Origin of the sequence: Photorhabdus sp. P32 (assembly GCF_038085095.1) — a bacterium.
In the GTDB taxonomy this organism is placed as follows: Bacteria; Pseudomonadota; Gammaproteobacteria; order Enterobacterales; family Enterobacteriaceae; genus Photorhabdus; species Photorhabdus luminescens.
This window is the reverse complement of sequence record NZ_JAZGJN010000268.1, coordinates 1-52,363: the sequence shown is the minus strand read 5'-3', so window position 1 is coordinate 52,363 and position 52,363 is coordinate 1. Positions and strand designations below refer to the sequence as shown.

The following is a 52,363-nucleotide window of genomic DNA, read 5'->3' as shown; positions in this document are numbered from 1 at the left end:
ATATATATCGTTAGAATATCATCGATTTATAATCATTCCCAATAATATTATTCACAGCGATAATCTCAAAGCTATTTATCTTTTACTCCCTTTAAATATTAGATATAATCCACAAAAATATAAATAATATTAACATGTAATTATTGAATTTATATTTTTGTTAAATAAAATAATATCAAAAAATCCATATACTCATTTGACATATTTGAAAGTTATCATTAACTTTAAGTTAAATTCTTTTTTTGTCAAAATGGAAGAGAAAAAGAATTAAATCTTGATATTTATACCAATACTTCGCATTAACACTTATGACATGAAAAAATAGGGAGTAAAAATGACTATTTCTCGTGAAGATCAAAAAATAAATCTCGCACTCAGCTTCGTTATTAACTCTGGAGGTATAAAAACTAGCAAACCAGAACCGGGCATTGTTTCGGAAAATATCCAAAGATCATTAGAAAGCAGTAAAGCAACAGCAAATAAATTCACTATCATCTGGGGCCCCGCAGTGTTTCGCGTTGATGACATTAATGCGAAAAAAAGCGTTATAGATAAAAAAGATGATCATGTTCTATTCATTGCGCAAAATCGCCATGAGCCAAATGACTATCGCGTTGTCATTCGGGGATCATGGTCAGATATTAACTGGCTTAATGAAGATATTATTGTCTGTAACACACAAGATTGGGCTCGATGGGATTCAAGATCACCCAAAAATGCCAAAATTGCTCATGGAACCGATATGGCATTAGGCTATGTTATTAATCAAATGAAAAGCAACAACCCTCCCGGTTATGGAGAATCGCTCACTGATGCAATTGATAAAATTGCCCTGAAAGAAGGGATACAAAACATTACTATTACAGGACATAGTTTGGGAGGCGTACTCTCTTCTACCATTGGTTTATATTTAAAGAGGCGGTACTTTGATAAAGGAAATAATAATATTCGGATTAATGTTTGTGCTTTTGCAGGCCCAACGGCTGGTAACGATATTTTCGCATCCTACTCTGAATCTATTTTCAATGACATATCAGTAGCCAGTTATAAAAGTCATTTTCTGAGAATTCATAATAGCATAGATGTCGTTCCCCTGGCTTGGAACACAAAAGATTTGGAGAAAATTAAATCTATCTATCCCGTGTTAACTGTAACAATTAATGCTCTTATCCTCTCTGTCCTTGATAAGAATTACACGCAAATTTTCCCAGATTTCCCTATTCACTCACAGATTCCAATATCACCAATAGTGTCGTTTGATGATTTACTGGTTAATATTGGCAATCAACATATTCATGCCTATATCAAAGAGTATGGCATGAGTTTTATCACCGTTGATGATAATTCAACTATACCGACTGATTACGATATTGTTTTAATCAATGATAGCCTATTCGGAAGTATCATTGATCTCTTCAAATTTCTAACCAAGGGTAAAATCAGTATTACATAACTTTATCTCATTATATATCATATAAGTGGAGCCTTTATTAAAGGTTCCATTCATTGCAATAAACTACTTCCCATAATCAGAATGATATACAAAGTCACTTATACCCGTCATCTTTCAAGTTGCCTCTTTGTTGGCTGCACTCGCTCACCCCGGTCACATCGTTCTCTATGCTCCCGGGGATTCGCTTCCTTGCCGTCGCGATGCATCTTGAAATCCATTGGGTATATATAGCCTTTCAAAGATGTAATGATATTTCCATGTCATTATTTGGCACATCATTTTTATCACCTAGTTTTAATTTCGTAATAAATAATTTACATGTCACCAAACAAGATAATATTAAAAAATCCTTTGCACACATTTGACAGATTTAAAATTCATTATTAACTTTAAAATTAACTATGTTTTTATTTAAACGGAAAATTCAAAAAATCAGACCTTAACGTTTTATTCCAAACATCAGATCAATATTTACCATATAAAAAACTGGAGGGAGTAAAAATGACTATATCTCTTGAAGAGCAAAAATTAAATCTCGCGTTAAGCCTTATTATTAATTCTGGAGAAATTTCTGACAAACCAGACAAAATAAACACCATCAAGTGTGATATTAATAAATCACTTAAAAATAGTAAGACAACGGCAGATAAATTTTCTATCGTTTGGGGACCGGAAGTGTTCCGTATTAATGAAAAGTACCACGATAAAAAATATGATCACGTTGTAATGATTGTGCAAAATATCGATAATCCAAGTGATTATCGCCTTGTCATTCGGGGAACCTGGTCCAGAATTAACGAGCTTGATGAAGATCTTCTTGTAGCGACAACTGTAGACTGGTCAAATTGGGACACAAATATCCCTAAAGAATTTAAAGGCGCTAAGATCTCCTATGGAACAGACTTAGCATTAAAGTCTCTGATTAATGGCAAGCCTCTTAATAAGGATAACACATCACTATCACTAATCGATGAAATTGATAGAATTACCACAGAAGAAGGGAAAGATAAGATACTGAATATTACCGTCACAGGGCACAGTTTGGGCGGCTTATTGGCTTCTACTATTGGTTTATATTTGAAGAGACGATATCTTGATAAAGGAAACGATAATATTCGTATTCAAATATGTACCTTTGCAGCTCCAACTGCCGGTAATAATATTTTCGCATCCTATTCTGAGTCTGTTTTTAGCGGAACATTAATACATAGTTATTACGAAAGCAACTTTCTGAGAATTCATAATAACCATGATATCGTTCCCTTAGCATGGGCTATAAAAGACTTAAAGAAAATTAAAGCTATCTATCCACATCTGGCAATCAAAATACTTGTTGATGCTGTTATTCTCTCTGTCCTCGATAAAAATTATACCCAGCTCTTTCCAGATTACTATTTTACTACAAAGATTCCAGACTCTATTCACGGCTTATTTGATAAGATAGGTTATCAACATATTGATGCATATCCCAAAGGATATGGCATGAGTTTCATTCGAATTGATAATAGTCCAGAGATACCGACTGATTACGATATAGTTGTGGTTAATGATAGCCTATCCGAAAGTATTATTAATCTCTTCAAGTTTCTGACTAAGGATAAAATCGACATTACATAACTTTATTTTATTATGTATATATTTGATTTAAATGGAACCTTTATTAAAGGTTCCATTCATTGCAATAAGTTATACCCGTCATCTTTCAAGTTGCCTCTTTGTTGGCTGCACTCGCTCACCCCGGTCACATAGTTTGCTATGCTCCCGAGGATTCGCTCCCTTGCCGTCGCGATGCATCTTGAAATCCATTGGGTATAATTGAATAGAGTAAATAAATTATTTTTCCTACCTATCACTAATTACGCAATTCACTATCACTCACTTTTGTAGATAACAATATAACTATGCCCTTCACGTTATCATTTCCAACAGCTAATATAATCTTACAAAACCATAGCATAATTTTTATCGGTTATTTTAAAGTTCATAATAGATAATTTATTTTGTTAAATAAAATAACTTTAAAAAATTATATACTCTCTTTTAACAGATTTAAAGATGATTATTAACTTTGACTCTGTTATTTAAATAAAAACCCAAAGTATTGATCATTGATGTTTAAGCTAACACATCAGATCAGCATTCATTATATTAAAAATTGGAAACAAAAATGACAATTTCTCTTGAAGATCAAAAAATAAATCTTGCGTTAGGACTTATTATTAACTCGGGGAGTATAATAACCAATCAACCAGAACCGGCTATCGTTTCAGAAAATATTCAAAAAGCATTAGCAAGTAGTAAAGCAACAGCAAATAGATTCTCTATCGTTTGGGGACCTGCTGTTTTTCGTGTCGGCAGTGTTGATGTTAATAAGAAAAAGAGCGTTTCAGATAAAAAAGATGATCACGTTTTATTCATTGTGAAAGATCTCAATAATCCAAACGATTATCGAATTGTTATTCGCGGATCATGGTCTGCTGTTAACTGGTTTGATGAGAATTTCAATGTAGGCACAACTGAAAACTGGTCAATTTGGGATTCAAAAGCCCCCAAAGATGCTAAAATTTCAAAAGGAACCCATATAACTTTAGACTATATTGTCAACCAAATAAAGAGCAATAACCCTGCTGGTTATGGTGAATCATTGATTGAAGCAGTTGATAAAATTGCTCTGGAAGAAGGCATACATAATATTACCCTTACAGGGCACAGTTTAGGCGGTGTGATGGCCTCTACACTTGGTGTGTATTTAAAGAGACGTTATATTGATAAAGGAAACAATAATATGCGCATTCATGTTTCCTCCTTTGCTGCCCCAACTGCCGGTAACGATGTTTTTGCATCCTATAGTGAATCTGTTTTTAATGGAACATTACTGTCTAGCTATGAAAGTAATTTTCTCCGCATCCACAATCGTAAAGATATCGTTACCCTAGCCTGGAGTGTAAAAGGATTAGAAGAAATTAAGGTTCTCTATCCAATATCAACTCTAATCGTTAATGGTTTTATCTCAGTCGTGAAGGATAAGAATTACACCCAACTTACGCCAGATTTAGCTTTTACTGCGCCTGACTTAAAACCTTCTCAAGGTTTAATTGAAAAACTCGTATCTCAACACATTGATGCTTATGCCAAAGAATATGGTATGAGTTTTATTGTAGTTAATGATCGTGCTAATCCACCGACTGATTACGACATTGTTGTGATTAACGATGGTCAATCTCGCAATATCAGAAATGTCCTCTCATCTATTATTCAAGATGAAGATAATACCTGTTAATTTTATCACATTGAATCTTTTTATAACTTAACCAAAATGGAACCTTGATTAAAGGTTCCATTCTTTTCCCAATATGCCAAAATCATTCATAGTCACCATCATCACATCAATTAAAATTTCTTTGACAAAAATATCACGCAATGATAATAAATCCATCATCATCTGACTTTTTATAAACCAAAACATGACAAAAAGAAGCCAAAATGAAACCCAAAAAGCTAGAAACCAGAAGATTAATATTACATCCTTTAGAAAGTAAGGATTATATACAAATTCAAAAGCTCTTTCCTCAGTGGGAAATTGTTCGTTATCTTACAGCAAGCACCCCGTGGCCCTACCCAGATGATGGCGCCTTGGAATATATAAACAAGATCGCACTACCATCAATGGCAGAAGGAAATGCATGGTTTTGGACTATAAGAAAGAAGGATGATCCATCAATAATAATAGGAATGATATCGCTATATGATCAAGAAAATAATAATAGAGGTTTCTGGCTAGATCCACAATGGCATGGAAACGGGTTTATGACCGAAGCAGTCCAAGTAGTCACTGATTTTTGGTTTAATACCTTAAATCGCAAAATACTCAGAGCATCTAAATCCAGTGACAATATCGCCTCAAGGAAGATATCAATTAAAAGTGGTATGCAATTAATAAAGCTAGAGAATAAAGACTATGTTAGCGGAAGAATGCTTTCGGAAACATGGGAAATAACCCGCGACGAGTGGAATAAAAATAATCCTCAAAAAGAGTAACTACCTTGCATATTTATGGGCATGCTTTTGTTTAAGCACTGTCCAAGTTCGCTCTTTATGGCAAATAAAATAGCCCTATTGGGATAGGCAGTTAATCACCCGTCACACCAGAGATAACATGTGCTATATCAACAGACGTTCTTAACTTTCTTATCTTCTCAAACAACGTTGTCGCCTCTTCATATTCTTTGCGCAAATAACCAAGCCACTGTTTAATACGAGCAACATGATATTGTCCAGTATCACCCTGCTTTTCCAACCGGATATATTTTTGCAATAGTTGAACAATGTCCTGCCAGCACATTTTTGGCTCGTTATATTTCACCACTCGGCTCAAATTAGGAACATGAAGCGCACCCCGCCCAATCATAATTGCCTCACAATCTGTCACACTCAGACAATCCTGCGCGCTTTGCCAATCCCAAATCTCACCATTGGCGATAACCGGAATAGAAAGTCGCTGACGAATTTCACCAATCGCTTGCCAGTTAATCCGCTCCGCTTTGTAACCATCCTGTTTAGTTCGCCCATGAACCGTAATTTCGGTTGCGCCTGCCTGTTGTACCGCATCGGCAATTTCGAATTGCCGATCGCCGCTATCCCAACCCAAGCGAACCTTAACCGTCACAGGCAAATGAGCAGGTACCGCTTCACGTATCGCTTTTGCTCCCTGATAAATCAGTTCAGGATCTTTTAATAATGTCGCTCCACCGCCGCTACCATTGACCGTTTTTGACGGGCAACCGCAATTTAAATCAATGCCATAAGATCCCAATTCAATTGCTCGTGCCGCGTTTTCTGCCAGCCACTGTGGATATTGACCCAAAAGCTGAACCCGCACCAATGTGCCGGACGGTGTCCGGCTTTGGTGACGTAATTCAGGACAAAGCCGATAAAAAGATTTTACTGGCAATAAGCTATCGACAACTCGTAAAAATTCCGTAATGCACAGATCATACTCATTAATCTCACTCAGCAGTTCCCTGACCAAGGAATCCAGCACACCTTCCATCGGAGCCAGTAAAACCCGCATTCATTAACCTCTAGCGTTAGGCGATTTATGGGATGCATCATGATTGCGGCTACGCTGACGCGAAGGTGCGCCAGAACGGCGATGGCTATTTTTCTGCCGATTATCGCCACGTGCCTGACGGCCATTTTGGATAGGTTCAGCCTTGATGGTTGGATCTGGCTCATAACCGGGAATTGCCATACGAGGAATCTCCCGTTTTAGCAAACGCTCAATATCTTTCAACAACTTGTGCTCATCAACACAGACCAAAGAAAGTGCTTGCCCTGTCGCATCTGCCCGACCAGTACGACCGATACGGTGGACATAATCTTCGGCGACATTAGGCAATTCAAAATTCACCACATAAGGCAGTTGATCAATATCCAAACCACGGGCAGCAATATCTGTCGCTACCAGTACTCTGATCCGGCCATCTTTAAAATCAGCCAGCGCACGGGTTCTCGCCCCCTGACTTTTATTACCATGAATGGCAGAAGCTGTTACACCATCTTTATTTAACTGTTCTGCCAAACGGTTGGCGCCATGTTTAGTTCGAGTAAACACCAGAACTTGCTGCCAGTTACGGCTACCGATCAAGAAAGAGAGCAGCTCGCCTTTACGCTTTTTATCGACAAAGTGAACAAACTGTTCAATCTGTTCAGAAGCAGAGTTACGACGCGCAACCTCAACACTAATAGGATCATGCAATAATTTATTGGCTAAGTTTTTGATATCGTCAGAGAAAGTGGCAGAAAACAGCAAATTTTGCCGTTTCGGTGGTAATTTATTCAGCACCCGGCGGATATCATGAATAAATCCCATATCCAGCATACGGTCAGCTTCATCTAATACCAGAATTTCTACCCGCGATAAATCAACGGCATTTTGATGCTCAAGATCCAGTAAACGACCCGGTGTTGCCACCAAAATATCCACACCACCCCGCAATTTCATCATCTGAGGGTTAATGCTAACACCGCCAAAAACAACCAGAGAGCGCAATCTGAGGTATTTACTGTAATCACGTACATTTTCACCCACTTGAGCCGCCAATTCACGGGTTGGCGTCAAGATTAATGCTCTGACTGGCCGACGCCCTTTCACCTGAATAGGAGAATCATTTAACCGTTGCAGCATGGGTAAGGTAAAACCTGCGGTTTTACCCGTGCCTGTTTGAGCACTCGCTAATAAATCTTTACCTGCTAATACGACAGGGATTGCCTGCTGTTGGATCGGCGTTGGAACCGAATAACCTTGTTCTTCAATGGCACGCAAAATATCAGCACTTAAGCCAAGTGATTCAAAACTCATAAATAAGAAATGCTCCAGACTTCACCATTCCTGAACGCTATTCAGGGGCAGTTTTATGGGAAGAAAATCAGACGTGGTAAATACCACAAAGGAAAAAACACAAACTGCAATGCTCCATATCTGAATTATTATATCAGATATACTTTCTGAGGGTGCAACTAAAACTACAGCTATTTACCCGGTAATTTTCATGATCCATAACATTTTTATGCAATTTACATTGATTTACTATAAGTATAGAGTTAACCAATGATTGATATTTTGTTTAAGTCTTTTGATTATTTGCAACAGGATTCATGTCCATGTCAGTCTACAACACCCAAACCGCCAGAGGCGAACAAGCCAAACAACAGCTACTCGAAGCAGCCCTTGAAATTTTCGGGAAATCAGGACTAACCGGTGCGACTACCAGGGAAATCGCATTGCGCGCTCAACAAAACATTGCAGCCATAGCCTACTATTTCGGTTCTAAAGAGGGGCTTTATCAGGCAGTCGCCCAGTATATTACTGATACAATCAAGAAGGAGTTCACTCATCTTTTTAAAGAGATCGATGACTTTTTTTCATCATCAACCACTGGCTCACCGGAAAATATATTGAGATTAATTCACGAAGGATTTCTTGGCGTTAATCGTCTGATGATTGAAAAAGAGAGTATCAATATCAGCCGGATAATGGCCCGAGAACAACTCGCGCCAACGGATGCCTATACTCTAATCCACGAGCAAGCACTAGCGCCCCTCCATAATAGATTAAATAAACTGATTGCCAGCTATATCGGCGCCGATGAACATCAGCTTTCTACCATGCTGCATGCCCACGCGCTAATGGGAGAAATTCTCACTTTCAGAATGGCAAGGGAAACCTTATTACGCCAAACCGGCTGGAATAATATTGGGCCCGAAGAATATAAATTGATTGATCAGATCCTTATCCAGCATATTGATTTATTACTGAATGGACTGAAAAAACATAATTCGAATAAATAAAATAACAGGGAATATCATGTACAACAAAAAGTTCACACTGGCAATATTAGTGGTCGCGGTTATCCTTGGCGCTATTTTAGGAAGTTACTATTATCAAGGTAAGAATGATAAAACTCTGACTCTCTATGGCAATGTAGATATACGTACTGTTAATCTTAGTTTCCGAGTCGGTGGTAAACTCGCCAATCTGCAAGTTGATGAAGGCGATACCATTAAGGCTAATCAAGTGATCGGCCAACTGGACAATGGGCCATTTATTAATGCTCTCAATAAAGCAAAAGCCACTCGTGATAGCGCTAAAGCACGTTTAGCTTTGATGGAAGAGGGTTATCGCACCGAAGAAATAGCCCAAGTACGTTCGGAAGTCGCACAACGTGAAGCTGCCTGGCATTTCGCTGATAGTTTCCTCAAACGCCAGCAAGGCTTGTGGCAAAGCAAAGTTATTTCCGCCAACGAATTAGATGATGCTAAAACTAACCGCAACCAAGCGTTAGCCGCTTTACAAGCAGCAAAAGATAAACTGAACCAGTTCGAAACCGGTTATCGTAAAGAAGAAATTGCAGAAGCCAAAGGCCAACTTGCTCAAGCCGAAGCGGCGGTCGCTCAGGCTGAATTGGATTTACAAGATACTCAACTGACTTCTCCCTCACCGGGTACGATCCTAACCCGCGCCATTGAACCCGGCACTATGCTGGCAGCAGGCAATACGGTGTTTACGCTTTCTCTGACTGACCCGGTTTGGGTTCGAGCTTATATCAGTGAAAGCTATCTTGGGCAGGCAACCCCCGGACGTGAAATTTTACTCTATACTGACAACCGCAAAGATAAACCTTATCACGGCAAAATTGGCTTTATTTCACCCACCGCCGAATTTACGCCAAAAAATGTAGAGACCCCCGATCTACGTACCGATCTAGTCTATCGGTTGCGTATTATTGTCACCGATCCGGATGATGCCCTGCGTCAAGGTATGCCTGTCACCCTGCATTTTTCTGATTCAGACAAATAAGGGGCTGTCATGAGCAGCGCTGCATATACGATAAGGTTGGAAAAAGTCGAGAAAACTTTTCCTAATTTGAGTCATCCTGCGGTATCCAGCTTAACCGCTGAAATCTACGGCGGCTCTGTTACCGGCCTTGTAGGGCCGGATGGAGCGGGAAAAACGACGCTGATACGCATGTTAGCGGGTTTACTGAAACCCGATAGTGGTTCTATTGAAATAATGGGGCTTGATCCGATAAAAAATGGCGTACAAGTGCGTTTCGAACTGGGCTATATGCCGCAGAAATTTGGCCTGTATGAAGATCTCACCGTATTAGAAAACCTGAATCTATATGCGGATCTGCGTGGCGTACTGGGTGATGAACGTAAAAAAACCTATGAGCAATTACTTACGTTTACCGATCTGACCCGTTTTACCGGGCGACTGGCAGGCAAACTTTCAGGCGGTATGAAGCAAAAACTGGGGCTTGCCTGTACTCTGCTTGGCAAACCCAAAGTTCTGTTGCTGGATGAGCCCGGCGTTGGCGTTGACCCAATAGCCCGCCGCGAACTCTGGCGCATGGTTCACGAGCTGGCAGATGATGGCATGCTAATCCTCTGGAGTACTTCTTATCTGGATGAAGCTGAGCAGTGTCGTGATGTCCTATTACTTAATCAAGGAAAGTTGCTCTACAACGGACAGCCGCAAAAACTGACCCAAAAGATGTACGGACGTTCTTTTCTACTTGATACCAAACAGAATTCCCGTAGAAAAACACTGCAACACGCCCTTACCTTGCCGCAAGTAACAGATGGCGTGATTCAGGGGAAATATGTTCGTCTTATTCTCAAACCTGATGTCTCCCCGCAACAATTGCTTAACCGGCTTGAACTACCAGATGCTAAAATTATTAAAGCTGTTCCCCGCTTTGAAGATGCTTTTATCGATTTACTCGGTGGCGGCTCTACCCGTCGTTCGGAATTAGCAGAGATCATGCCGCGGATTGCAGCTAATCCGACAGAAACAGTGATTGAAGCACGGGATTTAACTAAAAAATTTGGCGATTTTGCGGCCACTGACCATGTTGATTTTCAGGTGAAACGCGGAGAAATTTTTGGTCTGCTTGGCCCAAACGGAGCCGGTAAATCCACCACATTCAAAATGATGTGCGGGCTTATGGTACCCACTAGCGGTAAAGCATTGGTATTAGGAATGGATCTGAAAACCAGCTCTGGAAAAGCTCGCCAACATTTGGGTTATATGGCGCAGAAATTTTCTCTGTACGGCAACCTGACGGTTGAACAGAATTTGAAATTCTTTTCCGGCATTTATGGCCTGCAAGGACGTAAACAAAAAGAGAAAATTGACGGCATGATCGACGCTTTCAATCTCAAATCTGTTTTACATCAAACCACCGACGAATTGCCTCTGGGATATAAACAGCGCCTTGCCCTCTCCTGTTCACTGATGCATGAGCCCGATATTCTGTTTCTGGACGAACCGACTTCTGGTGTCGATCCGCAGATACGACGCGAATTCTGGCTACATATCAACGGCATGGTAGATAAAGGCGTCACCGTTATGGTGACCACCCACTTTATGGATGAAGCCGAATATTGTGACCGAATAGGGCTGGTATTCCGCGGTAAATTGATTGCCGCCGGAACACCTGATGATTTGAAACAATTGGTTGCTACCGATGAAAATCCTGATCCATCAATGGAACAGGCATTTATTGATCTGGTCATTAATTATGATGAGGAGCCACAATGAATAGCCCAAAGCAACATGCTCCACAGCAAGCTGTCCGCTTCTCTTGGTGGCGATTGAAAGCACTTTGCATAAAAGAGACAAAACAGATCTTACGCGATCCCACCAGCGGGCTAATTTCTATTGTCATTCCTTTGATTCTGCTATTTATCTTTGGCTATGGTATTAATCTAGATTCTAGTACCGTCCGTCTTGGTATTCTGGTAGAACAACAAAGTAAAGATGCTCGTGAGTTGATACAGGCGTTTGCCGGTTCGCCCTATATTGAACCCAAAATCAGTGATAATCGTCAGCAATTAATTAATATGATGCAATCAGGAGAAATACGTGGACTGGTTGTCATTCCTGTTAATTTCGATACGCAACTTGCCCGCTCCGATGGTAAAGCACAAATTCAGGTGATTACTGACGGCAGTGAACCTAATACCGCAAGCTTTGTACAAAATTATGCCAAAGGAGTATGGCAGATTTGGCTACAACAAAGAGGGCAAGATCTAGGAAACACTGCTAATCCATTGATTGATATGCAAGTTCGTTATTGGTTCAATCCGGCAACAATTAGTCAGCATTTCATCATTCCCGGCGCAATCACCATTATCATCACCGTGGTTGGCGCCATCCTGACGTCATTGGTGGTTGCGCGTGAATGGGAACGCGGTACGATGGAAGCCCTGCTTTCTACTCAAGTTACCCGCACCGAATTACTGCTCTCTAAACTCTTGCCTTATCAATTGCTTGGTTCATTCTCCATGCTGCTCTGTATGCTAGTGGCAGTATTCGTGTTAGATGTACCATACCGAGGCTCGCTGTGGATATTGTCTGCCATCACTAGCCTCTACCTGGCTACCGCCCTTGGTATTGGGCTTTTGATCTCTACGGTGACCCGCAACCAATTTAATGCAGCAATGATAGCGTTGAATGTCGCCTTTCTACCTGCAATTATGCTTTCCGGCTTCATCTTCGAAATAAACAGCATGCCCGCCTTTATTCAGGTAGTGACCTATTTCATCCCGGCTCGTTATTTTGTCAGTAGTTTACATACGCTCTTTCTGGCGGGAAATATCAGCACGGTATTGATGATAAATCTATTATTACTGATCGCCTCCGCTATTGTGTTTATTGGCCTGACTGCATGGAAAACCCAGCGGCGTCTGGATTAAGAAGGAATTAACATGTTTTATCGTCTTTACACCCTGATTATTAAAGAATTGCAGTCTCTACTCAGAGATCCGCAAACACGGGCTATATTGGTTATGCCGGTTATTTTCCAGATGATCTTATTTCCTCTATCAGCAACCCTTGATGTAACTAACGCGACTATTGCTATTTTTGATGAAGACAAAGGTAAAGCTTCTATCGAACTCACCCAACGGCTGGCAAAATCAAAAGCCTTTCCTGACGTGATATTGCTAAACCATTCGCAAGAGATTCAGCCGATAATCGATCACCAGAAAGCCTTATTATTGGTACGATTCCCACAAGATTTCAGTGCTAAGATCGCCAGCCATGACCCAGTTTCTCTCCAGGTATTGCTGGACGGACGCAATTCTAACAGCGCTCAAATTGCTGCGGGCTATATCCAAGAAATTGTCCTGAACTATCAACAGGAGCTAATGGGTAATTTACCAAAAGCCAATAATAGCGAATTGGTGATCCGCAACTGGTATAACCCTAATTTGGATTATAAATGGTTTGTCGTGCCCTCTTTGGTGGCGCTGATTACCACGGTTGGAATATTAACCGTCACCGCGCTGTCAATTGCTCGTGAAAGGGAGCAGGGAACACTGGACCAGTTACTGGTTTCGCCCATGACCACCTGGCAGATTTTCATTGGCAAAGCGGTTCCTGCGGTGATTGTCGCTACCTTTCAGGCAACGTTAGTACTGGCTATTGGTATCTTCTGCTATCAAATCCCCTTTTCGGGTTCACTAACGCTGTTTTACTGCGCCATGCTGATCTACAGTTTATCGCTGGTGGGATTCGGCCTGTTAATCTCTTCCCTTTGTTACACTCAACAACAGGCGTTTATTGGCGTATTTGTCTTTATCATGCCCGCCATCTTAATCTCCGGTTATATCTCTCCGGTTGAAAACATGCCCGGATGGTTACAAGATATCACCTGGATTAATCCTATCTGGCACTTTAACGACATCACCAAGCAAATTTATCTCAAAGATGCCGATTTCACGGTTATCTGGAGGAGTCTATGGCCGCTTTTAGCCATTACTGCCACAACCGGTAATCTTGCTTATTGGTTATTTCGGCGGAAAATTGCCTGATGTGATTACACATGTACAAACTTATATGAAAAGTCGTTATATCCAAGAAGAAAAAATGTGTATAATATCAACAATACGACTCTTGATTAGGGTAAGATTATGAAAAACCCACACTCACAAATTGCCATACAAATTAGGGATAAGGAAAATACAACCAAATATATCTCTGATGCTAATCTAGAAGAACGGATTTGTCGTTCTTTGCGCGCATCTTTTTCTCTCGAAGGTAATAAAGTCAGTGATGAATCATGGAAGAAAATGAGCAAAGCAGCTCAATTCCTGACAAAAATCAACTAATCTCACTAACCGCCTTATTAAATAAGGCGGTTAGATTTCTACTCTTTCCATCAATAGCTCTTCTTACTGCATAATGATAAACACGTTTGTTTTTTACAGAGCCATCCAGTATTTCTGAGTTAAAATCAAATCCCTTAGATAAACATAATATTTGTAAATACAATCTAATAGTTCTACCATTCCCATCTTGGAATGGATGTATCCACGCTAATTCTCTATGAATAATAACCAACTTAGCTACGAGTTCATATTTTGTTGATATTTTATTCATCTCATTACGATTACATGTTCGTAAACAAGCTTTCATTGACTGCGATACATAATAATGTTCCATAGTTGGCCTCTCTCTATCACCGACTACAATAACATCTTTTCTATATTGACCAGCCCAACTGTATATAAATAACTTTCCAAAATGGTGCTACACCTTATCTACCAACAACCCTATGTATAACAATGAGTTAAAGAAAACCATGTGTAGCGGAATTATGAAACCTTATTTATTTCCAAATAACATCTTATGACAATCTACAAACGCCAATTCACCAATAGGTAACGCTCTATTTACTATACCCGTCATCTTTCAAGTTGCCTCTTTGTTGGCTGCACTCACTCACCCCGGTCACATAGTTATCTATGCTCCCGGGGATTCGCTCCTTTGCCGTCGCGATGCATCTTGAAATCCATTGGGTATATATACTCTCGAATAAACTTTCCCACTTTTACTCTGGATAGAATTATTTCAGCCCAATCAAGTTGATACTGATATTTAGCATATATCTTATTTTTAGTGGACAAATATTCATATCTTTCATTAACTCCATCACTTAAAATATAAATCTTATCTTTTTCATTCTTTATTTTAATAGATTTTCCTTTCCCAAAGGGAAAATCATTATGATGAGGCAAGAGATGAAAATACTTTTCATTATTAACACCCAAATCTACACCAACTACTGAACCAAATAATAGCAACGAAGATTTTTTATTAAACAACACACCAACAGAATCACCTAACTGTATATCTCTATTCCGTATTTGTTCTGTAGACTCTTTATATCTTAATATATGAGCAACTGAAAATATAAATTCTTTTGTTTTCAATGTTCCTGAGCCGAAAATTACTTCCTTGGTTCTATTATTCCAATAATAATGGTAACTCATTTTCCCACGAATAGTCTTCTTAATATGAGTAATTGGCTCAATCAATAAAGATACTGTTATGGTATTTTTATTCTTACCAATGGATACAGGTATAAGTTTCGTCATATAAAAATAAGCGTCAGTGTAGCTAAAGTTATTTAACTACACTGAAAATATCAATTAACGGCGATCGCCAAAAATACGCAATAACATCAAGAACATGTTGATAAAATCTAGATACAGCGTCAGTGCGCCAAGAATAGAGAATTTACGCAAATTCTCTTTGTCATTCACATCCAGATCTTCACCCATCTCTTTCAGCTTCTGAGTGTCATAAGCGGTTAAGCCCGCAAAGATAACTACACCAATGTAGGTTACTGCCCACATCAACGCTTCACTCTTTAACCAGAGGTTAATCAGAGAAGCCAAAATGATGCCGATCAACCCCATAAACAAGAAGCTACCAAGACCACTCAGGCTACGTTTGGTGGTATAGCCGTAAACACTTAGCGCGCCAAACATTCCCGCCGTCACGACAAAAGTGCTCGCAATGGAGCCGATAGTATAGATAACAAAAATACTGGAAAGCGTCAGACCGGTCAGAGCTGAATAGAGCATAAACAACCCTGTGGCTAACGAAGCTCCCATGCGATTAATCATGCCAGAGAGGACAAAAACCAACCCAAACTGAGCAATAATTAACCCATAAAATAGTATTGAGTTTGAGAAAATGTATTCAACAACATTCTGATTTTGTGACACATACCAAGCCACAAACGCGGTTAACAACAGACCACAAGTCATCCAACCATAAACCTGGGCCATATAAGTTTGTAGGCCGGTTCCAGCTTGCTGGATTATCGAACCATTAGAGCGTGGATATCGATCCATGAAGCTTACCTTTATATAACGATATTAAAGACCTGGGTTGTTCAGTATCAACAACCCACTTAAGTTTTATACATTAACATAGAATATTAACTATTCAATAATTACTCATATAGAAATCTTTTTACTCAATCCTTTTTCGAAGCGTTTCGCAGAATTTAGCCAACACTTTCACGACCAACGTTTCGCGGCTTCCTGATCACTCTCACGGGATTCAACCCAACGTTCACTATCAGGTAAAAACTCTTTTTTCCAGAAAGGCGCCTGCGTTTTCAAATAATCCATAATAAATTCAGCCGCTTCAAACGCCATATGACGATGAGCGCCAGTTACACCGACAAACACAATCTGATCGCCTGGAGAAAGCGTACCAACCCGATGGACAACACTGATTCGCTGCAACGGCCAACGACTGCGTGCTTCGGTGACAATACGCTGTAACGTTTTTTCCGTCATTCCCGGATAATGTTCCAATCTCAGCGCCCCGACATTATCCCCCAAATTATGATTGCGAACTTTGCCGGTGAAAGTGACGATAGCGCCATCTTCATCACATTGAGCAAGCCATTGATATTCATCCCCTACATCGAAATTTTCCGGCCCAACGAAAATGCGGGTGTTTTCCATTTATTATCCCCCAGTCACTGGCGGGAAGAAGGCCACTTCATCGCCATCTTGTAGTGGGTGCCCGCCATGAACAAGAGATTGGTTTACCGCTGACAACAATTTTCCATCTTCCAACGCCAAGGCCCAACGTTCTCCCTTTGATATTAACGCCTTTCTCAAACCATCAACGGTTGTGTAACGATTATCAAGATCCAGTGAATCAGTACCTACCAGCTCGCGTACCTGAGCAAAAAACAGTACCTTAATCATTGCTCCACCTTAAAATAACCTAATTTTCCACCTATCTTCTCCAGCAAACGAACTGGCCCAATGACCATATCTTTCTGTACTGCTTTACACATATCATAAATGGTCAAAGCCGCGACTGACGCCGCTGTCAGTGCCTCCATTTCAACACCAGTTCTTCCGGTCAGGCGGCAACAAGATTCAATTCTCACCCGGTTATATTCTGTCTGCGCTTCCAACTGGATCTCCACTTTAGTTAGCTGTAATGGATGACAAAGCGGGATTAATTCCCATGTGCGCTTTGCTGCCTGAATACCCGCAATCCTCGCGGTTGCAAACACATCACCTTTATGATGGCTACCCTCAATAATCATTGCCAGTGTTTCCGGCTTCATTTCAACAAAAGCTTCTGCCCGAGCCTCGCGTGATGTTTCCGCTTTAGCGGAAACATCAACCATATGCGCTTCACCGGTAGAACTGATGTGAGTTAATTGAGACATTCTCAGCTCCTGAAAAAACAACAATACCTAGCGGTAAATTAACCGCCGATAACAGAAAGATTTGGGGTGATTCCGCTGTCACCTTGATGAAGAAAATGGGTTTCCCGTTTATGGCGCAATCCACCCTGAATACGCAATTTCAGATCATTAAGTTGCTCTTCACTCGCCAACAAATCACGCAGTGGTATCCCCTGTTCACCAAACAGGCATAAATGAAGATTACCTATTGAAGAAACACGTAACCGATTACAACTTCGACAAAAATCTTTCTCATAAGGCATAATCAGACCAATTTCTCCCTGATAATCAGGATGGTTAAACACCTGTGCCGGTCCATCGCTGCGTGAACGTTGAAGTAAGCGCCAACCATCAAGCAACAGACGTTCCCGGATAGTTTCCCCCGAAATGTGGTATCGACGAAACATTTCGCCACCGTCACCGGTTTCCATTAACTCAATGAATCTTAATTGAATCGGACGATCCTTTATCCAATGCAAGAAGGCCGACAAGCTGATATCGTTAACATTTTTCATCAGCACCACGTTGACTTTCACTTTATTAAAACCCGCCGCAAATGCGGCATCAATTCCACGCATCACCTGAAAAAATTTATCTTGTCCGGTAATCGCATGAAACTGGCGAGGATCAAGCGTGTCCATACTGACATTCACCGCAGTTAAACCTGCCTCTTTCCACTGAGCGACATCCCGTTCCATTCGATAACCGTTGGTAGTTACCGCCAGAGTTTTAATCAACTGATTCTCACGTATAACGGAAATAATATCGGTGAAATCACGGCGCATGGTCGGTTCGCCACCCGTCAAACGGATTTTCTCTGTACCCAAATCAGCAAACGCTCGGCCAACAAGACGAATTTCGGATAATGTCAAAAAGGAGTGATGTCCACGGGGTTTATAACCATCCGGCAAGCAATAAGTACACCGAAAATTACATACATCGGTAATGGATAGCCGTAAATAGTAAAATTTACGGGCAAAAGCGTCTATAAGTTGTTCCACAATAACACCTTTCCAAACACGGGAGACGCAGGCATTTCTGCCTCACATCCTGGTGACTCACTGGTCACGGCCAAAACATCATATCACTGTGTAGAAAGTGACTTAGATGTAGAGGCAAGGAGTTAAATTTCAACATCTATTATAAAAAACGACATTCCTAATACAAATTCTAGCGCTTAACAAAGAAAAATGCGAATACCTACTTTCGTTATATAATTGAATATACAATGATTTATCAAATGTTCAGAACAAATCGCAAACAACTTCTATTGGCGATCAATTAAAATATTGCGTCCAATCGTAACGCTTATCCGGTTAATCGTGTTTTATAATAAATTACGTTAGAATTATTCGGTAAATATATGTTCAGTCAGCAACAGGAATTCTATGCGAAACCGCACATTAGCCGATTTAGATCGGGTAGTTGCCTTAGGCGGAGGTCATGGCCTTGGGCGTGTTATGTCCTCTCTTTCATCACTAGGTTCCCGCCTAACAGGCATTGTCACCACGACAGATAACGGCGGCTCAACCGGCAGAATTCGGCGCTCTGAAGGCGGTATTGCCTGGGGTGATACCCGCAATTGTTTAAATCAGCTTATTACCGAACCCAGTGTGGCGTCGGCAATGTTCGAATACCGTTTCGGCGGCAATGGAGAACTCGCAGGGCATAATCTGGGTAATCTGATGCTTAAGGCGTTGGATCATCTGAGTATCAGACCCCTTGAGGCGATTAATTTAATCCGCAGTTTGCTGAAAGTTAATGCTCATCTTATTCCAATGTCTGAGCAGCCTGTTGACCTGATGGCGATAGATGATCAAGGCAACACCATTTATGGCGAAGTTAATGTTGATCAGTTGGATTGTATTCCTCAGGAGTTGATGCTTTATCCTCCCGCGACGGCAACAAAAGAGGCATTGGATGCTATCACTCAGGCAGATTTGATTATCATCGGCCCAGGCAGCTTCTTTACCAGTCTGATGCCATTGCTTTTACTTGAAGATCTCACCCAAGCACTGCGCCGTAGCAACGCCAATATGATTTATATCGGTAATCTTGGCAAAGAATTAAGTGCCGCTGCCGCTAAACTGACACTGAAGGATAAGCTGGAAATAATGGAAAACAAAATTGGCAGCCGGATAATTGATGCGGTCATTGTTGGCCCTTGCACAGATATCAGCGAGCTTAACGACCGGATTATTACTCAACAAATACTCGAAGCACAGGATATTCCCTACCGCCACGACCGTGAATTACTGCATCAGGCGTTAGAGAATACCCTGCAAGACCTTGGTTAATTACGAATTGGCAATAAATTGCTCACGCAATGTCTGAACCTGATCCCGAACACTCGCCGCCTGTTCGAATTCAAGATCCTGCGCATGCTGGTACATTTTCGCTTCCAGCTCGCGGATTTTGCTTTCCAGCTCTTTGGCAGACAGTTTGCTGAATGTTTCCGTTGTGGCAACTGCTTTACCTCTGCCCTTCCCTTTGCCACCCGTTGGCTGCCCGATTTGCAGAATATCACCAATCTTCTTATTCAGACCTTTTGGAACAATGCCGTGTTTTTCATTAAATACCTGCTGCTTAGCACGCCGACGTTCCGTTTCACCAATAGCTTTCGCCATTGAGTCAGTTATCTTATCGCCATAAAGGATCGCTTTACCATGCAGGTTACGGGCGGCGCGCCCAATCGTCTGAATTAATGAACGTTCAGACCGCAGGAAACCTTCTTTATCCGCATCAAGAATGGCTACCAGAGAAACTTCTGGCATATCCAGCCCTTCCCTCAGCAAATTGATACCCACTAATACATCAAACTCACCTAAACGAAGATCCCGAATAATTTCCACACGTTCGACAGTATCGATATCCGAGTGCAAATAACGAACCCGTTCGCCATGTTCTTCCAAATACTCGGTTAAATCCTCCGCCATGCGCTTAGTCAACGTAGTGACCAACACCCGTTCATTTTTCACCGCCCGGATGCGGATTTCAGACAGTAAGTCATCAACCTGTGTTGCGACAGGGCGCACTTCCACTTCCGGATCAAGCAAACCAGTAGGACGCACCACCTGTTCCACCACATCGCCACCGGATTTTTCCAATTCATATTTGCCCGGCGTAGCCGAAATATAAATTGTCTGTGGAGCCAGTGCCTCAAATTCTTCAAACCGAAGTGGACGATTATCCAACGCAGAAGGCATACGGAAACCATATTCCACCAACGTCTCTTTGCGGGAGCGATCCCCTCGGTACATTCCACCGATTTGCGGGATGGTAACGTGCGATTCATCCACTACTAGCAAACCATCAGCCGGGAGATAATCAAACAGCGTCGGCGGCGGTTCCCCTTCAGCACGGCCAGAGAGGTAACGGGAATAGTTTTCAATACCGGAGCAATAACCCAATTCATTCATCATTTCCAAATCAAATTGAGTACGCTGCGTAATACGCTGCTCTTCCAGCAGTTTACTATTTGCCAGCAATACCTTACGCCGCTGCTCAAGCTCAATTTTAATCTCTTCCATTGCCTGAATAATACGCTCACGTGGAGTAACATAGTGAGTTTTCGGATAAACGGTGTATCGTGGAACATGATATTGAATCTGTCCTGTTAACGGATCAAACAGTGATAACCGTTCCACTTCATCATCAAATAACTCAACGCGCAGGGCATGCTCATCAGATTCAGCCGGAAAGATATCAATCACTTCACCGCGTACTCTAAATGTCCCCCGCTGAAATGCCTGATCGTTACGGGTATATTGCAATTCAGCTAAACGCCGTAGGATGGAGCGTTGATCGATAATCATCCCGTTGGTCAGGTGAAGCATCATTTTTAGGTAACTATCGGGATCGCCCAAACCATAAATAGCCGAGACAGACGCAACAACAATCACATCTCGCCGCTCCAGCAAAGCTTTAGTAGCAGACAAGCGCATTTGCTCAATGTGCTCGTTTACCGAAGCATCTTTTTCAATAAAAGTATCGGAGCTCGGCACATAGGCTTCAGGCTGGTAATAATCGTAGTAAGAAACAAAGTACTCGACGGCATTTTCTGGGAAGAAGTCCTTCATTTCACTGTAAAGTTGAGCCGCCAGTGTCTTGTTCGGAGCAAGTACCATCGTTGGTCGGTTTAAATTGGCTATCACATTAGCGATAGTGAATGTCTTACCCGACCCGGTAACCCCTAACAAAGTCTGGTGGGCAAGCCCGTCTTCTAAGCCTTCCTGTAATTGACGGATAGCTTCTGGTTGATCGCCCGCCGGTTGGAAGTCAGAATGTAATTTGAACACCTTACTCATCGGTATCTCACTTTCCTAACATTAATTTACCTATAATACTGGATAAAAAACCAGCTTCAAGTTGGTTTTATAAAAATAGGCTCAAGTAGGTCACTTCTCTATCAATTAAGCATCCATTGATATCAAAATAAATGCCATTTTATCCCCAAAATTATCTTGATTTTTCCATTTTCTATATGATCGGCTGAAAGGTGACAACACGGAACATCGCCACCGGTCTGACATGGCTTGATTTTTACTATCTTACTGATATTTAAGTAAATTAAAACAAAGACGAGAATAACATCAACCTTGACGCAAGCCGCGTATTTTCTTACGTTGCGTAACTTTTCTAAGTCTAATACACAAGGTTATCCACAGGAATAGTGGATAACTCTACAAACCCTATTAACTGTACGAGGTTGCAATATCATGCCACAAAATAGGTATCCTCTATCGATAAAAATTTTTACTATTTTTTTAACCTTTATTTCAGTTACTCATTTCAAAAAAATGAATAAATTTGCTGTAGAAGTAAGAATTTTCTCACTGAAATTAAATATCAATAAATTATATTCGTTCAACATTAACAGCATTAAAGGTAGATAATTATCGGTGTTTGCTATACAATGAATGAAAAAAACTGCTTTTTCTGTGTTAAACAGCAGAAAACACACCGACATTAAATTAGAATTTTTATTCAATAAGAGATAACTGGTGAACAGTTTCCTGTATGAAATCTGTTACTCAAGAGGAGAGCCGTGTCTTACTTAAACGGAAATAGGATTCTACGCTTTCAGCAATGGCAAATTTAATATCATCAACAGCGTTTTTTACTATTATTCCCACAAACAACGCCGATAAACATTTACCAAAAAACAACAACTGGCTTAATTGGCATGAACAAAACCCGGTTTTTAATTAGGATATTAAGGTATATCCTTGATAAATTAATGAATTTGCATCAGCATATCCCCTATTTTACAAAATGAGCTCCATCACGAACACATAAAAAAATGATAGATACACAAATATCAAATCGACACTGCCCTTGTAAAACGTCCAATATTTTTCTGGCTATTTTCGATCGAAAAACTTACTTTGTATCTATCATTCATAATCTCAATCGATTGCTGTTCCAAAGCATCTTTATACTGCCATTTCCTGGTGTTTTAACTATGTTATTATTTTATTGATTTATTAATCTCATTCCTAATGTTTATTTTACTTCCGCTGTTTTCTGGTGATTCCCTAGTGCTAAAAGAAATAACCCACTTTCAGACTCGACGGATAAAGTAGCTCTTCCCCGAGAGATTTATAATAAGAATAATATTTTGTTTGATGCTATCTGATGACCCAAAAACACATCAACACAACTTAACATTATTATAATAAAATCCATAAAGTCAACACAAAAATAAACATAAAGTTCAGTTTTGTGTAAACTTTATAATGAATTTCACTTAATTCTATGATTTAACTTTCATTTTTAGAATATAAATGTAAATCCATGAGCATTTTCTGATATGGGATGTGCTAATATAGATAATCAGAAAAATAAGATATTAAAAATAAAATCAATAAATTATCACAATAAGTGGTTTTTTCACACTGGACAATATCATCAAGTAACATATAGTAATGCTGTTATCTTTATATAAAGGATTCTCATGAAAACGTCTAACGCACAGCGAAAAACGAATATCATTAAAAATATAGAATATTTGATACGTACCCGTGGAGAAACCAAGAGTTCTTTTTCCAATCGAACTGGATTAACCCGTACCACCATTTATAAAATCCTGGAAGGACAAGTCAATAACGTTCAACAATCTACTGTTCTTCGGATCTCCGATTTTTTCGGTGTTTCCTGTGAAGAAATAGAATATTATGATCTTGAACAATTAGAACGCCTCAATGAAACACTCTCAACCGAAGGCAATAAAAATCCTTCGGCTATCCCTATTGTTCCACAATCTGAATTCTTATCCGTTTCTGAGAAAAAAATAGGTCAGCTTGTTACCGAGTATCCACTTACCTATTTCTTTGGCGATGAATCAAACATGCTGGCGCTCAAAGTTGAATCGGCAATAGAAGATACATTCATTCCCGGCGAGGTGATCCTTATAAAACGTCCCCCCGCATTAGTCACCAATACGCCATTATTGTATTACGCTAAGGGAATTGGGTTCTTTATCCGGCAAGAAAAAAATGATGACTGTCTTGATAGGAAACCCTACAAAAATGCTCATTTCTTAGGCTACATCGTAGGAGAAAGACTATAAATGACAGCAAATCAGAAGTTTAAATTACTGGGATTCACAAGATACGGTAAATTATCGGCGAATGTCATGGTACTCGCGACCGGCAAGACCATTACTATGGGGTTAAAAGAGCTAGCTGACAGTGATATTTCAGAAGATCTGAGCAGGCATGAGCTCAGTACGATATATCGGAAATTATACAGCCACAGTAATATTGTCACAGCTTATGAACTTGGGGATCGTCATGAACGCTCATGGCAAGCCTATTTACTGATTAGCATTGCGCTCAGTGTTATCTATATTTTCTCTACCATATGTGGTGTGAAGCCCATTCATATCCCGATCCTTGATATCGTCACGCCTCCTGGCGTTTTTATTTACCCTATTACCTTCTTACTGGTCGATATTCTCAACGAATTCTATGGCTTACGTCTGGCAAGAAGAACGATTATTATCTCTTTTGCAGCGAACTTATTATTTGTTCTCGGGCTGTGGGGAACCGCACTGATGCCGGGCGTGCCTGGATGGGAGTTTGGTGCAACTTATAATGGAATAGTGAATAGTATCGTATCTGTATTACTGGCATCATCTCTTGCTTATTTTATCTCTGAAAATATAAACTCATATCTCCTTTGCAAAATAAAATCTCTCACCAATTCAAAATATCTTTTCCTGCGAGTAATCACCAGTACTGTTATCGCCTCAGCATTCGATAGCATAATATTCTGCTCAGTTGCTTTCTATGGCGTTCTCAGTATAGATATTATAAAAGAAATGATTATCGCCCAGTTCCTCATTAAAGTGGCTTATTCTATTCTAGGTGTAGGCCCTATTTATCTGGTAAGAAAGATATTCAGGAATTATATAAACCGACCAACAGATGCTCCAGTCAATAAAAAACTTGCTGAAGTATAAATAGAGGTTTAGTCTTGTTAGAGCATATAAAACTTATTGAAAAATATCATTTTTATGCCGGAACATCATTCCGGCATATTGTTCTAAAATGGCTCACAATGAATAATCAACAGTAAAATCAATATATTCATTACCAAAGATATAAATGCTATAACTATCCATCATAACACTAAAATAACACTCAACCAGATTGAATTAATAATTCAATTAGCCAGTAATTTTAAATCTATATATTCCCCTAGATGATTAAAATATTCTGGCGTTAAATGAGGGATCGTACCCAATAAAGGCGCAGGTAACATACGTTTTAATGTCGCCAAATATTCTTGCTGACGTTTGCCTGCGGGTTCAACCTCATTAGCTATCCAGCCTGCAAAATGTAACCCTGAACCTATAATAGCCTTCACGGTAAGTATCGCGTGATTAATACAACCCAGTTTCACCCCCACGGTCAAAATAACCGGCAATTGCTCTTTAACCACCCAGTCAGCAAAAGTCGCCGATTGCGATAAAGGGGTATACCAACCACCAGCGCCCTCAACTAAAACCCAGTCCGCTTTCTTTTCTAACTGGCGCAGCCCCGTAGACATAACAGCAAAATCAATAGGCTGATTCAGATCATCACTGGCAATATGGGGTGATGTTGCTTCAATAAATACTAACGGATTTACTTCTTCATATTGCAAAGGCACAGAACTATTTGCCAGCAATGCCAGCGCATCAGAATTACGAATACCTGCCGACGTTATTTCACTACCGGAAGCGACGGGTTTATAACCTGCTGTTTTATATCCTGCTTTAGTTGCCGCTTGTAATAAAGCACAACTTACAACTGTTTTACCCACTTCGGTATCTGTACCCGTCAAAAACCAGCGCTTAGTCACGATAAATCACTCCAAAGACAACCTGATAGCTAAGAGGTAAATGTTTATTTTCTCGTGGATAAGCCTGCTCCAAAGCAGTCAGCCGTCCACGCGTCATCAATCCTTGCTGGCGCCCATAATGAAGGTGAGTCGCGCCAATCCCTTTCAGCGAACCCAATAGCGGCAATATATGAGAATATTGCTGACGATAAACCTGACTAATAAGACAATGCCGGAATCCCCGACAAGCATCTTTAATCGTCTGTTGCGGCAGGAAGTGATTAATATGTTGGTAGTTATCAACCGCACTCCAAGCTTGCTTCAATTCATGTAATGAACCTTTAGCCAAGGTGGAAAACAGAATCAATCCACCAGGACGGGTTACCCGATAAAGCTCTCTTAAAGCGCTGGATAAATTATCGCACCACTGAACAACCAGATTACTGAAACAGATATCAACACTGCTGTCAGCAAGCCCTAAATGTTCAATATCCCCTTGCAGATAATAATCAGCCGCCAACCGTCTACGGGCATGGGCCAACATACCCGATGCTAAATCCAAGGCAATAACCTGCTTCCCTTGTTGCCGCCAGCGGTGACTAAAAAAACCCGTGCCACAACCAGCATCCAATACTAATTCGCCAGGATGCTCACCAACTTGTTGCATAAGGAATTCACCGGTTTGTTGCTGTAATTTCGCCACCACATCATAATTGGCGGCCGCTCGCCCAAACGCTCCAGCAATCGCCTGTTTATTGACAAATTCAGCTACGGAACCCATGCAATGCCTCCATCAACATATCAATATCCTGTGGTATATGGTTGGCCGTCAAAGTAATACGTAATCTGGCGCTGCCCGGCGGCACTGTTGGCGGGCGAATAGCTTTAACCCAAATCCCTTTTTGTTGCAGATACTGAGATAAGGAGACACTCAGCTCATTATCACCCACAACCAATGGCTGAATTGCTGTGGTTGAATCTGTCAGATTGAATGATAGCTTCTGTGCCTGCCGACGGAAGTCATTGATATTCTGTTGTAATCGTTGGCGCAATTCATCACCAGATTGTATCTGCCGAACCGCTTCAGAAATAGCCTGCACTTGTGCCGGAGGCATAGCAGTGCTGTAGATAAGATGGCGTGAGTATTGAATCAGATATTCGGCTGTCTGCTCATCGCAAAGCACCGCGGCACCACTCAACCCAAATGCTTTGCCAAAAGTCACAATCAAGATCTCCGGTTTAACTTTCTGTTGCCAGCAGCTTCCCCTGCCCTGTTCACCACAGATACCAATACCATGAGCATCATCTACCATTAACCAGTTGCCAGAAATTCTGGTTTGCTGATAAATATCGGCTAACGGTGCGCAATCACCATCCATACTGAACACACCTTCGGTCACCACTAGCGTCTTTCCAATACAAGGCTTTGCCAATAAATCTGCAAGTGATTCAGGTTGATTATGCAGAAAACGCCGTAGCTGAGCGGGGGAATGTATGGCGGCTTCCATTAATGAGGCATGACTCAGACGATCGGCAATAATTCGATCCTGTTTCGTCATTAACGAGGCAATCACTCCCTGATTAGCAGAATATCCAGAAATAAACAGCAATGCCTTTGGATAACCTAACCAGTCAGCCAGTTGTTGTTCCAATAGCTGATGAGCTTTTGTATAACCGATAACATGGCCTGAACCACCACTGCCAACACCATATTGTTCCGCTCCCCGCTGCCATGCGGAAATGACTGCGGGATTTGAACTCAGCCCAAGGTAATCATTACTGGAAAAATTAAGATATTTGCCATCATTGGTATACAGGAAACGCCCATCCGATTTCTGATTAACCTGCCGCTGACGCCATAGCGAAGTGTCCCGACGCTCAGATAATTGCCGGGAAAGATAAGATGACCAGCCCATTATAATGCCGCATTATAAAATTGTTCGTTGTCCGCATTGATAATGGCTTCTGCCAAATACTGCTGTTGCTGATTATCACCAAATGCCGTCTGAGTCTGCTGAGGATTAATGCCTAACTTGCGGAACAGTTGTAAATCCTTATCTTCCGCCGGGTTAGGCGTAGTGAGCAACTTACAGCCATAGAAAATAGAATTGGCGCCAGCCATAAAACACATTGCCTGTGTCTGCTCATTCATCTGTTCACGACCTGCGGATAACCGGACATGAGAAGACCGCATCATGATCCTGGCAACCGCAATAGTACGGATAAAATCGAAAGCGTCTACATCTTCGTTATCAGCCAGTGGCGTACCTTTGACTTTAACCAACATGTTGATGGGGACACTCTCCGGCGGTTTTGGCAGATTTGCCAGTTGTACCAATAACGCGGCCCGATCACGGATCGCTTCACCCAGACCGACAATACCGCCAGAACACACTTTTATGCCCGCCTCTCGTACCTTATCAAGGGTATCCAATCTGTCCTGATAGGTCCGGGTCGTAATGATGTTGCCATAAAATTCCGGCGAGGTATCCAGGTTGTGGTTATAGTAATCTAATCCTGCATCCGCCAGCCGCTGCGCTTGTGAACCATTGAGCATGCCCAGTGTCATGCAGGTTTCCATTCCCAGTGCTTTGACCTCCTTAACCATTTTCTCCAGATAAGGCATATCCCTCTCATGGGGGTTTTTCCACGCGGCACCCATACAAAAACGTGTTGAACCCGCATTTTTAGCCTTACGAGCAGAATCAATTACTTGTTCCACTTCCATCAACCGCTCTTTTTCAAGACCTGTTTTGTAACGGGAACTTTGCGGGCAATATTTGCAATCTTCCGGACAAGCCCCGGTTTTGATGGAAAGTAGTGTACTGACCTGTACTTGCTGTGGGTCAAAGTACATACGATGAACCTGTTGCGCTTGAAATAATAATTCGAAAAAAGGCTTATCAAACAGCTCTTGCGCCTGCTTAATTGTCCATTGCTTACGTTCAATCACAATAACATCTCCAGTGTGAAAAAAGTCTAGCCAGTTTAAATAATGCCGTTATACTGTCAACCAATTTCAAATAAATAAGTTTACATCAGCCTTATGACCTCTTCCGATATTGAATTTGATCTGCACCACATCTGGCATCCTTATACCTCTATGACCAAACCTCTCCCGGTCTATCCGGTTGTTGGCGCTTCTGGTGTAGAACTAGAGTTGGCTGATGGTCGTAAGTTGGTGGATGGCATGTCTTCCTGGTGGGCTGCCATTCATGGATATAACCATCCGGTACTGAACCAAGCTGCTAAAATTCAGATTGATCAGATGTCCCATGTTATGTTTGGTGGAATTACCCATCCACCCGCAATCGCACTTTGCAGACAATTAGTGGCAATCTCCCCATCATCACTGGAATGTGTCTTTCTGGCGGATTCAGGTTCTGTCGCGGTGGAAGTGGCGCTAAAAATGGCATTGCAATACTGGCAAGCAAAAGGTGAGAAACGTCAGCGTATTTTGACATTACGCCACGGTTATCATGGCGACACATTCGGCGCTATGTCTGTCTGTGATCCCGACAATTCAATGCATAATCTCTACAAAGGCTATCTGCCGCCCCATCTGTTTGCCGAATCTCCTCAGTGCGGATTTAATTCTCAATGGGACGAGCGAGATATCATGCCATTTCGTACTCTGCTGGAGCAGCATTCCTGTGATATTGCCGCGGTGATCCTTGAGCCTATCGTACAGGGCGCTGGAGGAATGCGAATTTATCATCCTGAATATCTGCGTCAGGTCAGAATGCTTTGTGATCAGCATCAGGTTCTATTAATTGCGGATGAAATTGCCACCGGTTTTGGCCGCACAGGAAAATTGTTTGCTTGTGAACATGCTGAAATTGAGCCAGATATTTTATGTGTAGGAAAAGCGCTGACAGGCGGCTATATGACACTATCAGCAACACTGACAACCCGTAAGGTAGCCGAAACGATTAGCAATGGCGAAGCAGGCTGTTTTATGCATGGCCCAACATTTATGGGCAATCCATTAGCTTGTGCCGTAGCAGAAGCCAATTTGAAATTGTTATTACAAAGCCCTTGGCAACAACGTGTTAAATCAATTGAAAATCAATTAAATACTGAGTTGATGCCACTAAAATATCATGCAAGAGCGGCCGATGTTCGGGTATTAGGTGCAATTGGCGTCGTGGAGATGAAACAGCCTGTGAATATGGCGGTGCTACAACACCATTTTGTTTCTCAAGGTGTTTGGATAAGACCATTTGGCAAGCTGATCTATTTGATGCCGCCTTATATTATTCAACCAGAACAACTTTCACTCCTGACAAAGGCTATCTCTGGTGCAATTAATTTGTAATTTTTTATTATTGAAGAAATTCTTCTGAATGTATTGAGAACAATTAGTAAAACTGAATTTCAACTCGATCAAAAAAGGCCCCCAATCGGGAGCCTTTTTCGAAAAATTTCTCCACACTCCGACCTTCGTAATGAGTAGGGGCGGGTGCTTACACAAGTAGAGTTACCTCTGGGCAAAGATTATCCAACAAATCATCAAAAGCGTCAATTCCTGTTTCACATAGAATGTAAATCAAACCTTAAGTAAGTATACTTGAGCAACCTTAAAGGAGGTAAACAACTATGACTATAACGACAATTATAGATTCACTATCAAATCACAGGTTTTCCACCTACCAGCTTCCTGTATTAGGAGGAATAACAAAAGAAGAATGCTTGGGTATTTATCTGTGGAACAAACAACTTGCCAGTGCTTTTTTCCCCGCGCTCCAAATTATCGAAGTCTCTCTACGTAATGCTATTTATCAAGGATATATCCGTTATGAAGAGATAAAAATAGAAAACACATTTAACCAAGAGCAATGGCAAATAGAAAAAAACAAGATTGATAAACTTTGGTTTATTAATGTTTTCACTCAACAAAATAATGCCGAAGCATATAGGAACATTTTGACAGCAACAAGACAACTACAAAAAGATGGGAAAACATTAACACCCGAAAACTATATTGCAAAACTCACATTGGGTTTCTGGATATCAATGGTAAATAATAGTTACGATATACAAAGAAATTCATATCTGACATTATGGCCTAAGCTTCGCGGATTGGTTTTCCCATATGCTCTAGATATACAGACCCAACGCCCTCTTTCTATTAATAGCATTGGCAACGAATTAAAAGAAATCAACAAAATTCGAAATCGATTATCACATCATGAACCTTTGTGGCGTTCTAAAAATGCATATCAAGTGGAACATATAATTAATAAAGTTGTTGAAAGCTATGAGAAATGCCTGAAGGTTATCAAATGGATCAACCCATCTAATTTAAAACTGTTATCTATTATTGAAAATAACATCAAGATGAGTGAATTATGCAATATTCATTCTCTTTGGAAAAATAAACAATTGTCTGCTGGGCTATCATCTTTACCAATAATAACAGGATGGGGTGATGAAAATAAACTAGATGCTACTCATATAGGAAAAATAATAAAAATCGTCGATACCCGATATGCTTTGATAAAAAGCCAAAAGGATAAAGCTATATTTTTTGCCAGCGCTAAGGATATGAAAAATGATATTCAAAACTATAGCACCGGAACACTAGTAAGATTTATCCCAGAAGCAAGTCCAAATCAGTATCCCAATGCAAAAAATGTTGAACAGGCTTAACTTCGTTAGCGTGGTTAATCATAAATGGTCGCAATAAATCATAGTAAGAAATTGTTTGCTAATTTATTTCTGTGTATATAACCTGACAAAAATAGCAATTTCAATACTCGAAAATTTATAGAAAACTTTTACTAGCAAGCTTCAAACTCAAATAACCAGAAAATTTTGCTAACGCATTTAGTACAACCGGGCAAGCACAGAAAACCATTTTTGCACCTGTCCGGTTGAATAACCGCAAAATTTAGCGGTTGTATTAACTCAAACTTGCTCTAACGATTACCGATTATTTACATGAACGTCTATCAGATTCACAAGGCCAGCACTGTAACCCACATTGGGCCTTTACCCACTGGATAACGCGTTAATTCAGTCAATTTACCGGTATATTTATCTACAGAAGAAACTGAAATATGGTCAGACTTTTGACCGGATGCAATTAAGTATTTTCCACTGTGATCAATAGCAAAACCGCGCGGCTGAGTTTCAGTTTTATAGTGCCCTGCCAACGTTAAATTAAAGCCATCTGGCGAAATAACAAAATGGCTGATCAAACTTGAAGTACGTTCACTGGTATAAAGGTGACGACCATCCGGTGTAATATGAATATCCGCAGACCAACGAACACCCGCTAAATCTGTCGGCAATGAATCAATCGTCTGAATAATCCGGTATTTTTCCCACTTGCGATAAACATCCACCGTAGCATCCAGTTCATTAATACAGTAAATCACCTGCTGATTCGGATGGAACGCCATATGGCGAGGACCCGCACCCATTGCCGTAGGGATTTCCTCAGCACGTTTTTCTGTCAGATAACCCTCTTCTGTCATCTCAAAAATACGGATGCGATCTTCTTTCAGACAAGGAACCAATAGTTGTTTATTATCCCAGTCAATATTAGCCGAATGCGGTGTTTGCAAGCCTGCAATAACCTGAACAGGTTCGCCCACAACCCCCTGTTCATCAATTAGGCTGACACTTAGATTGTTATAACTATAGGAGGCAGAAAACAGAAAGCGGCCCTGTTTATCGGTAGAGATATGAGTCGGGCTACCCGGTATTGATGAAATCCCCTGTTGTACCAGTTCCCCACTAGAGCCAATCTGGTAAGTGACAATACTGAATTGTGGCCGGATGCCAACATAAAGATGTTTACGATCCGGGCTAACCACCATTGGTTGTACTTCCCCCGGTACATCAACTGTCTGAATGAGTGATAACTCACCTTCACTATTCAAGTTCCAAACATGAATCTGACAACTGTTTGGACTCGCCGTATAAACCACTTGTTTCATCTTCACTCCTTAATTGGTTTTATCGGTTAAACTCACCGCACAATTGGTGTAGCTTTATTCAGTTCCAATGTAATATCCTTATATTATATATAGTTATGAGGCTAATTTATGTCATATCGCATCATTGCACTGGATCTGGATGGTACACTACTCGATCCTCAAAAAAATATCCTGTCAGAATCACTCATTGTACTAAATGAAGCACGTAAAGCTGGTATTAAGGTGCTGATTGCCACTGGACGTCATCATGTCGCTATCCACCCTTTTTATCAGGCTTTGCAACTCGATACTCCTGCCATCTGTTGTAATGGTACTTATCTGTATGATTACCATGAAAAGAAAGTATTAGCCTCAGATCCACTGTCATCTCAGGAAGCCATAAAAGTTCTCACCCATTTAAAAAACACAGATATTCACCGTCTGATGTATGTGGATGACGCCATGCTATACGAAGAACCGTATGACACAGTTCTCCGTACCATGAAATGGTCTGAAACCTTGCCTGAATCTCAACGCCCAACTATGCGACATGTTACTAGTTTTCAGCATGCCATTGATGAAGTACAGTCTATCTGGAAATTCGCCACCAGCTCTCCTGATTTAGTCAAGCTACGGGAAGTGACTGCACAAATCGAAAATGATACAGGTCTTTCGTGTGAATGGTCATGGTTCGATCAGGTGGATATTACCAAGAAAGGTAACAGTAAAGGGATGCGTTTGAAACAGTGGGTTGAATCACAGGGAATGAGCATGAAAGATGTCATCGCTTTTGGCGATAACTTTAATGACCTGAGCATGCTAAAAGCCGCCGGACTCGGTGTCGCTATGGGTAATAGTGGGGATGCCATTAAAGAGCAAGCCGATCTGGTGACGCTGGATAATACTCAGCCAGGTATTGCCGAAGTTATTTGCAAGTACGTTCTTTAATCGCTTGTCTGACAAAACCACCATCCGGGGAACCCTGCGATAGGCTCCCCGTTGTTATTTATATACCCGTCATCTTTCAAGTTGCCTCTTTGTTGGCTGCACTCGCTCACCCCGGTCACATAGTTTGCTATGCTCCCGGGGATTCGCTCCCTTGCCGTCGCGATGCATCTTGAAATCCATAGGGTATAGTAGAAATTACAGTTGTCGATGAAGAGAAACACTTTTTATCTGAGCATAAAGCCACTGCCCGGGCCGCAAATTAAGTTCATCTCTTGCCCACGGGGTGATCCTCGCCCATAAATAGTGACCACTCAGTGCCAATTTGACATCGACTTGCCCATTATCAGCAAAAAATTCAACCACTTTCACAGCCAGAATATTACGGATACTACTGCCGCGCGGAGGTTCCAGTATTAATGAAACATCTGAAGCATCTATTCTGATACGCAAATCGGTTCCCGGTTGAACATCAATTTTCGGCAACCATAAAGCCTGATCAGCGAGCGCTACCGCAGTCATTTCATAACGATTATGATGTTCAACCATCAAAACATTCAAAATGCTGCTAAGAGTATCTTTTTGTAACCAAAGACGTAATGCACTACTGGACCAAACTTCTTCCAATTTTCCTGTTGCTCTGACTTTTCCGTTATCCATGACCAGGACATTTTCTGCCAGACGAAGAATCTCATCCAGATTATGACTGACATACAAAATCGGGATATTAATCTCTTCAGACAGCCTTTCAAGATAAGGCAATAGTTCTCTTTTACGGGGGAGATCCAACGATGCCAACGGTTCATCCATTAACAACAGATCAGGCGCCGTCAATAAAGCACGACCGATAGCAACCCGCTGTTTTTCACCACCGGACAAGGTAAGAGGAAAACGGGATAATAAGTGCTCAATCCCTAGCAAACTAACAATGCTATCAAATTCTGGTTTCATCTCCGGCGACATCCCGTATTGAAGATTACCTTTTACTCGATAATGAGGAAAAAGCCGGGCATCCTGAAAAACATAACCTATACGACGTTGCTCTGGCGGCAAGCAGATACCTTTTTCAATATCGACCAGTACATGCTCATTAAGGGCAATCCGCCCTTTCTGTGGGCATATCAAACCAGCAATAACATTTATCAGTGACGTTTTCCCGGCGCCTGAAAGGCCAAAAATAGCGGTGATCCCCTCAGTGGGTAGCTCTGTATTGACCTGTAAATGAAGATCGCCAAGTTGTTGCTCAAAATCCAGCTCTAACATGTTGCTCCCAAACGTTTTCTTCCCCAACGGGTTAACCATTCAGAAACCATCAGTGATATCAACGCCAGAATAATGGCGATGATACACAAACGAGCCGCGGCAGTTTCTGCTCCAGGCGTTTCAATCAAGGTATACATTGCCAAAGGGATCGTCCGCGTTTCACCTGGAATATTGGACACAAAAGTGATGGTTGCGCCAAATTCACCCAATGAACGGGCAAATGCCAAAACAGTACCTACAATGACTCCAGGCAAAGAGAGCGGCAATGTGATAGTAAAAAATACCTTAAACGGATTCGCGCCCAACGTCCGAGCAGCTTGCTCCAGCCGCCGATCAACACTTTCCAGCGCCAGACGTATCGCCCTAACCATCAACGGAAAAGCAACAATAGCAGAAGCCAATGCAGCGCCACGCCAACTAAATGCAAAGCTGATCCCAAACCAGTCATATAACCATTCACCGATAAAGCCCCGGCGTCCCATACTGATCAACAGCAAATAACCCACTACCACTGGCGGTAACACCAGCGGCAGATGGATGATACTGTCGAGTAATGATTTACCGGGAAACCGGAAACGAGCAAGAATCCACGCCATCAAGATCCCAAATGGCAGACTAAGTAATACCGCCATACCTGAAACTTTCAGACTCAGGATGATGGCTTGCCATTCGTATTCACTCAACATAACCAAAAAGTCTATTCCTAAAGTGGGTGAAAACCGTAACGTTTAAAAATGGCAACGGCTTCGGGGGTTTTCAAATATTCATAAAAATTGATAACGGTGGGATTACTATGGTCTTTGATTATCGCCATTGGGTATTCAATAGGCTTGTGGCTCTCCTCTGGGAAGATCCCCACCACTTTGACTTTATCACTCGCAATGGCATCTGAACCATAAACGATACCCAACGGAACTTCAGCGCGTTCCACCAGCGCCAGACCACTGCGCACATTACTGGTACGCGCCAACAGAGGATTAACCGTCTCCCATGCTCCCAAATATTGCAGAGACTCTTTAGCGTAAATACCCACAGGAACATGATCTGGATCGCCAACCGCAAGACGACCGCCTTCTAACAAGGATTTCCATTTAGTTTCTTTATTAATGTCAACTTTATTGAGTTTACTCGCCTTCGGCGCAATCAGAACCAGTTGATTTCCCAGCATAGTTAACCGAGTTTCATCAATAATCAGTTTCTTCCCGGCAACATAATCCATCCACTGTTGATCAGCCGAAATAAAAATATCTGCCGGCGCACCTTGCTCAATTTGGCGAGCCAAAGTGGAAGATGAAGCATAAGAAGCTATCACTTCACCTTTTGTCTTTTGCTTATACTGTAGCGCAATATCATCAAGTGCATTAGTCAACGAGGCAGCAGCGAATAACGTGACTTTTTCCGTAGCCCACGCTTGCCACGTCAAAGCAAAAGAAACGACAACGCCGACTAGCAGTTTGCCAAAACTCTTTTTCATTTGTTTTCCACCTGTTTCTTACCCATTAGTTCGTTGTGTATAACAAGATATAGCGCTAAATGGAAGAGTGTTCCAATATTAATCGGCAAATTGTGAGCAACTTTTACTATCTAATTTAATTCGAATTAAAATACTGTAATAGAAAAACCAAATGAATAAAATGGAAATGATTATAATTAATTAAGACAAATTACCCGGTTAATTACCGGGTAATCAGAATAGCATCTGGTGTAAAAAAAATATTAATTTTACTTTTCAGAACGGCCAATACGGGAAACGATATTAAACAGCTCCCCAAGACCATAAATTAAACCTAAAATTCCGACCATCACCACCGGTACCATAACCAGGGCAAAAGCCATACTTTTAATCAACTCAAACATGGCAGCCTCACATAGTGGCTCATTTAATGAGCCAGAAACATAACACATTTTTAACTATAGCGGGTAATACCGCTATAATTAGTACTATTCTAGACAAAAGACAAACAACAGTAACCGGCTAAACGTGCGTTTTCCCGAGTTATCCAATAAAAATTTACGATTATATTCCCTGAAAAAAACTATTATGCAAGCCGAAATTCTATTGACACTGAAATTACAGCAACGGTTATTCGCAGATCCACGGCGAATATTATTACTTAAACAGATTAAAGTAACGGGCTCCATCAGCCAAGGGGCAAAACTGGCGGGGATCAGCTATAAAAGCGCCTGGGATGCTATTAACGAAATGAATCAGTTAGCAGATGAAATAGTGGTGGACCGTGCTACAGGTGGTAAAGGAGGCGGCGGGGCAAATCTTACCCATTATGGCGAACGTCTGTTGCAACTTTACGATCTACTGACACAAATTCAGCAAAAAGCCTTTGATGTGCTAAAAGATGACCAACTTCCTCTCGATAGCCTGTTAGCTGCCATTTCCCGGTTTTCTCTGCAAACCAGCGCCCGTAACCAATTCTTTGGCACAATTACTGACCGTGACCATAATCCGGTACAGCAACATGTCCGCATATTGCTGGCAGATGGTCAAACATCACTGAACGCAGCATTAACAGAACAAAGCGCTAATCGTCTCGACTTGGTAGAAGGTAAGGAGGTATTGGCGCTCATTAAAGCACCTTGGGTAAAACTCACTAAAGAGCCGTTTTCTAGCGGTCATTTTGACAATACTCTGACAGGACAGATCAGTAAAATTGAAACAGGCGAAGAGAACACTGAAATTATTATTGCCCTTGATGGCGGGGCAATCCTCTGCTCTACTCTACCTAATCAAGAAGCAAACGACCTGAAACTACATCCTGGAGATAAAATCACTGCACTTTTTAATGCTGACCAGATAATTATTGCAACTCTGTGTTAAGAATTGCCGCCATTATCACTGAACGACTCATAATATCAGGGAATATCATGACATTACGTACCTCACACATTCCCTAATGTCCAATATTAAATGTTAATTAAAAGTTAATATTGACATTCTGCGGCATTCCGCTTATTTGTGGGAAGATGTTTGCGTTGCTTAAAAAGGAATAAAAGATGTCTGAATTGCAAATAACGCAAGGCTGTTTCCGTTTAAGTGCTACTCGTACCTTGCAGTTATCATCACTAAAAATAGCCTCCGGCGAAAATTGGGCTTTTATTGGCGCTAATGGTAGCGGAAAATCATCATTGGCCCGCGCACTTTCAAATGAACTAGTCCTACTTTCCGGCGAACGAAATTGCTCATTTCACCGGTGCGCCCGCGTCTCTCAAGAACAATTACAAAAACTGACGGAAGAAGAATGGCAACGCAATAATACTGATATGCTCAGTGATGATGAAGATGATACCGGCCGCACTGCGGCAGAAATCATCCAGCTTTATCATAAAGATAATGAACTTTGCCTGGAACTGGCAAAACAGTTCGGTATTATGGATTTACTTTCCCGTCGTTTTAAATATCTTTCTACCGGTGAAACCCACAAGACACTGCTTTGCCAGGCATTGATGACTTCACCTGATTTGTTGATCCTTGATGAACCTTTCAATGGCCTTGATCTATTCGCCCGTGGTCAACTCGCTGAATTACTGGAAAAATTATCATCAAAAGGAATCGTTCTAGTACTTATCCTTAACCGGTTCAGTGAAATCCCAGATTTTGTTAATCAGATTGGCGTATTAGCGGACTGCCAGCTAACGTCTGTTGGCATCAAAGAAAAAGTGATGGCAGATTCACTGGTGGCTCAACTGGCTCACAGTGAAAAATTGGGCGGTATTCATTTACCTGAAACAGATGAATTTCCTGTCGATGATAAGCTACCATCCGATCAACCGCTGATTATCCTACGTAACGGTGTCGTTCAATATAATGATCAGCCAATTTTGCATGGACTAGATTGGCAAGTGAATTCAGGTGAACATTGGCAAATTATTGGCCCAAATGGTGCTGGAAAATCAACGCTTTTGAGTCTGATTACCGGAGATCATCCTCAAGGCTACAGTAATGAGCTGATCCTTTTTGGTCGCCAACGCGGTAGTGGCGAAACGATTTGGGATATCAAACGTCATATAGGTTATGTCAGCAACAGTATTCATCTGGAATATCGTGTCAGTATCAGCGTTCGTAATGTGATTCTATCCGGTTTCTTCGATTCAATTGGTCTTTACCAGACAGTATCAGATCGCCAACAGCAACTTGCTGATGAATGGCTGGCTTTACTGGGATTATCTGCTCAGATTGCCAACGGCCCCTTTCACAGCCTTTCATGGGGGCAACAACGGCTTGTTCTGATAGCTCGCGCACTGGTTAAACATCCGGCTTTATTGATCCTTGATGAGCCTCTGCAAGGGCTTGATCCACTTAACCGTCAGTTAATATTACGTTTCATTGATATCATGATTGCTGACGGTGATACCCAGCTCCTGTTTGTTTCTCACCATCAGGAAGATGCGCCGCAATGCATTACTCACCGGCTGATATTTATTTCTGATGGTGACATATATCGTTATAAAACAGAAAGAATCAATAACTAAAGTATTAAAATAAGATTAATACTGCAACAAAAGCCAGTATTGCAAAGTATGTTTATGTCAATCTAGTAGCAATACACATGCAAGCATGCTGGCTTTATTTATTCGTAACAATTATAGCGTGTCAAAAAAGTTAGGTAACATAAAGATATCACCGTTAATCTTTTCTACGTAAAATAATTCAATTTTAAAAATAATATATTTAAATATAAGAATATTAATTTCATATAGCCAAAAACAATAAAAACAACCCCGCAATCATTTATCTTTAAATTAAATTTAATTCATTCAACCATTCCATTTCACGATTACAATCATTATATAGATATTCATCACATTAATTAACTAGATTACTTAGTGAATTAGACTCCAGATTAAACTATTATTATGCAGTAAAGTGACAAAATGTTTCCATCAGGCCAAAGATGGATTCTCTGCTATTATATGCCAATTAGGAGAATAACAATGAGCGGTCTAAGCGCAGTCATATCAGTCAAACTTAAACTTGGTAAAGACAGTTATAACGTTGATTTAAATATTCCATCGGCAACCCCGGCTCCAGAAGCGCCTTTTCTTTTTAGTGTAGTTTCACCCGAAAAAGATGGACAACCTGCAAATACTTTATTAGAAGTCGCTATCGGTAATTCAGAACATATCTATATTGCCGTTGCGCCACCAGGTTCATTATTGAAAGAAACCGGTGTTGATAAGGTAGTGGAAAGTCTTAATGTTGTTGTTTCCGAGGGTAAATACAACAAAACAGACAAGAAGTTTGACCCAGAAACAAAATCCTAAATTATCCGCTCAATATTGACTATACCCTATGGATTTCAAGATGCGTCGCGACGGCAAGGGAGCGAATCCCCGGGAGCATAGCGAACTATGTGACCAAGGTGAGCGAGTGCGGCCAACAAAGAGGCAACTTGAAAGATAACGGATATATACCTAATAGATTTCAAGATGCATCGCGACGGCAAGGGAGCGAATCCCCGGGAGCATAGCAAACTATGTGACCGGGGTGAGTGAATGCAGCCAACAAAGAGGCAACTTGAAAGATAACGGATATATACCCAATAGATTTCAAGAAGCATAGCAAACTATGTGACCGGGGTGAGTGAGTGCAGCCAACAAAGAGGCAACTTGAAAGATGACGGGTATATAAGGCTATGCGTTTAGAAGCATAAATACATAGCCTTAGCGATACATTTTATTATCTGAGGTAAGATATGGGAACACGATTTGAGATTGAAGCCCATTTAGATTGGTGCAAAATATTTGATGGCGAAATGCGTAGCCCAATGCAATGCCAGCTTGCTTTATTCAATAGTTATTCTCTAATCTATATCGATATGACTGCAAAAAAAGCAGGAGCTGACAATCTCAATATCTTTAAATTACTCAACCATGCTTTTCATCTTAACTTACCTGAGAAAGAAGCCCCGCTATTAATACAGGATGCAGGTTTTTTTACTTTCTCCAATCATGCCAATCCACCAGAAGCAGAGAAACTGTGTAACATTTTTCCACAAATACCCTTACCAAAGTCAGTGACAGAAATGGAAACGCCGGTATCCCATAGTTGTACCTTCTGGCTAACCTTGCGTTTAAAAGGGAATTATTTATTTAACAGCTTAATTGAAGTTGGCGTTAAAAATGGCGATCTACCACAGGCAGACATCTCACTCAGTGGGCGTTTGGATCGGGGAATATCCGCAGGCGAATCAATTAAACAAAGTCGCTATACTGCCGTTCTTCCTGATTTCAAACTATTTAAGATTTTTGGTTTCAATAATTTAATACTGAAATATCAGTTTGATAATTACGCAAAATATGAAATAGCAGGTACTATCACATTAGATTTGTTCCAGAAAACGTATTGTTTTGACGGGGCTTTAAGGGCAGATGAAAAGCAAGTACAGGCATCTTTAAAAATCTGTCATAAAGGCTCAGAAAGCACTATTGAGCAGCCCTTTGACGGAAGAATGACTGGCGTCACATTTGATGACTTATCTTTTGGCATTGATTACACCTTTGCCGTGCCAGAAAAGAAACAACCTAAAGTTGGATTATATTGGGTAAAGGGAACAATTAATTATGCAAAACTACCCGCATTAAGTGGATATCTTTATTTTCTAGATAATACCCCCATACTGGCTTCAGTCGCTATTAATAAAGATTTATCGATACATGATATATTTGAGGCATCATTTGCTGGTCCCCTTTTTTCCTGGCCAAGTCATTTTATCGATATCGTTTTTCATCCGGGAAGCAACCTTTATTACCGGCGCGAAACAGATGGAGACATTAAACAGGAAAATACGATTATTTCCTCTTTAGCCGAAAAGTCTCTGTTATTAAATCAGGATATCACCGATTATCAACCAGGATTTCACCTCTATGCCCTGTTTGACATTACACTGATTGAAACTTTGAAGCTCAAAGGAGATATACAAATTACCAAAGAAGGCGTCAATGCAGAGATCCAGCTACTTAATCCAATTTCATTATTTGTACTGCAAATTACAGGTTTTGGACAGGAGCCCGGTCCAACCCTGTTTTTCTCTACCGTCAAGGAAAATAAATTCGGCTTTCGCTGTGGGCTGCTGTTTTTTAAACATGATTTTGGTTTAAATGTAGAAATATCAGGTATAAAAGAGAAAACTGGGGAATTAAAAATCAGTGGTTCATTGTCCTCAGACAAAATTTCTTCTCCGATATTACCCAGTTCAGCGAAATTAGGTTTTTCCTATAGCAAAAGCGCAGGATTTAAAATCACTGACTGGCCGGCATTTAATTTAGATAACAACCAGTTTATTAATTTTATCGAAGAATTAAAAAAATTCTCAAGCAGTAAAGGTTCCAATTGCGGCCAATTAACCCACTTTGTCAATGAGCATTTACTCACATCCCGGTTTTCTATTTCCCCGTCGTTCGATACTAAGACGGATAATTCCAGCCAGAATGACCAACTGTATTTTGTGTTAAACGGTAAGTACACCATGACAATGGCAGGAACGGATTTCGTTACTCTCTCCTTCCCAAAAACCGTAGAGTTTTTACTGCCAAACAACCTCTCTTTAGAGGAATTACCTAATGCTATCGGTGCAGCGCTGAAAAGCGCGGCTGAATCTTTCATTCAAGGGCTATTGGAAAATCGTGAAGCTATCGCCGCCTTTCTGACGTTGACAGCCGCCGAGAAAGCCGCTGATTACGCCATGACGTTACTGTGTGAGGGGCTAGTTGACGCCGCACTAACAGAAACAATCCAGAGCGGCGCAGAAGCTTTAGCCGCTGCCGGGGGCGTAGCTGCGGGAGCGGCTATCATCGGTAACATTATCAATAAAATTAAAGATGAAATTAACAGTAAACCAACGCCTCCCGATCCTCCCAAGCCTGCCGATCCCAAACCGCCTGAGAATTTATCAGCAACCTATGAGGATCGTAAGGCTAAATTCGCATGGGGCTATACGAAAAATGCTGACGGTTATCAGGTCAAATTAAAAGCGCCAAATAACGAAACGTTATTCAATAACAAACTAAATCACAAAGATAATTCAGTTATTTTACCTATCAGTCCGGAATTAGCCGCTGGCGTTTATACCTGGTCAGTCGCCGCCACCAGGCAAAACTTTACCAGCTCAGAAAATCAACTACAGCAGCATCGTCTGCCAATACCGGAGTTGAACATTAATTTAGAAACAAAATCCATTATTGAAAGAGAGATTAATCTTATATTGAAGTGGAATCTGATAACAGGCGCCAGTCACTATAACGTGCAAATCGAGGAAAATGGACAAATCGAAAACCGCTTAATTGTCGCTCCACAGAATTCAGCGGCTATTATTTTCGATAAGCTGAAACCTGCCGGGAAATATCGTTTTTCATTAGCAGCATTGAACAACCCCAATTATATTGCCAGCGAATTCTGTCAGGTTCAGCAATGGTCACGTCTGGATACTCCTCAGCAAATTCAGGCTAATTACCAATCTGGGGGCATAGAGATTCAATGGCAATGCTGTCCCGATATTACTCATTATTTACTCAACTTACTGGCTCCAAACAATTCATGGATACAACAAACTGTGAATTCCACAACTGGACGAGCCCATATCGCTTTACCACCGATCCCGATTGCAGGAACATATCAACTTTATTTAGCTAGCATGCCGGATACCACCGCAACATCAATCCCAAGTATCTGGAGTGATGGAGTGGCAATAGAGGTGGTGATAACACCAGAACAAATTGCGCAGTCGGCATATCAACAACAGATGAGTGGTCATGATTGCGGCAAACTGATAATTGAATCCTTGCCTGATCTCAAGGCGAATATACTAGCAGCAGCTATGGCAAAAGTAGGCTATATAGCAATAGAAACCGGGCAAGGATTAAAATCAGCCTACCCAGCCATCAACGCCAGCGAAATAACCGAAATACTACTGGCTATATATGGCAAAGCATTAACCCTAGAACAATTGGCTCAGAAAGCGTATGACGAACACCTATCCGGCAGTCAGTGCGGACAGACATTAATCACTCAATATCCTGCAACCCAAGCCAAAACATTAGGTCGCACTATGGCGCTGGCAGGTTATCCAGCAATAGAAACCGGGCAAGGATTAAAATCAGCCTATCCAGCCATCAGCGCCAGCGAAATAACAGCCGTCCTGCTAGAAATTTATGGTAGACGGTAATTGTATCGCGAGTTTATTTAGTCAACAGATATAAGGAGTATTGCTATGACTTTAGTCTCCAAAGAGATGTTAATGACTCCACTCTACCCCATTGATATTGCTGTTATTTTACGTGATCTTGACTTTCCTGCTAACGAGATTGCAGTTGCACTGCACAAGCACTTCCCAACGCTTCCTCCGCTAGACGTTGGTCAAATGTTGCTTGATCCTAAAGTGTATCCAGCGACAACTCGCCCAGAGTTAGTCACAGCCTTAAATGGAGCTGGCTTTCAAGCCCAAGAAGCTGAGTTAGCGGCCAATATTTTGTATCCAGTCACTGTGTCTGTACTTGCGAATAAACCTTGGCAGAATAGCGGTGTGACAGTCAATACAAGCCAGACAACCACCATTACCTATATCAGCGGCACATGGTCTTTTGACCCAAAGTACAACGATTGCCAGGCAGAGGGAGATAAGGCTCATATTGCCCAGGAAGATTACACGTTACCAGGCCAGCCAGTAGGCGCACTGGTAGGCCGTGTCGGTGAAAGCGTTTTTTTGATTAGTTGTGAAGCCAGTGTCCCGAGTGGGTTATCTGGTGAATTACAGCTTTGTATCAATGATGACTTAAAAGGGCGTTATGGTGCCGGATTAACAGATAATAAAGGTAAGCTGGAGGTTAAAATCAGTACACGAAAATAAGCGAATTTGTATTAGATCAAGCTCAACCTGACAGCCACCCATTGTTTATACAAGTGGCTGATCTGTTCAATATCTTAATAAAGCTTATTTTTCATACCCTATTGAATCAGATCTATACCCTATGGATTTCAAGATGCATCGCGACGGCAAGGGAGAGAATCCCCGGGAGCATAGCTAACTATGTGGCTGGCGTGACCGGGGTGAGCGAGTGCAGCCAACAAAGAAGCAACTTGAAAGATGACGGGTATAATAGTACATGTCGGTTATGAGCCTTACCAATAACACGGCTTTTTGTTGACCAAAAAAATAATTATCACCGCTGGATTTCTTCTCCGACCAGTGAAAAAAGCATCGCAATTTAATTATCATACATTATTATTTTTTGCTCAGTGACTGCTCCCCGCCGTAAACGGCGAGGCTTCCCACTTCTCAGGCCGCAACCGTCTGTGTGACGGATTTACGCTGGCCTCCGTGGGCAGAGACGACGAGTCCCGCCGCCTGTAATTCCTGTATGCCCTTGCGTTCGATGTTGATTGCCGCGTTGATATCGCGGTCATGCCCGACTCCACAAACAGGACATTGCCAGATACGCTTATTCAGGGGCATTTCCCGCATTTTATGACCACAGCAGTGACAGGTTTTCGAACTGGTGAACCATTGATCCAGTTTGACCAGATGCACGCCTTTCTCTGCTGCTTTGTATTCCAGTTTCGTGATAAATCCATGCCAGCCCGCATCGCCGATAGCGCGGGCCAGATGAGGGTTCTTCATCATGTTGGCCGATTTCAGCGTCTCCACGATTACCGCTTGGTTTTCGCCAACAATTGCGCGAGAGAGTTTGTGTTGAAAATCCGCACGGGCATTGGCTACCCGTTCGTGTACGGATGCAAGCCGCAGGCGGGCTTTGCGACGACGGGCTCTGCCCTTTTTCTTACGCGATAACGCTTTCTGCTTACGTCTCAGATTACGGCTGGCGTTGATAAGATGACGCGGGTTTGTCACCTTGTCACCGTTTGATTTGATCACATAATGGGAAAGCCCCATATCTAGCCCTGTCACGTTTGTTACCCGTGATGGTTTTGCCGGCGCTTTCGCACCGTCATCGCAGAGTATTGAGGCGTAGTATTTACCTGTTGCGGCGCGACTGATAGTGATACTTTTTACTTCGCCTGGAATCTTACGATGGATACGGGCTTCGACCGGAGATAACTTCGGGATTTTGATCGCGCTATCAAGTACCTTTACTCCCACGCAATGATAGCTCGATTGTTTGCCGTGCTTACTTTTGAAAGTCGGAAAACCTGCTTTCAGCTTTGGATTGAAGAAGTTATCAAACGCCGTATTTAGATTGATCACCGCCTGTTGCAACGCGATGGAATCATATTCTTTCAGCCACCCGTATTTTCGGGATTTTTTCGCGACGGCCAGTAACGGCTTGAGATCTTTACGCGGACTCAGGCTCACTCCGTCATACTTATACGCGTGTTTCTTGATGTGGAGAGCCTTGTTGTACGCAAAACGAACCGCCCCGAACTGGGCATTAAGATACTCAGCCTGTTCAGGTGTGGGATAGAGGCGTACTTTCGTGGCTCTTAACATCGTCAGCGCTCATTGTTATAATTTATATATTTTAACATGTTATGTGGGTATATCAATTGAGTCATCAACATGAAACATTGGAAGGGTTTCTTCGCAAAAGGCACAGTACCAGTCAGCTCATTGTGCATTTAATTTTTACGACAAAGTACCGTCGCAAGCTCTTTGACGGGCGCATGATTGAGCAGCTACGGGAAGCGTTCTTATCTTCTGCCGCAAAACTCCAGTGCGAAATCATCGACATGGACGGAGAGCCAGATCATGTACACCTTTTAGTTGCATACCCGCCAAAACTGTCAGTGAGTGTGATGGTCAACAATTTAAAGTCGGTATCATCGCGTTTACTGCGACAGCAGAACACACATTTACCAATGCAGAGCAAAACAGGGCTTTTGTGGTCAAGATCATACTTTGCCTGTAGTGCTGGAGGGGAGAATATTGAAACGTTGAGAGCTTATGTTCAGAGTCAGTCAACGCCTGATTGATCTTTAAAGCCCTGCGGGCTTTTCGCCCTATATCCCCTCCCGCATTGGGCGAGGGTTTACGGCGATTTTTGCTAAATAACATCCATCATCGATTTTTGGTCTGCTTTTCAGATCGTTTTTTAATTTGTTAAAAATAAAGGGAAATTATATGATTTGGGGTTTACTTGCTACATCACTAGCGTTATTAGCTATACACCGCACTACTGCACTTATTGTTCTACTGGCTGCGATTATTACCGGATTCGTCACGCAAACTCTGATCTATCCGGCAATCGCCACTATCGCGATTATTTTTTTGTTAGGTGCGCTACGTATCTATTTTCAACAAAATAACATCATTAAAATAACCACTGAACTGCTATTACTCGCCTTTGCAGCGGCATTATTTCTACATCTGCTCCCGGGTTTTAATAACTTGAAATATCTCGATAAAATTCAGGTAGGCCCTCATAGCGCCCCATTCTCACTCTATTTCAACTTTGACAAAGCACTCATTCCTTTTCTGTTGCTATGTTGCATGCCTGGCCTATTTACAACAAAACCACTAGCCAAAATTCAGCCTTATGCATGGATAATCTTAGCTATTGCTATTCCCGTCCTGTTGAGTATCGCAACAGCTCTTGGAGGACTAGCGGTTGAACTGCATATGCCACAATGGTTACCGATGTTTATATTGGCGAATATCTTCTTCGTTTCTCTGGCGGAAGAAGCGCTATTCCGAGGTTATATCCAGCAAAGATTGAGCCAGTGGATTAACCCCTATTTCGCCCTGATCATCACCGCTTTGATGTTTGGCGGCGCGCACTTTGTCGGTGGTCCACTATTGATGATTTTTGCCACACTTGCGGGATTAATATATGGGCTGGCATGGATGTGGAGTGGCCGTCTGTGGGTCGCTGTTGGGTTCCACTTCGCGCTCAATTTGGTTCACTTGCTGTTCTTTACTTACCCAATCAAGCTGGTAACCGTACTATAACGTGCCAAACTTGCCCGGTGTCTATTTCAGCAACCTGCAAGAAGTTCAGATCTTCAAGCAAATAAAGTTTGCAACAAGACTATATACCCAATGGATTTCAAGATGCATCGCGACGGCAAGGGAGCGAATCCCCGGGAGCATAGCGAACTATGTAACTGGGGTGAGTGAGCGCAGCCAACAAAGAGGCAACTTGAAAGATAACGGGTATAGATTGCGGTTCTGGCGCATAGAGCAATATAATGCGCTCAATTATCATTAAGTTTGATTTTTAAGGAGTTTAAGCTATGGCTGTCACTAAACTGGTTCTGGTAAGACATGGCGAAAGCGAGTGGAACAAAGAGAACCGTTTCACTGGCTGGACTGACGTCGCGTTATCTGAAAAAGGTCGCGCCGAAGCTCAACAAGCAGGGCAACTGTTGAAAGAAGAAGGCTTTGTTTTTGATTTTGCCTACACCTCCGTGCTAAAACGCGCTATCCATACGCTATGGAACATTCTGGATCAAGTTGATCAACAATGGTTGCCGGTTGAAAAAAGCTGGAAACTGAATGAACGTCATTATGGCGCGCTGCAAGGTCTGGATAAATCAGAAACCGCCGCTAAATACGGCGATGATCAAGTTAAACTGTGGCGTCGTGGTTTTGCTATCACTCCGCCAGATTTAACTAAAGATGATGAACGTTTCCCAGGCCATGATCCACGTTATGCGAATCTGAAACCAGAAGAGTTACCCGTGACTGAAAGCCTGGCAACGACTATTGAACGCGTGATCCCTTACTGGGAAGAAGTTATCAAACCGCGTGTTGCTCAAGGTGAAAAAGTGATTATCGCAGCACACGGTAATTCTTTGCGCGCGTTGGTTAAATATCTGGACGGTATGAGCGAAGAAGCTATTCTTGAGCTGAATATCCCAACAGCAGTACCTTTGGTTTATGAATTCGACGAAAACATGAAACCAATCAAGCATTACTATCTGGGTAACGCTGATGAAATCGCAGCAAAAGCCGCTGCGGTAGCCAACCAAGGTAAGGCAAAGTAATTTCCTTGCTATAAAAAATTGCTGACACCTTATTTTCCAGCAAACATAAAAAACCGGAGTTGTCGATTCCGGTTTTTTTACATTGGAAAAATGTTATCAGCCACGACGCGCTTTTATTGCCGACGACAATTGACGTAACAAAATTTCAGTGTCAGCCCAACCAATGCAAGCATCAGTAATACTTTTGCCATATACCAATGGCAGGCCGCTGTCCGGGTTCTGATTTCCCTCTTCCAAATGACTTTCTACCATGACACCAATAATCGCTTTCTCCCCAGCAATAAGCTGCCGACTCACATCTGAACACACATCCATCTGCTTTTTAAATTGCTTAGAACTATTAGCATGACTGAAATCAATCATAATCCTTGCCGGCAACCCGGCTTTTTCCAGGTCTTGCTTCACGGCAGCAACATGTTCAGAACTATAATTCGGCTCTTTACCACCACGCAGGATAATATGACAATCGTTGTTTCCGCTGGTATTCACAATCGCGGAATGTCCCCACTTAGTGACAGAAAGGAAACTATGAGGGGAACCTGCCGCATTAATCGCATCAATGGCGACTTTTATCGTACCATCGGTGCCATTTTTAAAACCAACCGGACAAGAAAGACCAGAAGCCAACTCACGATGGACCTGAGATTCCGTTGTACGAGCGCCAATTGCCCCCCAACTCATCAAATCGGCTAAATACTGTGGAGAAATCATATCCAGATATTCTCCCGCCGCCGGTAGTCCCATGTCATTAATATCCCGCAACAACTGACGAGCTAAACGCAAACCATCATTAATATCAAAACTGTGATTCATATGAGGGTCATTAATTAACCCTTTCCAGCCAATCGTTGTACGCGGTTTCTCAAAATAAACTCGCATGACAACCTCCAGATCCTCTTTCAGCTCCTCACGCAATTCATTCAGCCGTCCAGCATATTCCATTGCTGCTTTAGGATCATGAATAGAACATGGCCCAATCACAACCAACAGACGATCATCCTCCCCCGTCAGAATTTGATGAATCGTTTTGCGAGCCTTACGCACTGTAAATGCAGCCTTTTCAGTCGCTGGAAATTTTTCAAGTAGTGCCACAGGAGGTAATAATTCTTTTATCTCTTTAATTCTTATATCATCATTCTGATAATTCATAGCCCTCTCTCATCTAACATCTTTACATATTTAATTAAAACAATCTTGTGATTTTAATCTAACTGTTAGAAGCCAAACTGTAAATATTCTTTGTAGAGAATAAATAAATCAATGCTTAACTCAAGACATAGCAAGATATAGTCAAATGTGGTTAGCTCTATTCTTATGGTTGAAATATCTCTAGAAATGAGAATTATCAAAGTAAATACCTAAAAATATGCCAGAAATCGACAAAACAATTCTCTGGCATAATTAGGAAACTATTTCGTATGAGATAATGGCAAAGAATGGTTTTTCTTAGCTGCCTGAATCCACAAACGGGAGCCATTAAATGCAATACCCAAGAGAATCACATACTGCAACGACATTGCCAACACGCCTTGATGGAAATAGATAACAACGCTTATCACATTGATAACTATCCACACCAGCCAGTTTTCAACATATTTGCGGGTCATCAGAACCATTGCCACAATAGATAGCACCGTCATTGTTGAATCCCAGAATGGGAATGCATCAGGCTCCAACATTGGCATCTGAACATTAAAGCCAAATTTTTGCATAACCGTAACGGCAATCTGAGTCAGATAACCAAAGACCCGATCAATATTAAAAGTCATAATGGCAATCAATAGCACAGAAATCAGACTAATTATTACCGCCTTATTCAAACTTAACCAACGTATTTTAAGTTCAATCTGCTGCTGATCATTCACTCTGCTCCAAGCATACCAACCATAAATATTTGCCGCAAAGAAGAATAACTGCAACAATAAACTGGCATAAAGTTGAATTTGGAAGAAAATCACAGCAAATAATGTGACATTAATTAGTCCAAACAAATAGTTAATTATCTTCTCCTGACTGGCAAACCAAATACATAACAAACCGGCGATCGTACCTACTGCTTCAATCCACGATAAATCATATCCTCCCTTTCCCAGAGGTATATTGACTAATATATTGTTAATACTGAAAAAATCCATCTGTTATATCCTATTATTATCTACAATAAAATATTACTCTCATTATTCAATTTCCTATTTTAACTGAGTTGCAAAATCAAGCATCCTATTTAAAGGAATCAGCGCCTTTTCCCGCAATTCTTTTGCAACCAATATTTCATGCCGATCCCCTCCCCGTTCCAATCCCTGAACGATAGCTTGTAAGCCATTCATCGCCATCCACGGACAATGTGCACAACTACGGCAACTCGCCCCTTCTCCAGCCGTAGGGGCTTCAAATAGCTGCTTCTCAGGACATGCTTGCTGCATTTTATAAAAGATACCTTTATCTGTTGCCACAATCAGTTTCTGATGTGGCAAAGATTGCGCTGCTTTGATTAATTGACTGGTCGAACCAACAGCATCAGCCAGATCAATAACAGCTTGTGGCGATTCAGGATGAACCAATACCGCCGCATCGGGATGCAGACCTTTTATCCTTATCAAAGCCTGAGTTTTAAATTCATCATGAACAATACAAGCCCCCTGCCAACAAAGAATATCGGCGCCTGTTTGTTTACGGACATAATTCCCCAAGTGGCGATCGGGCGCCCAAATTATCTTTTTCCCCTGACTATCCAGATAATCGATCAATTCAACAGCAATACTCGAAGTCACAACCCAATCCGCTCGTGCTTTAACTGCTGCCGATGTATTTGCATAAACCACCACGGTACGATCAGGATTATCATCACAAAACTTGGTAAATTCTTTTTCAGGGCAACCAAGATCCAGCGAACACTCAGCTTCCAACGTTGGCATTAAAACACGCTTTTCAGGGTTGAGAATTTTGGCGGTTTCTCCCATAAATCGTACACCGGCAACTAATAAAGTAGAGGCTGGATGATTATTACCAAAACGCGCCATTTCCAATGAATCTGCAACACACCCGCCGGTCTCTTCAGCTAAAGCTTGGATCTCAGGATCAGTGTAATAATGTGCAACCATAACAGCATCCTGCTGTTTCAGAAGGCGTTTAATTTTTTCACGGTAATGTTCTTTTTCATCCTTACTGAGAAGAGCCGGTTTGGGTGGGAATGGATAAATGGTTGAATTAAAATCAATATACTGGTTCATTGTTCTGACTCTCTGTTTAGTATATGGTTTTAAAAAGCAAAATTTTTGGTTTTCAGACCGAAAAATCACTCAAATTTGTTTAATATACTAAACAAAATGGTCGATTTATAGCAATTTATCGCGAAATATTTTGTCTGCTATGGGATGGCTAAACAGAAGACAGAGGACAGAGAACAGAGAACAGAGAA

Annotated in this window: 47 protein-coding genes and 1 riboswitch; of the genes, 24 read left to right on the top strand and 23 right to left on the bottom strand. The window is 41.4% G+C overall.

The features are described from left to right. The first annotated feature begins 334 nt into the window (after positions 1-334). The 4 genes from V2H77_RS13265 to V2H77_RS13250 all read left to right on the top strand — a co-directional run bounded on the left by V2H77_RS13265 (position 335) and on the right by V2H77_RS13250 (position 5,491). On the top strand, positions 335-1,453 hold the full coding sequence (locus V2H77_RS13265; RefSeq protein WP_341499173.1) for a lipase family protein: 1,119 nt from the start codon (positions 335-337) through the stop codon (positions 1,451-1,453). Between the two features lie 501 nt (positions 1,454-1,954). Then, positions 1,955-3,070 carry a lipase family protein gene (locus V2H77_RS13260; protein ID WP_341499172.1) on the top strand — a complete coding sequence of 372 codons (1,116 nt, stop codon included), beginning with the start codon at positions 1,955-1,957 and terminating at the stop codon, positions 3,068-3,070. Positions 3,071-3,620: 550 nt separating this feature from the next. After that, the gene (locus V2H77_RS13255; RefSeq protein ID WP_341499171.1) at positions 3,621-4,733 is read left to right on the top strand and encodes a lipase family protein; all 1,113 of its coding nucleotides are present in this window, start codon (positions 3,621-3,623) and stop codon (positions 4,731-4,733) included. 203 nt (positions 4,734-4,936) lie between these two features. After that, positions 4,937-5,491 (top strand): GNAT family N-acetyltransferase, encoded by a 555-nt coding sequence (locus V2H77_RS13250; RefSeq protein WP_341499170.1) that lies wholly within the window; start codon positions 4,937-4,939, stop codon positions 5,489-5,491. A 91-nt stretch (positions 5,492-5,582) separates the two neighbouring features. On the opposite strand, the gene dusC is transcribed toward V2H77_RS13250, so the two are convergent. Continuing rightward, positions 5,583-6,524 (bottom strand): tRNA dihydrouridine(16) synthase DusC, encoded by a 942-nt coding sequence (gene dusC, locus V2H77_RS13245; protein ID WP_341499169.1) that lies wholly within the window; start codon positions 6,522-6,524, stop codon positions 5,583-5,585. Between the two features lie 3 nt (positions 6,525-6,527). Next, a complete protein-coding gene (rhlE, locus tag V2H77_RS13240) occupies positions 6,528-7,814 on the bottom strand; it encodes an ATP-dependent RNA helicase RhlE (RefSeq protein ID WP_341499168.1) in 1,287 nt (428 codons plus the stop codon). Between the two features lie 302 nt (positions 7,815-8,116). Here rhlE and cecR point away from each other — a divergent pair, with 302 nt between their 5' ends. The 6 genes from cecR to V2H77_RS13210 all read left to right on the top strand — a co-directional run bounded on the left by cecR (position 8,117) and on the right by V2H77_RS13210 (position 14,131). Then, a complete protein-coding gene (gene cecR / locus V2H77_RS13235; protein ID WP_132344284.1) occupies positions 8,117-8,803 on the top strand; it encodes a transcriptional regulator CecR in 687 nt (228 codons plus the stop codon). Positions 8,804-8,819: 16 nt separating this feature from the next. Further along, positions 8,820-9,812 carry a secretion protein HlyD gene (hlyD, locus tag V2H77_RS13230; protein ID WP_341499167.1) on the top strand — a complete coding sequence of 331 codons (993 nt, stop codon included), beginning with the start codon at positions 8,820-8,822 and terminating at the stop codon, positions 9,810-9,812. Between the two features lie 9 nt (positions 9,813-9,821). Then, positions 9,822-11,558 (top strand): ATP-binding cassette domain-containing protein, encoded by a 1,737-nt coding sequence (locus tag V2H77_RS13225; RefSeq protein WP_341499166.1) that lies wholly within the window; start codon positions 9,822-9,824, stop codon positions 11,556-11,558. Beyond that, entirely contained in the window at positions 11,555-12,715 is a 1,161-nt protein-coding gene (locus tag V2H77_RS13220; protein ID WP_341499165.1) for an ABC transporter permease, read from the top strand. Before V2H77_RS13225 ends, V2H77_RS13220 begins: the two co-directional genes overlap by 4 nt. A 12-nt stretch (positions 12,716-12,727) precedes the next feature. Beyond that, on the top strand, positions 12,728-13,834 hold the full coding sequence (locus V2H77_RS13215; RefSeq protein ID WP_049583482.1) for an ABC transporter permease: 1,107 nt from the start codon (positions 12,728-12,730) through the stop codon (positions 13,832-13,834). A gap of 99 nt (positions 13,835-13,933) precedes the next feature. Beyond that, entirely contained in the window at positions 13,934-14,131 is a 198-nt protein-coding gene (locus tag V2H77_RS13210; protein WP_341499163.1) for a hypothetical protein, read from the top strand. Here the strand turns inward: V2H77_RS13210 and V2H77_RS13205 are convergent. The 7 genes from V2H77_RS13205 to moaA form a co-directional block, all read right to left on the bottom strand. Beyond that, positions 14,124-14,531 carry a Fic family protein gene (locus V2H77_RS13205; protein ID WP_341499177.1) on the bottom strand — a complete coding sequence of 136 codons (408 nt, stop codon included), beginning with the start codon at positions 14,529-14,531 and terminating at the stop codon, positions 14,124-14,126. The two genes, V2H77_RS13210 and V2H77_RS13205, sit on opposite strands and share 8 nt — an antisense overlap. A 230-nt stretch (positions 14,532-14,761) precedes the next feature. Next, entirely contained in the window at positions 14,762-15,400 is a 639-nt protein-coding gene (locus tag V2H77_RS13200) for a hypothetical protein (RefSeq protein ID WP_341499162.1), read from the bottom strand. A gap of 54 nt (positions 15,401-15,454) precedes the next feature. Further along, positions 15,455-16,165 carry a Bax inhibitor-1/YccA family protein gene (locus V2H77_RS13195; protein WP_265514610.1) on the bottom strand — a complete coding sequence of 237 codons (711 nt, stop codon included), beginning with the start codon at positions 16,163-16,165 and terminating at the stop codon, positions 15,455-15,457. 168 nt (positions 16,166-16,333) lie between these two features. Beyond that, positions 16,334-16,789 (bottom strand): molybdopterin synthase catalytic subunit MoaE, encoded by a 456-nt coding sequence (moaE, locus tag V2H77_RS13190; protein WP_341499161.1) that lies wholly within the window; start codon positions 16,787-16,789, stop codon positions 16,334-16,336. Positions 16,790-16,792: 3 nt separating this feature from the next. Next, positions 16,793-17,038 carry a molybdopterin synthase sulfur carrier subunit gene (gene moaD, locus V2H77_RS13185; protein WP_265380466.1) on the bottom strand — a complete coding sequence of 82 codons (246 nt, stop codon included), beginning with the start codon at positions 17,036-17,038 and terminating at the stop codon, positions 16,793-16,795. Beyond that, positions 17,035-17,514: a cyclic pyranopterin monophosphate synthase MoaC gene (moaC, locus tag V2H77_RS13180; protein WP_341499160.1), complete on the bottom strand. Its 480-nt coding sequence runs from the start codon at positions 17,512-17,514 to the stop codon at positions 17,035-17,037. The genes moaD and moaC overlap by 4 nt, the downstream gene beginning before the upstream one ends. Positions 17,515-17,552: 38 nt before the next feature. Continuing rightward, complete coding sequence (moaA, locus tag V2H77_RS13175; RefSeq protein WP_341499176.1) at positions 17,553-18,536, bottom strand: GTP 3',8-cyclase MoaA; 984 nt, start codon at positions 18,534-18,536, stop codon at positions 17,553-17,555. Next, positions 18,523-18,667, bottom strand: a riboswitch (molybdenum cofactor riboswitch). (Overlaps the previous gene by 14 nt.) Positions 18,668-18,920: 253 nt before the next feature. Between moaA and yvcK the strand changes: the two genes are divergently transcribed. Next, positions 18,921-19,829, top strand: a complete 909-nt coding sequence (gene yvcK, locus V2H77_RS13170; RefSeq protein ID WP_341499159.1) for a uridine diphosphate-N-acetylglucosamine-binding protein YvcK — start codon at positions 18,921-18,923, stop codon at positions 19,827-19,829. Here yvcK and uvrB read toward each other — a convergent pair whose 3' ends face one another. Further along, complete coding sequence (gene uvrB, locus V2H77_RS13165) at positions 19,830-21,839, bottom strand: excinuclease ABC subunit UvrB (protein WP_341499158.1); 2,010 nt, start codon at positions 21,837-21,839, stop codon at positions 19,830-19,832. A gap of 1,649 nt (positions 21,840-23,488) precedes the next feature. Here uvrB and V2H77_RS13160 point away from each other — a divergent pair. Both V2H77_RS13160 and V2H77_RS13155 read left to right on the top strand, forming a co-directional pair. After that, a complete protein-coding gene (locus tag V2H77_RS13160; RefSeq protein ID WP_265380470.1) occupies positions 23,489-24,103 on the top strand; it encodes a helix-turn-helix domain-containing protein in 615 nt (204 codons plus the stop codon). Beyond that, positions 24,104-24,997: a queuosine precursor transporter gene (locus V2H77_RS13155; RefSeq protein WP_265380471.1), complete on the top strand. Its 894-nt coding sequence runs from the start codon at positions 24,104-24,106 to the stop codon at positions 24,995-24,997. A gap of 203 nt (positions 24,998-25,200) precedes the next feature. Here the strand turns inward: V2H77_RS13155 and bioD are convergent, their stop codons facing one another. The 4 genes from bioD to bioB are packed head-to-tail and all read right to left on the bottom strand — an operon-like array spanning position 25,201 to position 28,813. Further along, a complete protein-coding gene (gene bioD / locus V2H77_RS13150; protein WP_341499157.1) occupies positions 25,201-25,881 on the bottom strand; it encodes a dethiobiotin synthase in 681 nt (226 codons plus the stop codon). Next, the gene (gene bioC, locus V2H77_RS13145) at positions 25,874-26,641 is read right to left on the bottom strand and encodes a malonyl-ACP O-methyltransferase BioC (protein ID WP_265380473.1); all 768 of its coding nucleotides are present in this window, start codon (positions 26,639-26,641) and stop codon (positions 25,874-25,876) included. The genes bioD and bioC overlap by 8 nt, the downstream gene beginning before the upstream one ends. Then, on the bottom strand, positions 26,625-27,776 hold the full coding sequence (gene bioF, locus V2H77_RS13140) for an 8-amino-7-oxononanoate synthase (RefSeq protein WP_341499156.1): 1,152 nt from the start codon (positions 27,774-27,776) through the stop codon (positions 26,625-26,627). The genes bioC and bioF overlap by 17 nt, the downstream gene beginning before the upstream one ends. After that, on the bottom strand, positions 27,776-28,813 hold the full coding sequence (gene bioB / locus V2H77_RS13135) for a biotin synthase BioB (RefSeq protein WP_341499155.1): 1,038 nt from the start codon (positions 28,811-28,813) through the stop codon (positions 27,776-27,778). The genes bioF and bioB overlap by 1 nt, the downstream gene beginning before the upstream one ends. Positions 28,814-28,906: 93 nt before the next feature. Between bioB and bioA the strand changes: the two genes are divergently transcribed. Beyond that, complete coding sequence (gene bioA / locus V2H77_RS13130; RefSeq protein WP_341499154.1) at positions 28,907-30,178, top strand: adenosylmethionine--8-amino-7-oxononanoate transaminase; 1,272 nt, start codon at positions 28,907-28,909, stop codon at positions 30,176-30,178. 281 nt (positions 30,179-30,459) lie between these two features. Continuing rightward, positions 30,460-31,512, top strand: coding sequence for an Abi family protein (locus V2H77_RS13125; protein ID WP_341499153.1), 1,053 nt, complete (start codon positions 30,460-30,462; stop codon positions 31,510-31,512). A 308-nt stretch (positions 31,513-31,820) separates the two neighbouring features. On the opposite strand, the gene pgl is transcribed toward V2H77_RS13125, so the two are convergent. Further along, positions 31,821-32,807 carry a 6-phosphogluconolactonase gene (gene pgl, locus V2H77_RS13120; protein ID WP_341499152.1) on the bottom strand — a complete coding sequence of 329 codons (987 nt, stop codon included), beginning with the start codon at positions 32,805-32,807 and terminating at the stop codon, positions 31,821-31,823. Between the two features lie 108 nt (positions 32,808-32,915). Here pgl and V2H77_RS13115 point away from each other — a divergent pair, with 108 nt between their 5' ends. After that, positions 32,916-33,734, top strand: a complete 819-nt coding sequence (locus tag V2H77_RS13115; RefSeq protein WP_341499151.1) for a pyridoxal phosphatase — start codon at positions 32,916-32,918, stop codon at positions 33,732-33,734. A gap of 195 nt (positions 33,735-33,929) precedes the next feature. Here V2H77_RS13115 and modC read toward each other — a convergent pair whose 3' ends face one another. From modC to V2H77_RS13095, 4 genes are all read right to left on the bottom strand, one after another. Continuing rightward, positions 33,930-34,994 (bottom strand): molybdenum ABC transporter ATP-binding protein ModC, encoded by a 1,065-nt coding sequence (gene modC / locus V2H77_RS13110; RefSeq protein ID WP_341499175.1) that lies wholly within the window; start codon positions 34,992-34,994, stop codon positions 33,930-33,932. After that, complete coding sequence (modB, locus tag V2H77_RS13105; RefSeq protein WP_341499150.1) at positions 34,988-35,680, bottom strand: molybdate ABC transporter permease subunit; 693 nt, start codon at positions 35,678-35,680, stop codon at positions 34,988-34,990. Before modB ends, modC begins: the two co-directional genes overlap by 7 nt. 17 nt (positions 35,681-35,697) lie before the next feature. Next, entirely contained in the window at positions 35,698-36,468 is a 771-nt protein-coding gene (gene modA, locus V2H77_RS13100; RefSeq protein WP_341499149.1) for a molybdate ABC transporter substrate-binding protein, read from the bottom strand. A gap of 248 nt (positions 36,469-36,716) precedes the next feature. Beyond that, positions 36,717-36,851, bottom strand: coding sequence for an AcrZ family multidrug efflux pump-associated protein (locus V2H77_RS13095; RefSeq protein ID WP_074525014.1), 135 nt, complete (start codon positions 36,849-36,851; stop codon positions 36,717-36,719). A 184-nt stretch (positions 36,852-37,035) separates the two neighbouring features. Between V2H77_RS13095 and modE the strand changes: the two genes are divergently transcribed. The 5 genes from modE to V2H77_RS13070 all read left to right on the top strand — a co-directional run bounded on the left by modE (position 37,036) and on the right by V2H77_RS13070 (position 44,851). Next, positions 37,036-37,827, top strand: coding sequence for a molybdenum-dependent transcriptional regulator (gene modE, locus V2H77_RS13090; protein WP_341499148.1), 792 nt, complete (start codon positions 37,036-37,038; stop codon positions 37,825-37,827). A 176-nt stretch (positions 37,828-38,003) separates the two neighbouring features. Then, complete coding sequence (modF, locus tag V2H77_RS13085) at positions 38,004-39,479, top strand: molybdate ABC transporter ATP-binding protein ModF (RefSeq protein ID WP_341499147.1); 1,476 nt, start codon at positions 38,004-38,006, stop codon at positions 39,477-39,479. A gap of 462 nt (positions 39,480-39,941) precedes the next feature. Then, a complete protein-coding gene (locus tag V2H77_RS13080; RefSeq protein WP_088372413.1) occupies positions 39,942-40,271 on the top strand; it encodes a hypothetical protein in 330 nt (109 codons plus the stop codon). A 431-nt stretch (positions 40,272-40,702) separates the two neighbouring features. Continuing rightward, positions 40,703-44,170 carry a hypothetical protein gene (locus tag V2H77_RS13075; RefSeq protein WP_341499146.1) on the top strand — a complete coding sequence of 1,156 codons (3,468 nt, stop codon included), beginning with the start codon at positions 40,703-40,705 and terminating at the stop codon, positions 44,168-44,170. A gap of 45 nt (positions 44,171-44,215) precedes the next feature. After that, the gene (locus V2H77_RS13070; protein WP_341499145.1) at positions 44,216-44,851 is read left to right on the top strand and encodes a hypothetical protein; all 636 of its coding nucleotides are present in this window, start codon (positions 44,216-44,218) and stop codon (positions 44,849-44,851) included. Positions 44,852-45,280: 429 nt separating this feature from the next. Here V2H77_RS13070 and V2H77_RS13065 read toward each other — a convergent pair whose 3' ends face one another. Continuing rightward, positions 45,281-46,450: an RNA-guided endonuclease InsQ/TnpB family protein gene (locus tag V2H77_RS13065; protein ID WP_341499144.1), complete on the bottom strand. Its 1,170-nt coding sequence runs from the start codon at positions 46,448-46,450 to the stop codon at positions 45,281-45,283. A gap of 41 nt (positions 46,451-46,491) precedes the next feature. Here V2H77_RS13065 and tnpA point away from each other — a divergent pair, with 41 nt between their 5' ends. The 3 genes from tnpA (at position 46,492) to gpmA (ending at position 48,945) form a co-directional block, all read left to right on the top strand. After that, positions 46,492-46,932 (top strand): IS200/IS605 family transposase, encoded by a 441-nt coding sequence (gene tnpA, locus V2H77_RS13060; RefSeq protein ID WP_376712595.1) that lies wholly within the window; start codon positions 46,492-46,494, stop codon positions 46,930-46,932. 151 nt (positions 46,933-47,083) lie between these two features. Continuing rightward, positions 47,084-47,908 (top strand): CPBP family intramembrane glutamic endopeptidase, encoded by an 825-nt coding sequence (locus tag V2H77_RS13055; protein WP_341499174.1) that lies wholly within the window; start codon positions 47,084-47,086, stop codon positions 47,906-47,908. A 284-nt stretch (positions 47,909-48,192) separates the two neighbouring features. Then, a complete protein-coding gene (gene gpmA, locus V2H77_RS13050) occupies positions 48,193-48,945 on the top strand; it encodes a 2,3-diphosphoglycerate-dependent phosphoglycerate mutase (protein ID WP_049583514.1) in 753 nt (250 codons plus the stop codon). Between the two features lie 96 nt (positions 48,946-49,041). On the opposite strand, the gene aroG is transcribed toward gpmA, so the two are convergent. The 3 genes from aroG to nadA all read right to left on the bottom strand — a co-directional run bounded on the left by aroG (position 49,042) and on the right by nadA (position 52,175). Then, positions 49,042-50,094 (bottom strand): 3-deoxy-7-phosphoheptulonate synthase AroG, encoded by a 1,053-nt coding sequence (gene aroG, locus V2H77_RS13045; protein WP_341499143.1) that lies wholly within the window; start codon positions 50,092-50,094, stop codon positions 49,042-49,044. Positions 50,095-50,354: 260 nt separating this feature from the next. After that, positions 50,355-51,080: a nicotinamide riboside transporter PnuC gene (gene pnuC, locus V2H77_RS13040; protein ID WP_341499142.1), complete on the bottom strand. Its 726-nt coding sequence runs from the start codon at positions 51,078-51,080 to the stop codon at positions 50,355-50,357. A gap of 54 nt (positions 51,081-51,134) precedes the next feature. Further along, complete coding sequence (gene nadA, locus V2H77_RS13035; RefSeq protein ID WP_341499141.1) at positions 51,135-52,175, bottom strand: quinolinate synthase NadA; 1,041 nt, start codon at positions 52,173-52,175, stop codon at positions 51,135-51,137. Positions 52,176-52,363 lie beyond the last annotated feature (188 nt).

Excerpts from the sequence above, each read along its gene's own strand:
- tnpA (WP_376712595.1), top strand. The coding sequence starts at position 46,492 with ATGTGGGTATATCAATTGAGTCATCAACATGAAACATTGGAAGGGTTT.
- bioC (WP_265380473.1), bottom strand. The coding sequence starts at position 26,641 with ATGGGTTCCGTAGCTGAATTTGTCAATAAACAGGCGATTGCTGGAGCG.
- gpmA (WP_049583514.1), top strand. The coding sequence starts at position 48,193 with ATGGCTGTCACTAAACTGGTTCTGGTAAGACATGGCGAAAGCGAGTGG.
- aroG (WP_341499143.1), bottom strand. The coding sequence starts at position 50,094 with ATGAATTATCAGAATGATGATATAAGAATTAAAGAGATAAAAGAATTA.
- moaE (WP_341499161.1), bottom strand. The coding sequence starts at position 16,789 with ATGGAAAACACCCGCATTTTCGTTGGGCCGGAAAATTTCGATGTAGGG.
- modE (WP_341499148.1), top strand. The coding sequence starts at position 37,036 with ATGCAAGCCGAAATTCTATTGACACTGAAATTACAGCAACGGTTATTC.
- modA (WP_341499149.1), bottom strand. The coding sequence starts at position 36,468 with ATGAAAAAGAGTTTTGGCAAACTGCTAGTCGGCGTTGTCGTTTCTTTT.
- rhlE (WP_341499168.1), bottom strand. The coding sequence starts at position 7,814 with ATGAGTTTTGAATCACTTGGCTTAAGTGCTGATATTTTGCGTGCCATT.
- V2H77_RS13210 (WP_341499163.1), top strand. The coding sequence starts at position 13,934 with ATGAAAAACCCACACTCACAAATTGCCATACAAATTAGGGATAAGGAA.
- V2H77_RS13125 (WP_341499153.1), top strand. The coding sequence starts at position 30,460 with ATGACTATAACGACAATTATAGATTCACTATCAAATCACAGGTTTTCC.
- modC (WP_341499175.1), bottom strand. The coding sequence starts at position 34,994 with ATGTTAGAGCTGGATTTTGAGCAACAACTTGGCGATCTTCATTTACAG.
- hlyD (WP_341499167.1), top strand. The coding sequence starts at position 8,820 with ATGTACAACAAAAAGTTCACACTGGCAATATTAGTGGTCGCGGTTATC.
- uvrB (WP_341499158.1), bottom strand. The coding sequence starts at position 21,839 with ATGAGTAAGGTGTTCAAATTACATTCTGACTTCCAACCGGCGGGCGAT.
- V2H77_RS13070 (WP_341499145.1), top strand. The coding sequence starts at position 44,216 with ATGACTTTAGTCTCCAAAGAGATGTTAATGACTCCACTCTACCCCATT.
- V2H77_RS13200 (WP_341499162.1), bottom strand. The coding sequence starts at position 15,400 with ATGACGAAACTTATACCTGTATCCATTGGTAAGAATAAAAATACCATA.
- V2H77_RS13225 (WP_341499166.1), top strand. The coding sequence starts at position 9,822 with ATGAGCAGCGCTGCATATACGATAAGGTTGGAAAAAGTCGAGAAAACT.
- pnuC (WP_341499142.1), bottom strand. The coding sequence starts at position 51,080 with ATGGATTTTTTCAGTATTAACAATATATTAGTCAATATACCTCTGGGA.
- dusC (WP_341499169.1), bottom strand. The coding sequence starts at position 6,524 with ATGCGGGTTTTACTGGCTCCGATGGAAGGTGTGCTGGATTCCTTGGTC.
- modB (WP_341499150.1), bottom strand. The coding sequence starts at position 35,680 with ATGTTGAGTGAATACGAATGGCAAGCCATCATCCTGAGTCTGAAAGTT.
- V2H77_RS13265 (WP_341499173.1), top strand. The coding sequence starts at position 335 with ATGACTATTTCTCGTGAAGATCAAAAAATAAATCTCGCACTCAGCTTC.
- cecR (WP_132344284.1), top strand. The coding sequence starts at position 8,117 with ATGTCAGTCTACAACACCCAAACCGCCAGAGGCGAACAAGCCAAACAA.
- V2H77_RS13155 (WP_265380471.1), top strand. The coding sequence starts at position 24,104 with ATGACAGCAAATCAGAAGTTTAAATTACTGGGATTCACAAGATACGGT.
- moaD (WP_265380466.1), bottom strand. The coding sequence starts at position 17,038 with ATGATTAAGGTACTGTTTTTTGCTCAGGTACGCGAGCTGGTAGGTACT.
- V2H77_RS13260 (WP_341499172.1), top strand. The coding sequence starts at position 1,955 with ATGACTATATCTCTTGAAGAGCAAAAATTAAATCTCGCGTTAAGCCTT.
- pgl (WP_341499152.1), bottom strand. The coding sequence starts at position 32,807 with ATGAAACAAGTGGTTTATACGGCGAGTCCAAACAGTTGTCAGATTCAT.
- V2H77_RS13065 (WP_341499144.1), bottom strand. The coding sequence starts at position 46,450 with ATGTTAAGAGCCACGAAAGTACGCCTCTATCCCACACCTGAACAGGCT.
- moaC (WP_341499160.1), bottom strand. The coding sequence starts at position 17,514 with ATGTCTCAATTAACTCACATCAGTTCTACCGGTGAAGCGCATATGGTT.
- V2H77_RS13075 (WP_341499146.1), top strand. The coding sequence starts at position 40,703 with ATGGGAACACGATTTGAGATTGAAGCCCATTTAGATTGGTGCAAAATA.
- V2H77_RS13080 (WP_088372413.1), top strand. The coding sequence starts at position 39,942 with ATGAGCGGTCTAAGCGCAGTCATATCAGTCAAACTTAAACTTGGTAAA.
- yvcK (WP_341499159.1), top strand. The coding sequence starts at position 18,921 with ATGCGAAACCGCACATTAGCCGATTTAGATCGGGTAGTTGCCTTAGGC.
- V2H77_RS13220 (WP_341499165.1), top strand. The coding sequence starts at position 11,555 with ATGAATAGCCCAAAGCAACATGCTCCACAGCAAGCTGTCCGCTTCTCT.
- V2H77_RS13215 (WP_049583482.1), top strand. The coding sequence starts at position 12,728 with ATGTTTTATCGTCTTTACACCCTGATTATTAAAGAATTGCAGTCTCTA.
- V2H77_RS13255 (WP_341499171.1), top strand. The coding sequence starts at position 3,621 with ATGACAATTTCTCTTGAAGATCAAAAAATAAATCTTGCGTTAGGACTT.
- V2H77_RS13160 (WP_265380470.1), top strand. The coding sequence starts at position 23,489 with ATGAAAACGTCTAACGCACAGCGAAAAACGAATATCATTAAAAATATA.
- bioA (WP_341499154.1), top strand. The coding sequence starts at position 28,907 with ATGACCTCTTCCGATATTGAATTTGATCTGCACCACATCTGGCATCCT.
- nadA (WP_341499141.1), bottom strand. The coding sequence starts at position 52,175 with ATGAACCAGTATATTGATTTTAATTCAACCATTTATCCATTCCCACCC.
- V2H77_RS13250 (WP_341499170.1), top strand. The coding sequence starts at position 4,937 with ATGAAACCCAAAAAGCTAGAAACCAGAAGATTAATATTACATCCTTTA.
- V2H77_RS13115 (WP_341499151.1), top strand. The coding sequence starts at position 32,916 with ATGTCATATCGCATCATTGCACTGGATCTGGATGGTACACTACTCGAT.
- modF (WP_341499147.1), top strand. The coding sequence starts at position 38,004 with ATGTCTGAATTGCAAATAACGCAAGGCTGTTTCCGTTTAAGTGCTACT.
- V2H77_RS13195 (WP_265514610.1), bottom strand. The coding sequence starts at position 16,165 with ATGGATCGATATCCACGCTCTAATGGTTCGATAATCCAGCAAGCTGGA.
- bioF (WP_341499156.1), bottom strand. The coding sequence starts at position 27,776 with ATGGGCTGGTCATCTTATCTTTCCCGGCAATTATCTGAGCGTCGGGAC.
- V2H77_RS13095 (WP_074525014.1), bottom strand. The coding sequence starts at position 36,851 with ATGTTTGAGTTGATTAAAAGTATGGCTTTTGCCCTGGTTATGGTACCG.